Origin of the sequence: Neobacillus notoginsengisoli, assembly GCF_003515685.1 — a bacterium.
GTDB lineage: Bacteria > Bacillota > Bacilli > Bacillales > Cytobacillaceae > Bacillus_D > Bacillus_D notoginsengisoli.
Window position 1 is genome coordinate 284,385 of record NZ_QWEG01000005.1, and the last position, 57,671, is coordinate 342,055.

59 protein-coding genes and 1 other RNA gene (1 of these 60 only partly in view) are annotated in these 57,671 nt (G+C 43.3%); 54 read left to right on the forward strand and 6 right to left on the reverse strand.

Going from position 1 to position 57,671, the window contains the following annotated elements; genetic code table 11:
* Positions 1 to 297: 297 nt before the first annotated feature.
* From D1B31_RS09930 to D1B31_RS10035, 22 genes are all read left to right on the forward strand, one after another.
* Positions 298 to 570 (forward strand): HU family DNA-binding protein, encoded by a 273-nt coding sequence (locus tag D1B31_RS09930; protein WP_118920616.1) that lies wholly within the window; start codon positions 298 to 300, stop codon positions 568 to 570.
* Between the two features lie 541 nt (positions 571 to 1,111).
* Positions 1,112 to 1,678, forward strand: a complete 567-nt coding sequence (gene folE / locus D1B31_RS09935; protein WP_118920617.1) for a GTP cyclohydrolase I FolE — start codon at positions 1,112 to 1,114, stop codon at positions 1,676 to 1,678.
* 29 nt (positions 1,679 to 1,707) lie between these two features.
* Positions 1,708 to 1,944: a trp RNA-binding attenuation protein MtrB gene (mtrB, locus tag D1B31_RS09940; RefSeq protein WP_118920618.1), complete on the forward strand. Its 237-nt coding sequence runs from the start codon at positions 1,708 to 1,710 to the stop codon at positions 1,942 to 1,944.
* Between the two features lie 226 nt (positions 1,945 to 2,170).
* Positions 2,171 to 2,956 carry a heptaprenyl diphosphate synthase component 1 gene (locus D1B31_RS09945; protein ID WP_158587515.1) on the forward strand — a complete coding sequence of 262 codons (786 nt, stop codon included), beginning with the start codon at positions 2,171 to 2,173 and terminating at the stop codon, positions 2,954 to 2,956.
* A gap of 4 nt (positions 2,957 to 2,960) precedes the next feature.
* Entirely contained in the window at positions 2,961 to 3,665 is a 705-nt protein-coding gene (locus D1B31_RS09950) for a demethylmenaquinone methyltransferase (protein WP_118920620.1), read from the forward strand.
* Between the two features lie 38 nt (positions 3,666 to 3,703).
* Positions 3,704 to 4,666 carry a heptaprenyl diphosphate synthase component II gene (gene hepT, locus D1B31_RS09955; protein WP_118920621.1) on the forward strand — a complete coding sequence of 321 codons (963 nt, stop codon included), beginning with the start codon at positions 3,704 to 3,706 and terminating at the stop codon, positions 4,664 to 4,666.
* A gap of 117 nt (positions 4,667 to 4,783) precedes the next feature.
* Positions 4,784 to 5,230: a nucleoside-diphosphate kinase gene (ndk, locus tag D1B31_RS09960; RefSeq protein ID WP_118920622.1), complete on the forward strand. Its 447-nt coding sequence runs from the start codon at positions 4,784 to 4,786 to the stop codon at positions 5,228 to 5,230.
* 94 nt (positions 5,231 to 5,324) lie between these two features.
* Positions 5,325 to 6,494: a chorismate synthase gene (gene aroC / locus D1B31_RS09965; protein WP_118920623.1), complete on the forward strand. Its 1,170-nt coding sequence runs from the start codon at positions 5,325 to 5,327 to the stop codon at positions 6,492 to 6,494.
* Positions 6,494 to 7,567, forward strand: coding sequence for a 3-dehydroquinate synthase (aroB, locus tag D1B31_RS09970; RefSeq protein ID WP_118920624.1), 1,074 nt, complete (start codon positions 6,494 to 6,496; stop codon positions 7,565 to 7,567). Before aroC ends, aroB begins: the two co-directional genes overlap by 1 nt.
* Positions 7,568 to 7,673: 106 nt before the next feature.
* Positions 7,674 to 8,777 carry a histidinol-phosphate transaminase gene (hisC, locus tag D1B31_RS09975; protein ID WP_118920625.1) on the forward strand — a complete coding sequence of 368 codons (1,104 nt, stop codon included), beginning with the start codon at positions 7,674 to 7,676 and terminating at the stop codon, positions 8,775 to 8,777.
* Positions 8,778 to 8,789: 12 nt separating this feature from the next.
* A complete protein-coding gene (locus D1B31_RS09980) occupies positions 8,790 to 9,896 on the forward strand; it encodes a prephenate dehydrogenase (RefSeq protein ID WP_118920626.1) in 1,107 nt (368 codons plus the stop codon).
* Between the two features lie 18 nt (positions 9,897 to 9,914).
* A complete protein-coding gene (gene aroA, locus D1B31_RS09985) occupies positions 9,915 to 11,198 on the forward strand; it encodes a 3-phosphoshikimate 1-carboxyvinyltransferase (protein ID WP_118920627.1) in 1,284 nt (427 codons plus the stop codon).
* Positions 11,199 to 11,344: 146 nt separating this feature from the next.
* A complete protein-coding gene (locus tag D1B31_RS09990; protein WP_118920628.1) occupies positions 11,345 to 12,241 on the forward strand; it encodes a hypothetical protein in 897 nt (298 codons plus the stop codon).
* An 18-nt stretch (positions 12,242 to 12,259) separates the two neighbouring features.
* Complete coding sequence (locus D1B31_RS09995) at positions 12,260 to 13,522, forward strand: tetratricopeptide repeat protein (protein ID WP_118920629.1); 1,263 nt, start codon at positions 12,260 to 12,262, stop codon at positions 13,520 to 13,522.
* 30 nt (positions 13,523 to 13,552) lie between these two features.
* Positions 13,553 to 14,119 (forward strand): ReoY family proteolytic degradation factor, encoded by a 567-nt coding sequence (locus D1B31_RS10000; protein ID WP_118920630.1) that lies wholly within the window; start codon positions 13,553 to 13,555, stop codon positions 14,117 to 14,119.
* Positions 14,120 to 14,220: 101 nt separating this feature from the next.
* Complete coding sequence (locus D1B31_RS10005; protein ID WP_118920631.1) at positions 14,221 to 14,682, forward strand: YpiF family protein; 462 nt, start codon at positions 14,221 to 14,223, stop codon at positions 14,680 to 14,682.
* A 147-nt stretch (positions 14,683 to 14,829) separates the two neighbouring features.
* On the forward strand, positions 14,830 to 15,333 hold the full coding sequence (locus D1B31_RS10010) for a Rieske (2Fe-2S) protein (RefSeq protein WP_118920632.1): 504 nt from the start codon (positions 14,830 to 14,832) through the stop codon (positions 15,331 to 15,333).
* 16 nt (positions 15,334 to 15,349) lie between these two features.
* Positions 15,350 to 16,024, forward strand: a complete 675-nt coding sequence (gene qcrB, locus D1B31_RS10015; protein WP_118920633.1) for a menaquinol-cytochrome c reductase cytochrome b subunit — start codon at positions 15,350 to 15,352, stop codon at positions 16,022 to 16,024.
* A 67-nt stretch (positions 16,025 to 16,091) separates the two neighbouring features.
* Positions 16,092 to 16,859: a menaquinol-cytochrome c reductase cytochrome b/c subunit gene (locus tag D1B31_RS10020; RefSeq protein WP_118920634.1), complete on the forward strand. Its 768-nt coding sequence runs from the start codon at positions 16,092 to 16,094 to the stop codon at positions 16,857 to 16,859.
* A 107-nt stretch (positions 16,860 to 16,966) separates the two neighbouring features.
* Positions 16,967 to 17,560, forward strand: coding sequence for a lipoprotein heptaprenylglyceryl N-acetyltransferase LhaT (lhaT, locus tag D1B31_RS10025; protein WP_118920635.1), 594 nt, complete (start codon positions 16,967 to 16,969; stop codon positions 17,558 to 17,560).
* A gap of 564 nt (positions 17,561 to 18,124) precedes the next feature.
* Positions 18,125 to 18,919 (forward strand): sporulation protein YpjB, encoded by a 795-nt coding sequence (gene ypjB, locus D1B31_RS10030; protein WP_118920636.1) that lies wholly within the window; start codon positions 18,125 to 18,127, stop codon positions 18,917 to 18,919.
* Between the two features lie 61 nt (positions 18,920 to 18,980).
* The gene (locus D1B31_RS10035; RefSeq protein ID WP_118920637.1) at positions 18,981 to 19,655 is read left to right on the forward strand and encodes a zinc metallopeptidase; all 675 of its coding nucleotides are present in this window, start codon (positions 18,981 to 18,983) and stop codon (positions 19,653 to 19,655) included.
* 59 nt (positions 19,656 to 19,714) lie between these two features.
* Here the strand turns inward: D1B31_RS10035 and D1B31_RS10040 are convergent, their stop codons facing one another.
* On the reverse strand, positions 19,715 to 20,587 hold the full coding sequence (locus D1B31_RS10040) for a YitT family protein (protein WP_118920638.1): 873 nt from the start codon (positions 20,585 to 20,587) through the stop codon (positions 19,715 to 19,717).
* A 195-nt stretch (positions 20,588 to 20,782) separates the two neighbouring features.
* Between D1B31_RS10040 and D1B31_RS10045 the strand changes: the two genes are divergently transcribed.
* The 18 genes from D1B31_RS10045 (at position 20,783) to D1B31_RS10130 (ending at position 38,091) form a co-directional block, all read left to right on the forward strand.
* Positions 20,783 to 21,109, forward strand: coding sequence for a nucleotide pyrophosphohydrolase (locus tag D1B31_RS10045; protein ID WP_118920639.1), 327 nt, complete (start codon positions 20,783 to 20,785; stop codon positions 21,107 to 21,109).
* A gap of 20 nt (positions 21,110 to 21,129) precedes the next feature.
* Positions 21,130 to 21,930: a 4-hydroxy-tetrahydrodipicolinate reductase gene (dapB, locus tag D1B31_RS10050; RefSeq protein WP_118920640.1), complete on the forward strand. Its 801-nt coding sequence runs from the start codon at positions 21,130 to 21,132 to the stop codon at positions 21,928 to 21,930.
* A gap of 12 nt (positions 21,931 to 21,942) precedes the next feature.
* Entirely contained in the window at positions 21,943 to 22,362 is a 420-nt protein-coding gene (gene mgsA / locus D1B31_RS10055; protein ID WP_118920641.1) for a methylglyoxal synthase, read from the forward strand.
* Positions 22,346 to 23,062: a bacillithiol biosynthesis deacetylase BshB1 gene (gene bshB1, locus D1B31_RS10060; RefSeq protein WP_118920642.1), complete on the forward strand. Its 717-nt coding sequence runs from the start codon at positions 22,346 to 22,348 to the stop codon at positions 23,060 to 23,062. Before mgsA ends, bshB1 begins: the two co-directional genes overlap by 17 nt.
* Before the next feature lies 1 nt (position 23,063).
* Complete coding sequence (gene bshA, locus D1B31_RS10065) at positions 23,064 to 24,191, forward strand: N-acetyl-alpha-D-glucosaminyl L-malate synthase BshA (protein ID WP_118920643.1); 1,128 nt, start codon at positions 23,064 to 23,066, stop codon at positions 24,189 to 24,191.
* A gap of 7 nt (positions 24,192 to 24,198) precedes the next feature.
* Positions 24,199 to 25,401, forward strand: coding sequence for a CCA tRNA nucleotidyltransferase (locus D1B31_RS10070; RefSeq protein ID WP_338036467.1), 1,203 nt, complete (start codon positions 24,199 to 24,201; stop codon positions 25,399 to 25,401).
* The gene (locus D1B31_RS10075; RefSeq protein WP_118920645.1) at positions 25,374 to 26,372 is read left to right on the forward strand and encodes a biotin--[acetyl-CoA-carboxylase] ligase; all 999 of its coding nucleotides are present in this window, start codon (positions 25,374 to 25,376) and stop codon (positions 26,370 to 26,372) included. The genes D1B31_RS10070 and D1B31_RS10075 overlap by 28 nt, the downstream gene beginning before the upstream one ends.
* Before the next feature lie 243 nt (positions 26,373 to 26,615).
* Positions 26,616 to 27,461: a 3-methyl-2-oxobutanoate hydroxymethyltransferase gene (gene panB, locus D1B31_RS10080; RefSeq protein ID WP_118920646.1), complete on the forward strand. Its 846-nt coding sequence runs from the start codon at positions 26,616 to 26,618 to the stop codon at positions 27,459 to 27,461.
* Entirely contained in the window at positions 27,448 to 28,293 is an 846-nt protein-coding gene (gene panC, locus D1B31_RS10085) for a pantoate--beta-alanine ligase (RefSeq protein ID WP_118920647.1), read from the forward strand. The genes panB and panC overlap by 14 nt, the downstream gene beginning before the upstream one ends.
* A gap of 35 nt (positions 28,294 to 28,328) precedes the next feature.
* A complete protein-coding gene (gene panD / locus D1B31_RS10090) occupies positions 28,329 to 28,712 on the forward strand; it encodes an aspartate 1-decarboxylase (RefSeq protein ID WP_118920648.1) in 384 nt (127 codons plus the stop codon).
* A 663-nt stretch (positions 28,713 to 29,375) separates the two neighbouring features.
* A complete protein-coding gene (gene dinG / locus D1B31_RS10095; RefSeq protein WP_118920649.1) occupies positions 29,376 to 32,165 on the forward strand; it encodes an ATP-dependent DNA helicase DinG in 2,790 nt (929 codons plus the stop codon).
* Between the two features lie 109 nt (positions 32,166 to 32,274).
* Positions 32,275 to 32,445: a YpmA family protein gene (locus D1B31_RS10100; RefSeq protein ID WP_118920650.1), complete on the forward strand. Its 171-nt coding sequence runs from the start codon at positions 32,275 to 32,277 to the stop codon at positions 32,443 to 32,445.
* 11 nt (positions 32,446 to 32,456) lie between these two features.
* Entirely contained in the window at positions 32,457 to 32,945 is a 489-nt protein-coding gene (locus D1B31_RS10105; RefSeq protein WP_118920651.1) for a cell wall elongation regulator TseB-like domain-containing protein, read from the forward strand.
* A gap of 22 nt (positions 32,946 to 32,967) precedes the next feature.
* The gene (locus D1B31_RS10110; protein ID WP_118920652.1) at positions 32,968 to 34,155 is read left to right on the forward strand and encodes a pyridoxal phosphate-dependent aminotransferase; all 1,188 of its coding nucleotides are present in this window, start codon (positions 32,968 to 32,970) and stop codon (positions 34,153 to 34,155) included.
* Positions 34,156 to 34,275: 120 nt separating this feature from the next.
* Complete coding sequence (gene asnS / locus D1B31_RS10115; RefSeq protein ID WP_192894763.1) at positions 34,276 to 35,571, forward strand: asparagine--tRNA ligase; 1,296 nt, start codon at positions 34,276 to 34,278, stop codon at positions 35,569 to 35,571.
* A 137-nt stretch (positions 35,572 to 35,708) separates the two neighbouring features.
* Positions 35,709 to 36,413 carry a DnaD domain-containing protein gene (locus tag D1B31_RS10120; RefSeq protein WP_118920653.1) on the forward strand — a complete coding sequence of 235 codons (705 nt, stop codon included), beginning with the start codon at positions 35,709 to 35,711 and terminating at the stop codon, positions 36,411 to 36,413.
* 522 nt (positions 36,414 to 36,935) lie between these two features.
* Positions 36,936 to 37,595 carry an endonuclease III gene (nth, locus tag D1B31_RS10125; protein ID WP_118920654.1) on the forward strand — a complete coding sequence of 220 codons (660 nt, stop codon included), beginning with the start codon at positions 36,936 to 36,938 and terminating at the stop codon, positions 37,593 to 37,595.
* Positions 37,588 to 38,091, forward strand: coding sequence for a YpoC family protein (locus tag D1B31_RS10130; RefSeq protein ID WP_118920655.1), 504 nt, complete (start codon positions 37,588 to 37,590; stop codon positions 38,089 to 38,091). Before nth ends, D1B31_RS10130 begins: the two co-directional genes overlap by 8 nt.
* 103 nt (positions 38,092 to 38,194) lie before the next feature.
* On the opposite strand, the gene D1B31_RS10135 is transcribed toward D1B31_RS10130, so the two are convergent.
* Positions 38,195 to 40,915, reverse strand: a complete 2,721-nt coding sequence (locus D1B31_RS10135) for a penicillin-binding protein 1A (protein WP_118920656.1) — start codon at positions 40,913 to 40,915, stop codon at positions 38,195 to 38,197.
* A gap of 39 nt (positions 40,916 to 40,954) precedes the next feature.
* Entirely contained in the window at positions 40,955 to 41,560 is a 606-nt protein-coding gene (recU, locus tag D1B31_RS10140; protein WP_118920657.1) for a Holliday junction resolvase RecU, read from the reverse strand.
* Between the two features lie 151 nt (positions 41,561 to 41,711).
* Between recU and D1B31_RS10145 the strand changes: the two genes are divergently transcribed.
* The 3 genes from D1B31_RS10145 (at position 41,712) to D1B31_RS10155 (ending at position 43,786) form a co-directional block, all read left to right on the forward strand.
* Positions 41,712 to 42,671 carry a DUF2515 domain-containing protein gene (locus tag D1B31_RS10145; protein WP_118920658.1) on the forward strand — a complete coding sequence of 320 codons (960 nt, stop codon included), beginning with the start codon at positions 41,712 to 41,714 and terminating at the stop codon, positions 42,669 to 42,671.
* A gap of 409 nt (positions 42,672 to 43,080) precedes the next feature.
* Positions 43,081 to 43,344 carry a hypothetical protein gene (locus D1B31_RS10150; protein WP_118920659.1) on the forward strand — a complete coding sequence of 88 codons (264 nt, stop codon included), beginning with the start codon at positions 43,081 to 43,083 and terminating at the stop codon, positions 43,342 to 43,344.
* 76 nt (positions 43,345 to 43,420) lie between these two features.
* A complete protein-coding gene (locus tag D1B31_RS10155) occupies positions 43,421 to 43,786 on the forward strand; it encodes a DUF1798 family protein (protein ID WP_118920660.1) in 366 nt (121 codons plus the stop codon).
* Between the two features lie 25 nt (positions 43,787 to 43,811).
* On the opposite strand, the gene yppF is transcribed toward D1B31_RS10155, so the two are convergent.
* Positions 43,812 to 44,012: a YppF family protein gene (gene yppF / locus D1B31_RS10160; protein WP_118920661.1), complete on the reverse strand. Its 201-nt coding sequence runs from the start codon at positions 44,010 to 44,012 to the stop codon at positions 43,812 to 43,814.
* Positions 44,013 to 44,196: 184 nt separating this feature from the next.
* Between yppF and D1B31_RS10165 the strand changes: the two genes are divergently transcribed.
* The 3 genes from D1B31_RS10165 to D1B31_RS10175 all read left to right on the forward strand — a co-directional run bounded on the left by D1B31_RS10165 (position 44,197) and on the right by D1B31_RS10175 (position 48,111).
* On the forward strand, positions 44,197 to 44,700 hold the full coding sequence (locus D1B31_RS10165) for a YppG family protein (RefSeq protein WP_118920662.1): 504 nt from the start codon (positions 44,197 to 44,199) through the stop codon (positions 44,698 to 44,700).
* Between the two features lie 152 nt (positions 44,701 to 44,852).
* Positions 44,853 to 45,716, forward strand: coding sequence for an ABC transporter permease subunit (locus D1B31_RS10170; protein ID WP_118920663.1), 864 nt, complete (start codon positions 44,853 to 44,855; stop codon positions 45,714 to 45,716).
* Positions 45,709 to 48,111: an ABC transporter permease subunit gene (locus tag D1B31_RS10175; RefSeq protein WP_118920664.1), complete on the forward strand. Its 2,403-nt coding sequence runs from the start codon at positions 45,709 to 45,711 to the stop codon at positions 48,109 to 48,111. Before D1B31_RS10170 ends, D1B31_RS10175 begins: the two co-directional genes overlap by 8 nt.
* A 235-nt stretch (positions 48,112 to 48,346) precedes the next feature.
* Here the strand turns inward: D1B31_RS10175 and D1B31_RS10180 are convergent, their stop codons facing one another.
* Complete coding sequence (locus D1B31_RS10180; RefSeq protein WP_118920665.1) at positions 48,347 to 48,829, reverse strand: Hsp20/alpha crystallin family protein; 483 nt, start codon at positions 48,827 to 48,829, stop codon at positions 48,347 to 48,349.
* Between the two features lie 185 nt (positions 48,830 to 49,014).
* Between D1B31_RS10180 and hcp the strand changes: the two genes are divergently transcribed.
* Positions 49,015 to 50,316, forward strand: coding sequence for a hydroxylamine reductase (gene hcp / locus D1B31_RS10185; protein ID WP_118920666.1), 1,302 nt, complete (start codon positions 49,015 to 49,017; stop codon positions 50,314 to 50,316).
* Between the two features lie 51 nt (positions 50,317 to 50,367).
* Here the strand turns inward: hcp and D1B31_RS10190 are convergent, their stop codons facing one another.
* A complete protein-coding gene (locus D1B31_RS10190) occupies positions 50,368 to 51,060 on the reverse strand; it encodes a Crp/Fnr family transcriptional regulator (protein WP_118920667.1) in 693 nt (230 codons plus the stop codon).
* A 190-nt stretch (positions 51,061 to 51,250) separates the two neighbouring features.
* Between D1B31_RS10190 and D1B31_RS10195 the strand changes: the two genes are divergently transcribed.
* The 7 genes from D1B31_RS10195 to D1B31_RS10225 all read left to right on the forward strand — a co-directional run.
* Entirely contained in the window at positions 51,251 to 53,539 is a 2,289-nt protein-coding gene (locus D1B31_RS10195; protein ID WP_118920668.1) for a DEAD/DEAH box helicase, read from the forward strand.
* A 2-nt stretch (positions 53,540 to 53,541) separates the two neighbouring features.
* A complete protein-coding gene (locus D1B31_RS10200; RefSeq protein WP_118920669.1) occupies positions 53,542 to 54,819 on the forward strand; it encodes a ribonuclease H-like domain-containing protein in 1,278 nt (425 codons plus the stop codon).
* A gap of 343 nt (positions 54,820 to 55,162) precedes the next feature.
* Entirely contained in the window at positions 55,163 to 55,375 is a 213-nt protein-coding gene (locus D1B31_RS10205) for a CotD family spore coat protein (RefSeq protein WP_118920670.1), read from the forward strand.
* Between the two features lie 77 nt (positions 55,376 to 55,452).
* A complete protein-coding gene (locus tag D1B31_RS10210) occupies positions 55,453 to 56,022 on the forward strand; it encodes an SLOG family protein (protein ID WP_118920671.1) in 570 nt (189 codons plus the stop codon).
* A 126-nt stretch (positions 56,023 to 56,148) separates the two neighbouring features.
* The gene (gene gpsB / locus D1B31_RS10215; RefSeq protein ID WP_118920672.1) at positions 56,149 to 56,457 is read left to right on the forward strand and encodes a cell division regulator GpsB; all 309 of its coding nucleotides are present in this window, start codon (positions 56,149 to 56,151) and stop codon (positions 56,455 to 56,457) included.
* Positions 56,458 to 56,538: 81 nt separating this feature from the next.
* Positions 56,539 to 56,918: RNase P RNA component class B (gene rnpB, locus D1B31_RS10220), an RNA gene on the forward strand.
* Between the two features lie 139 nt (positions 56,919 to 57,057).
* Positions 57,058 to 57,671, forward strand: partial view of a THUMP domain-containing class I SAM-dependent RNA methyltransferase gene (locus D1B31_RS10225; protein ID WP_118920673.1) — the 5' portion only. The gene runs 523 nt beyond the window's last position; only the first 614 of its 1,137 coding nucleotides appear in the window; the start codon lies at positions 57,058 to 57,060; the stop codon falls past the right edge of the window.

Consider the following 57,671-nt stretch of genomic DNA (forward strand, 5'->3'; position numbering starts at 1 on the left):
CAACGGAATAAAAACTTAAAAGATTCCCATGTTTTGAAGGAATATTCTTGCCATGGGCAAATGATTGTGATAATCTTTTAACAGAATTAGCCTCACAAAGCTTAAAGCCTTAATTTCATTGGGTTTTCTTTTAGTTTTTAATCAAAACGATTGAAATCCAGCAAGGCTTGCTATATGATAAGCCTTGTCAATAAAATACGTAACTACCACGTATAAAATTGATGAAATTTGTTTAGAAATGTAGATAAGTAATCTTATCTACTAACTGGGCAAATTATTTGGGAGGAGGTGAATGGCATGAACAAGACAGAACTTATCAATGCAGTTGCAGAGGCTAGCGAACTTTCAAGGAAGGACGCTACCAAAGCGGTTGATGCTGTTTTTGATTCCATTTTAGAAGCACTTAAAAATGGCGAGAAAGTTTCATTGATCGGATTTGGAAACTTTGAAGTTCGCGAGCGCTCCGCACGTAAAGGACGCAACCCGCAAACCGGCGAAGAAATCGAAATCGCTGCAAGCAAGGTTCCAGCTTTCAAACCAGGTAAACAACTCAAAGACGCAGTGAAATAATTACATAGAACGTGCTTTGGGCGCAAAAAAGCCATGGATGACTCCATGGCTTTTTTTCTACCTTCAGAACAAAATGCGCAAGCGCCTTCGCGACAGGAAAAAACCGCCTCGCGACAGGCAAAGATCGCCTGTCTCTGCGATGCAAATTCCTTGGAGCTTTCCTTAGTCGCCCTTAATGCGAGCGAAGCGTAGCCAAGCTTAACACGAGACGTCCAGAAGGCGGTCTTTGCCTTCTTGACGGATTGGCTTAAGACCTCGAGGGGCTAGGCGCTCCTCGAAAGTCCTTATTATGCTATCGCATAATTTCGTGCGATGTAACTTCTGAGAAGCTTTCCTTGTGCTAACGCTTTTCCTTCGTGCGATGCTTATGCTCCCGAAGCTTTCCTTTGTGGAGCTGGATTACTAAAATTTATTTCGAGTTATTCACAAGGTAGTATTTTATAGATTTCTACAACATGAGAAAAGCCTAACACTTTGCTTGCGCTAAAATGGTTATGCTAATATGGTATAGACTTGCATGAAATCTGTAGGGGGTAAGGAAATGCCAACCGTAAATAAAGCCCAAATTGAAGAGGCAGTACGCATGATTCTTCAGGCAATCGGGGAGGACCCGGAAAGAGAAGGGCTTCTAGATACACCAAAGCGTGTTGCAAAAATGTATGAAGAAGTATTCAGTGGATTGAATCAGGACCCGGGTGAATACTTTGAAACAATTTTTGGAGAAGACCACGAGGAACTCGTTCTCGTGAAGGATATTCCGTTTTATTCAATGTGTGAACATCATCTCGTTCCGTTTTTTGGCAAGGCTCATGTCGCCTATTTGCCTCGTAATGGAAAGGTGACAGGTCTTAGTAAGCTTGCAAGGGCAGTTGAAGCAGTTGCGAAACGTCCGCAGCTGCAGGAACGAATCACTTCTGAGATTGCGAACAGCATTATGGATAGGCTACAGCCTCATGGTGTAATGGTTGTGGTCGAAGCTGAGCATATGTGCATGACAATGCGGGGGGTTAAAAAGCCGGGATCCAAAACGGTTACATCCGCTGTCCGTGGTATTTTTGTCGAAAACGCCATTGCCAGATCCGAGGTCTTGTCATTTATTAATAACTGACCAACTTTTTTATAAGGCAGGGGTATCCAATGGAAAAGCGAGAACAGCAAACATCGGATTTTATCGTTATTAAAGCCAATGAAGATGGCGTGAATGTCATTGGGCTAACGAGGGGAACAGATACAAGGTTTCACCATTCAGAGAAGCTTGATAAAGGGGAAGTGATGATCGCCCAGTTTACAGAACATACTTCCGCAATAAAAATCAGGGGAACGGCAACAATCATGACGAGTGTCGGTCAGATAGAAAGCGATTCAGGGAAATAGTTTTACATTGGACCAGAATGGCATGCAGGACAGCTGTTCTGGTTTTTTGCTTACAGTGTTCTTAATTATTATTTTGTGAAACACTGCCCATAGAAAAATGTTTTATGTTATAATGATGACTGCTATGTTTAAGGTTTTTATTTTAATCATTGTTGTATTTATTCAACAGGCTATTACATAGAATGACACAGCTTTGGTATGGTCCGGGGTGATTATTGTGCAAGAAATGAAGAATAAGATAGCAGAAATCAGGGCTTTAATTGAAAATAAGGTGCTTCATCCCTATCTGCTCCAATATATAGAAAAACCTCATATTGATGAAGACAAGCTCCTTCTCCTTGTATCGACAATGGAAGGCCTTGGACTGACAGATAAAGAGATGAAAAATTATGCACTTACCGTCATGCTTGTCCAAATTGCCCTTGATATCCATGAACATGTTTCCAATAAACAGACCCACTCCGGATTAAAAGCACGCCAGCTGACTGTCCTTGCTGGTGACTATTATAGCGGGCTTTACTATAAACATTTAGCCGAGTCCGATGATATTTTAATGATCCGCTCTTTGTCGAAAGGCATTAAAGAAGTAAATGAGCACAAGACTTTTTTGTATCAACAAGAGTTTGATTCAATAGGCGCTCTCTTGAATAGTTTGAAAATGGTTGAAGCAGCTCTATTCTCCAAACTGTCTGATTACTTTGGACGAAGTGCCTGGACGACATTTTCTGGAAATTTCTTATTGCTGAAACGGCTTCTTAAAGAGAGGTCAGAATATATTGAATATGGTAAATCTCCATTTTTCGACGCGTTATTTGCACTCTCTGATAAGAGTGTTTGCAGAGGGGAATCCGATTTAAAACAAATTCTTTTACAAAAACTTGATCAGCAGCTTTTCCTCCTTGAGCAGGAAATGAAAAAAAAGCTGGATTCTTTAATTGATATGAACGACTCTTTCAAAGAAAGACTTGAAGAGCTTTTCAGTCAAATAAAAATATTAGTGGAAGAAGGGTAAAGGCATGCAACGGTCCAAGGAAGAACGGGTTCATTCAGTGTTTGAGAGCATCTCTGATAATTATGACAAAATGAATTCCGTTATCAGTTTTAAGCAGCATATTGCCTGGCGGAAGGACACGATGAAAAGGATGAATGTCCGCTCCGGGTCAAAGGCACTTGATGTTTGCTGTGGTACTGCCGACTGGACAATTGCCTTGTCGGATGCTGTTGGAGAGGACGGCGAGGTAATCGGGCTCGATTTCAGTAAGAACATGCTTAAAATCGGCCAGCAGAAAATAGACTCCCTGCAGCTGAAGAACGCTTCGCTCATTCATGGTAACGCCATGGAACTTCCTTTTCCGGACAATCATTTCGATTATGTAACGATTGGATTCGGACTTCGCAATGTGCCTGATTACATGCAAGTATTAAAAGAAATGCACAGGGTTGTTAAACCTGGCGGAATTGCGATCTGCCTGGAAACATCGCAGCCGACCATGCCAGTGTACAGACAGCTTTATTTCTTTTATTTCCGCTATATTATGCCTGTCTTCGGGAAGTTGTTCGCAAAAAGCTATGAGGAGTATTCATGGCTGCAGGAGTCTGCCCGGGATTTTCCCGGTGCAAAGGAACTTGCTAGAATGTTTGAGGATGCTGGCTTTTATAAGGTGGTCTATAAACCATATAGTGGAGGCGCTGCGGCAGTCCACATCGGCTATAAAGACTGAGGTTTAGAAGTACTTGAAGAAGAGCAGGGTGAGTGCCGATGAAATTAAAAATGATGACTTCATTTTTAAATTCGGATTTAACATTAATCGAGAATACACTTGAAGAAACAATACAGGCGGAATCCTCGCTGCTGAGGCAGGCATCATTGCATACCCTGCAGGCCGGCGGAAAGCGGATTCGCCCTGTTTTTGTTTTATTGGCAGCAAAATTCGGTGAATATGACATTCATATCATTAAAAATGTAGCAGTGTCCCTAGAACTTATCCATATGGCATCGCTTGTCCATGATGATGTCATTGATGATGCAGAACTTCGAAGAGGCAAACCGACAATAAAATCCAAATGGGATAACAGGATCGCCATGTATACAGGTGATTATATTTTTGCGCTTTCCCTGGAATTGATGACCAGCATTGAAAAACAAAAAGCTCATAAAATACTTGCAAACACCATTGTAGAGGTTTGTGTTGGCGAAATTCAGCAAATCAGTGACAAGTATCGGTATAATCAATCGATTAGGGATTACTTCAGACGCATTAAACGGAAAACGGCTCTACTAATTGCTGTTAGCTGCCAACTGGGTGCCATTGCAGCGGATGCAAGCGAGGAAATCAGCAAGAAATTATTTTTATTTGGCTACTATGTCGGTATGTCCTATCAAATCATTGATGATGTTCTTGATTTTACATCTTCAGAGAAAGAATTGGGTAAACCTGCCGGAAGCGATTTGATTCAAGGTAATATTACTGCTCCAGTCCTGTATGCGATGGCTGATCCGCATGCCAGGAGGAAAATAGAGAAAATTAGGGAGCACACAAGCAGGGATGAACTTGAGGATGCAATACTGGCAATTAAGAGTACAGGGGCAATTGAAAAGTCCATTGAACTCAGTGACCGATATTTACATAAAGCGTTGGATATCTTGGACGATTTGCCAGCTAACAGGGCCAGAAAAACGTTAAGGGATATAGCGAAATATATAGGCAAGCGGAAATTTTGATTACGTGCGGTGAAAGTCGCGTTTTTTCCTTCTTGCCTATCTTTCTAAATAGTGTTACTATTTTCGTGGATTGCTTCTACACGCAGTCAGGTTACATATTTGTTTAGGAGTGGAATTATGGAAAAAACATTTTTAATGGTTAAGCCAGACGGAGTCCAAAGAAATGTAGTTGGTGAAATAGTCGCCCGTTTTGAGAAGAAGGGATTCCAGCTTGTTGGCGCAAAATTGATGAGTATCCCGCGTGAACTTGCCGAAGAACATTACGGCGAGCACAAAGAACGTCCGTTTTTCGGAGAACTTGTTGACTTTATTACTTCCGGCCCGGTTTTTGCGATGGTATGGCAGGGGGAGAACGTGATTGCAACCGCACGTCAAATGATGGGGACAACCAATCCAAAGGATGCCGCACCTGGAACTATCCGTGGTGACTTTGGCCTGACAGTTGGAAAGAATATTATTCACGGATCTGACTCTCCAGCAAGCGCAGAGCGTGAAATCGGTATTTTCTTCAAGGAAGAAGAACTTGCCGAATACACCAAGTTAATAGACGGCTGGGTATATTAAAAGAAAAAAGGCACTTGTCAAAACGAGTGCCTTTTTTGTATACGTTTTCTTAATTTGGGGATAAAAGTAATTTTATATAAGGGGGCAAAGAAAAATGAGATATTTAACAGCAGGTGAATCACACGGGCCGCAGTTAACCGTCATTATTGAAGGAGTGCCGGCCGGGATGCCAATCGAGGCTAAACAGATCAATGAGGAGCTTGCCCGAAGGCAGAAAGGCTATGGCCGCGGCAGGCGGATGCAAATTGAAAAGGATACCGTAGAAATCGCGGGCGGAATCCGCCATGGAAAAACCCTCGGCTCCCCAATTGCACTTGTCATTAAAAATGATGACTGGAAACACTGGACACACATTATGGGGCCAGAATCCATTGATGAAGACGCGGAGTCTGAAGTAAAAAGACGGATATCAAGGCCGCGCCCAGGACACGCGGATCTGAATGGAGCTATAAAATATGGCCATCGGGATATGAGGAATGTCCTTGAACGTTCTTCAGCAAGGGAAACAGCAGCGAGGGTTGCCGCAGGAGCTGTAGCCAAAGTTTTGCTCATTCACGCCGGAATTGAACTTGTATCATATGTAACTGAAATTGGCGGAGTAAAAGCGGAATTTCAGGATATTTCAATCCAGGAAAAGAAAATGCGGAGTGAAGCGTCGCCTGTCCGCTGTCTCGATGGAAATGCCGAAACAAAAATGATGCAGGCAATTGACTCGGCCAAAGAAAATGGGGATTCAATTGGCGGAATAGTCGAAGTCACTGCTGAGGGTATGCCTCCTGGAATTGGCAGCTATGTCCAATATGACAGGAAACTGGATTCGAAAATAGCGGGTGCGATTGTTAGCATTAATGCCTTCAAGGGAGTTGAATTCGGAATCGGGTTCAAGGCCGCAGAAATACCAGGTTCCCTTGTCCATGACGAAATTGTCTGGAGTGAGTCGGATGGCTACAGCCGCAAGACGAATCGCTTAGGCGGCTTTGAGGGCGGCATGACAAACGGTATGCCAATCATCGTTAGAGGTGTTATGAAGCCGATTCCTACGCTTTATAAGCCATTGCTTAGCGTCGATATTGAAACAAAAGAACCCTTCGCTGCGAGTATTGAACGGTCTGACAGTTGTGCGGTTCCCGCCGCGGCGGTTGTTGCAGAAAATGTTGTGGCTTGGGAACTGGCTGCCGGTCTTGTAGAGCAATTCAATGCGGACCGCTTTGATGTCTTCCTGGAGGATTTAAAAAATCACCGTGAACGGGCGAGGTTGTTCTAATGCAAAAACTGGAACTGAGTACAGCAGAGAAAAAGTATCCAATTGTTATAGGAGAAAATGCTGTCTCGTCGATCGCCCCCTTTTTACAGAATGACCTAAACGGATTTTCCAGACTGATGATCATGACCGATCAGAATGTGGGAAAACTTCACCTAGAGAACCTCCTGAAACAGCTGGACGAATTCAGGCCAGCTGTTTTCAGTGCACCTGCTGGTGAAAAAGCAAAATCATTAGAAATATATGAGGAAGCGATAACTTTTTCCCTTGAAAATGGGCTGGACAGAAAATCTTTCATCATTGCTTTTGGCGGGGGGGCAATTGGCGATCTAGCAGGCTTTGTGGCTGCGACTTTCATGAGAGGGATACGATTTATCCAGGTTCCTACCACCATTTTGGCCCATGACAGTTCTGTAGGCGGAAAAACGGGAATCAACCATCATCTTGGAAAAAATATGATTGGGGCTTTCCACCAGCCTGAAGCAGTGTTTTACGACCTCTCATTTATTAATAGTCTTCCTCCCCATGAGGTTCGATCCGGATTTGCGGAAGTGGTGAAACATGCTCTAATTGGTGATCCTGACTTGTTTGATTGGCTTAGGATGAATGTTTCAAGTCTTGAAGGAGTCACGCCAATGCAATATGAAGAAATGCTCGCAAAAGGTATATCGGTAAAAGCAAAAATTGTTAGACAAGATGTGCACGAAAAAGGAATCAGAGCTTACCTTAATTTTGGGCATACATTGGGCCATGCCATTGAGGCTGAGATGGGGTATGGGAATATCACTCATGGAGAAGCGGTTATGATTGGGATGGTCTTTGCACTTGAAATCAGTAAAGAAAAAAGCGGGCTTGATTTTGAACTGGACGGGTTCAAAACATGGATAGAAAGCATAGGGTACAGGACCTCTCTGTCGTCTGAGATTTCGAAAGAAGGATTGTTGAAACGGATGAAAAAAGACAAGAAGGCAATAGGGGGAACAGTCCGATTCGTTCTGTTAAATAAAATAGGCGTCCCTGAACTTGTCGAGCTTCCGGACTCCTTTTTAAAAAAGAAGCTGGGGAGTTTTTTATAAATTAAAAAAATGCTGACTTATCTGATTGGCTGTGTTAGAATTAACTTTAAAAAAATCTGCACTTTAAAGCGTTAAAGCGGCGGAGTGTAACAACGAGGTGTTTCTTATGCGCTGGAAAAAGCAATTACATTCACTTGCGCCATATCAGCCAGGCAGGTCAATTGAGTCAGTAAAAAAGGAATACGGTTTAAAGACAATCGTGAAACTGGCCTCTAATGAAAATCCATTCGGTTGCTCACAAAATGTGGAGGCAGCAATAAAAAAGGCCAGCATTGATTTTAACTATTATCCCGATGGCCATGCAGGTGAACTCCGGTCAACACTTTCTCAAATGCTGGAGGTCGCACCGGACCAATTGATTTTCGGAAATGGTTCTGATGAAATCATTCGCATCATATCAAGGGCTTTATTGTATCCGGGGGCAAATACAGTCATGGCATCCCCGACCTTTCCCCAATACCGGCACAACGCGGTCCTCGAAGGCGCGGATGTTCGTGAGATTCCCTTGGTCAATGGCGGACATGATTTGGATGCCATGCTAAAAGCAATTGATGGACAGACAAATGTTGTTTGGATTTGCAGCCCGAATAACCCAACTGGCGTCCATATACCGGACGGCTTTTTGACGGCATTTTTGCAAAAGGTGCCTGAGGATGTGCTCGTTGTGATTGATGAAGCATACTGTGAGTACGTTACAGCTGCCGACTTTCATGATTCACTGGCCCTTGTCAACCAGTTCTCTAACGTCATTGCGCTTAGAACATTCTCGAAAATTTATGGGCTTGCGAGCCTGCGTGTAGGCTATGGAATCGCCAATCCTGCCATTATCCGGATGCTTGAACCGGCGAGGGAGCCTTTCAATACGAATACGATCGCCCATATAGCTGCAAAAGCCGCACTTGCCGACCTGGAATTTGTTGAACGTGCAAAGCGGTTGAACAGGAAAGGCATGGAAATGTTCTATGAATTCTGCAGGAAGTGGAATCTGCCTTTTTATCCTTCTCAGGGAAATTTCATCTTAATTAATTTCAAACAAGAAGCAAACAAGGTGTTCCAATCTATGCTAGAACGGGGATTTATTGTCAGATCTGGGGCTTTACTCGGATTCCCGGACAGCATTCGGGTAACAGTTGGTACTGAAGAACAAGTTGCGGCTATTATTAATGAATTCGAAGCATTCCTCGTAAATGAATGCAAAGCAATCGTGTAGGGAAGTGTTCGAATGAAAGGGAATGTATTAGTAATTGGGTTAGGGTTGATAGGGGGTTCCCTTGCTCTTTCCGTAAAAAAAGCACATCCCGAAGCCAAAGTAACTGGCTTTGATATTAAGCACCGCCAAGCTGAACTGGCAAAATTGCTTGGCGTCATTGATGAAATTTCCGAAACAATTGAAGAGGGCGTTGTCGAGGCGGATTTAATTATTATCTCAGCTCCGGTAAGGGAAACAGCCCGAATCCTTAAAGAACTTGAATCTTGTTCGTTAAAAGAATCCGTCATTATTACTGATACAGGCAGTACAAAAAACGAAATTGCCCGCCTCGCTGCACCTTTAACCAATAAAGGTATCTGTTTTATCGGAGGCCATCCGATGGCCGGCTCCCATAAAAGCGGAATTACCGCGGCAAAGGAGCGCTTGTTCGAAAATGCATTTTACATATTAACTCCTGGTAAAGCGGAGAAGGCGCAAAATATCGCCGTGCTAAAGGACTGGCTGCTTGGGACGAACGCCCGGTTTTTAGAGCTTCCGCCTGATGAGCATGATTATTTGGCTGGAGTGATTAGCCATTTCCCGCATATCATTGCCGCATCCATTGTCCATCAAACCGAAAAGTTGTCTGGAAAGTATGAACTTTTGCCAAGGCTTGCCGCTGGGGGGTTCCGGGATATAACCCGTATTGCTTCGAGCAGCCCTGAAATGTGGCGTGACATTCTGCTTCATAATAAAAATGTGCTGCTGGATTTGCTTACAATGTGGCAAAAGGAAATGGACTATGTGAAGGAATTGCTGGAGCACACGGATGAAGAGGCTGTGGCCACTTACTTTTTCAAAGCGAAAACATTCCGGGATGGTCTTCCTGCGAATAAAAAAGGTGCTATACCCGCATTCTACGATCTTTTTGTCGATATCCCTGATTATCCAGGGGTCATATCGGAGATCACAGGCTACCTTGCAAATGAAAACATTAGTATAACGAATATTAGAATAATAGAGAGCAGGGAAGAAATATATGGCGTATTGGCCATCAGCTTCCAAACGAGCGGGGACAGAGACAGGGCTGAGAAATGCATTAGATCCTGCACCCCATACCCCATGTCTTACGAAATTTAATTTTCCGGAGGTGTCAGGATGGAACCAATTTTGTTAGAGCCGGCAGCCAAAGGCCTTTATGGTGAACTTAAAGTCCCGGGTGATAAGTCTATATCGCATCGGGCGGTTATGTTTGGCGCTATTTCTTCGGGTATCACAACAGCGAAAAATTTCCTGCCTGGGGAAGACTGCCTGAATACTGTTTCATGCTTCCGAAAACTTGGTGTTGATATTGAAACATCCGGTACTGAAGTTCGAATTAACGGGAAAGGGCTGGACGGGCTAAAAGAATTCGAAGGCCTGCTTGATGTGGGAAATTCCGGCACTACCATTCGGCTCATGATGGGATTATTGTCAGGAAGGCCTTTTACTTCGCACATTACAGGAGACGAATCTATCGCAAAACGGCCAATGAACAGGGTAACATCACCGTTACTTGAAATGGGGGCGAAAATTGAAGGCCGGGAGAACGGCAAATATGCTCCCATAACAATTTCAGGCGGCAGGCTAAATGCCCTAACGTATTCCATGCCTGTTGCCAGCGCACAGGTTAAGTCGGCGGTTCTCCTTGCAGGGCTTCAAGCTGAAGGAGAAACCGTTATTAAAGAACTCGCCCCAACGAGAGACCATACAGAAAGAATGATCCGACTGTTTGGCGGGAATGTAACTACCTCAGGTAAAAACATTTCCATAAAGGGGGGGCAGCAGCTAAAGGCGGCTGACATTGAAGTTCCGGGGGATATCTCTTCGGCTGCGTTTTTCCTTGCAGCAGGTTCAATCGTACCTGGCAGTGAGATTTTACTCCGAAATGTTGGTCTTAATTGGACAAGAAGCGGAATTTTCGATGTGATGGAGAAAATGGGAGCCAATCTTTCCATCGACAGAAAAGAAGAGAGCTTTGAACCTGTTGGGGATATTCGAATAAACTATTCAAAGCTAAAAGGAACGACTATCGAGGGTGGTCTGATTCCTAGGCTAATTGACGAACTGCCGATTATTGCTCTTCTAGGAACACAGGCCGAAGGGGAAACGATCATCCGGGATGCGGCTGAATTAAGAGTGAAAGAAACGGACAGAATCGAGACAGTAGCGGCGGAATTGCGGAAGCTCGGCGCACAGATTGAAACGACGGATGATGGAATGGTCATCACCGGGGGAACAAACCTTCATGGAGGAACCGTATCAAGCCATGGTGACCACAGGATAGGCATGATGCTCGCCATCGCCTCATTAATTTGCAAAAAAGAAGTCACACTTGAGGATCCAGCCTCCATTGCAATTTCATACCCCAACTTCTTCACGCATTTAGCAAAATTAAGATAAACCTGTCTTAAAGGCAGAAGAAAACACCCTGAAGGCGCCAGTCAATGCATGGCGCCTTTTATGTCATGATTTTGTGACAATGATTAACGGACATAATTTTCTGAATTCGGCATAGCTTGTCTTAAGACTTGCTTAAGGGTGATAATATGCCGTACATTATTGAAAATGCCGCTATGTTGAAAGAAGGCCGCCTTGACTTCTGCTCCATCCTTACAGACGGCAAAGAAGTAACAGCCATTCGAGCTGATTTAGCGAACTATTCATTAATAAGAATGAATGTTGAACCTTTTATCATGACCCCCACCCATACTATTCTTGACAGCACATTCCGAGACAAGAAGAGTAGGGAAGTAGCCGGAATCATTGAAGACAGGTATTTAAAGAAGGGTTGTACCACTGTCTTGACTTATGTCGAAGTTGAATATGAGAAAGCTCTGCATGGCCGTTTGCAGGAAATTGAAGAAGCCTTTAGCCAATCGTCCGCTGATTATGCAATTGGAATAAAGGTACCAGTCAGGAGCTTAACTCCGTCTCTTTTGGTGGGGTGCAAAAAAATGAAATTGCCTGCTGTTTTTGTGGATGTAGATTCGTTAGAAAGCATGGATTCCGTTCCGTGGGGGTGGATTAGAGGGGCAATATTTCCTTATAACTGTCCGCTTATCCCTGTCTTCTCCGGTGTGGAAGACGTATTAAAGAAACAGTCTTTGGGTAAATGGGAAAAACTCATGCATCATTGGAAAATACCCTCCGTAAACCATGAACTGATCGAGGGCACGCCATTGTCGGCCAGTGTCCTGAATAAAATTGGCATTTATCCTTGGAGGTCCAGCCTTCAGCATAGGTCGGAATTAAGCTATAATTTATATAAGAGAGTTTTTAGCAAGAACAATGACAAAGAATTGCTTATCTGCCAAACGGATGAACCGGTCATTACTGTCCATAAAGGAAAAGTGATCCGTTCGGGAAAGAGAATAGATTTTAAAAAGGGGAGCGGGGAATATATAAAAGTAAAAACCCACGCTTTTTACTCCTTTAACCATTAGAAATGTGGGGCTGAATAGATGGAAATTGTTAAGAAAATCATTGGAATGCTTGAAAGCGGCCAACATAAGGAAGCTATGAATGAATATAATGAAGTATTAAAAAGCGGAACCTCAGAGGAAAAATTCGTTTTAGCCGAAGAGTTCCTAAGCTTTGGCTTCTTGAAGGAGGCAATCTCCCTGCTGGAGAACCTTCTGCTTTTTTATCCTGGTGAAGGGGAAATTATTGTCCTACTCGCCGAAGCATATATTGACCATGACGAAGAAGAGAAGGCGATCCTCCTTCTTGAGGAAATTGACACAGATGAACCTTCTTATGGGGAAGCACTGCTTCTTCTGGCAGATTTATATCAGATGCAAGGATTAATCGAAGTCAGTGAGAGGAAACTGCTCCTTGCCAAGGACCAATTGCCGAATGAGCCGGTTGTAACATTCGCGCTTGCTGAGCTATACAGCTCAATGGGGGAAGTTGGAAAAGCAATTGACTACTATAACGAAGTTTTAAAAGTACAGGATGAAATTGCGGGGATTAGCATCCATCAGAGACTTGCTGAAAATTTGAGTGCTGTTGGCGCATTTGAGGAGTCCTTGCCTTATTTTGAAAAAGCGCTGCAAAACAATATTGAAATCAACACCTTATTCGGCTTTGCGTTTACCGCACTTCAGGCGGGGTACAGCCGGACCGCCATCGAGAGGTTCGAGGAGCTGAAAAACCTTGACCCTGAATACCATTCCCTTTATCTTCATCTTGCAAAAGCCTACGAGTTGGAGGAAAACCTTGAAAAGGCGTTTGAAGCAGTACAAGAAGGGATCAGGCAAGACGAATTTAATAAGGACCTAATGTTCTACGGTGGAAAAATTGCCTTGAAACTGGGTAGGGAAGAAGAGGCGGAACAGTATTTCCGTGAAGCAATCGCTCTAGATCCCGGTTTTTCGGAAGCCGCCCTAACATTGAATAAACTTTTTATCCATCAAGAACGGTTTTCTGATGTGATTGACTTACTCGAAGCAATCGATGTAGATGAACATGCCGATCCACAGTTTTTCTGGGATGCTGCTATTGCTTACCATGGTCTCGAGGAATATCCAAAGGCATTAGAACATTATGAAGCCGCATATATTTATTACAAAAATAATGAAGATTTTCTAAAAGATTATGGATATTTCTTAATTGAAGAAGGAAAAACAGCCTTGGCTGCCGAAGTTTTTAAACAACTGGCAAAAAGAAATCCCGTTAATGAGGAATATGCTGATTTGGTTGACCGGCTAACGGAAGAGATGTAAAGTTTAAACTCGCAGAGGAGGGAAAAGATTATGGCAACCCCTGTATCTGTCAACGAGAAAAAGGACTTTATCAGATGGTTTTTGAACCATTACCAATTAAAGAGACGAGAATGTGTGTGGATCCTGAATTATCTTATGAGCCATGACCAGTTGATGGAAAAGGTACATTTTGTTGATCAGGCTCAGTATTGCCCAAGAGGCTTGATTATGTCCGCCCATTGTGTTGATAAGGTGCCGTTCAGGTTTTATAAGGAAAACATTATGACAACCGATGCAGAAAAGTCTTTCCATGATATCCGCCTGAACAGGGATGAAGAAATTTATATTCAGCTGAATTTCAACGCGTCAAATAAGGTTCATCAATATGCAGCGGTTTTGGAGGATAATCCTTATATCCCACGCCATTTGCAATTTAATGAAAAAGATCGGGAAGTCGCGGAGCAATTCCTTAGCTACAGCATCCAGCGCTTCAACGAAGAAAAACTTTTACAACTGATTGATGAAGCACTGGATAAACAGGATAAGGAAGCATTTCTAACCTTTACGGAACAACTGAACAGCTTGAAAGAACTGCAGAAAAATGAAGGCCTGCTCTAAGCGGGTTTTTCTTTTGCCTGAGCAAAAAAGGATAATCGTAGAGAGCAAAAGTGGTATGATGAAGCCATATAGTAATTGGAAGTATAAGGAGAGGAAAATCCATGAAATGGACCGCGCAGGATCTTGATGTTTACAAGAGTGCAAAGGAATATGTCGATACTGCCTTGCTGCCTCTTGTACCTGTTGCCTTCGGTGAGGAAATGGGACAATCAGCCTCAATGTCGGAGTACACAGGATTGCTGGCCAGCCAGCTTGAAAGGCAGTTCACGGGCCGTCTCATTTTATTGCCCGCATTTACATACATACAAACTGAGAAAATTGAAGAGGCTGTACGCAGGCTTAATAATTGGGAAGAAGGCCTTACCGCTGAAGGAATCAAACATATTTTCCTTCTCACCTGTGACGAAAATTGGCGGTTTGAGGAAAACAAGCTAAAGGGATCCCTCATCTGGCTTCCAGTATTGCCTTTGTCAAGTATCGAAGAGCAGCAAAGAATTACCCTTGTAAACGGACAGATTAAACAGCTAATGAAACTATTTACAGCAAAATGGAATGCAGATTGAAACCTTTAAAAATACTTTTTCAGATTAAATGTTCACAAAATAGTATAATATTGACCTTGCAATAAGATTGATATATCATGATAATGTCCTAGTTAATCTATGTTAATTGTCCTATGGACTTAACTTGTGAACAGAGGGGGGAGAACCATGAGTAAGCATCGAGTTTCAAGAAGACAGTTCCTTAGTTATACATTGACGGGCGTAGGTGGTTTCATGGCCGCGGGTATGCTAATGCCGATGGTCCGATTTGCCATTGACCCTGTCCTAAGGGCCGACGAGGCAGGCGATTTCATTCCGACATCGCAAAAAATGGCGGATATTACGAGCGAACCTGTGCGGGTTGATTTCACTTTTAAGCAAAAAGATGCCTGGTATGAATCTGAGGTAACGAACACTGCATGGGTGTACAAGGATGACGATGGCAAAATTGTCGCCCTGTCACCTGTATGTAAGCACCTTGGCTGCACAGTTGGCTGGAATAACAGTGAAAAGTATCCAAATGAATTCTTCTGTCCATGCCATAATGGGCGTTATTACAAAAGCGGTGTAAACGTTCCGAATACTCCGCCAATGGCGCCGCTAGATGTATATCCATATAAGGAAGTAGACGGCTACCTTTATTTAGGTAAGGCGAAGCCGAAAAAAGCCTAGAAAGGAGGCGTAATCGATGTTAAACAAAGTTTACGATTGGGTAGATGAACGTCTTGATATTACGCCCCTGTGGCGCGATATCGCAGACCATGAAGTACCAGAGCACGTTAACCCTGCCCACCATTTTTCCGCATTTGTTTACTGTTTTGGCGGATTGACATTCTTTATTACAGTTATTCAAATTCTGTCAGGAATGTTCCTGACCATGTATTATGTCCCGGATATTAAAAATGCCTGGCAGTCTGTTTATTACTTGCAAAACGAGGTTGCTTTCGGGAAAATTGTCCGCGGAATGCACCACTGGGGTGCGAGTCTTGTCATTGTCATGATGTTTCTACATACGCTCCGGGTATTCTTCCAGGGAGCATACAAAAAACCGCGGGAGCTCAACTGGATTGTTGGTGTCCTGATTTTCTTTGTGATGCTTGGCCTTGGTTTAACAGGCTATCTTCTCCCTTGGGATATGAAAGCGCTGTTCGCAACAAAGGTAACCTTGCAGATTGTCGAAGCAACGCCATTAATAGGACCTCAGCTGAAAGCGCTAATGGCGGGGCACCATGAAATCGTCGGTGCGCAGACAATTTCACGTTTCTTTGCCATTCACGTGTTTTTCCTGCCTGGTGCATTGCTGGGACTGATGGGAGCCCACTTCATTATGATCCGCAAGCAGGGCATTTCCGGACCGCTATAAAATTGCCTGAATATAGAATGGGGCTGACTGTCCCGTTCCACGCTACGAAAGAGGAGGGGATTGTTCGATGCAGCGCGGTAAAGGTATGAAGTTCGTTGGTGACTCCCGAGTTTTGGCACCATCCGAACGAAAGCCTATGTATCCTAAAGATTATTCTGAATACCCCGGAAAAACTGAAGCTTTCTGGCCGAACTTCCTTTTGAAGGAATGGCTTGTCGGCGCTGTTTTCCTGGTCGGTTTTTTAAGTTTGACGGTGGCGCACGAACCACCGCTTGAAAGAATCGCGGACCCAACAGACGCGGGTTATCTCCCGCTGCCTGACTGGTATTTCTTATTTCTTTATCAGCTTCTTAAGTATTCTTACGCATCAAGCCAATACACCGTTGTCGGTGCAATGGTCATTCCCGGCCTGGCTTTTGGCGCGCTTCTTCTTGCGCCATTCATCGACCGCGGACCTGAACGACGCGCCTCGAAGCGGCCTGCCGCGACGGCTTTCATGCTCCTTGCGATTGCCGCAATTTTCTTCCTGACATGGCAGTCAGTCGCAACCCATGACTGGGAAGCTGCGAAAAAGCAAGGTATGATTGTCGAAGGTATTGATAAGGATGCCGAAGGATATAAAATTTATGAAGCGCAAGGATGTATTTCCTGCCATGGCGGCGAACTGCAGGGAAGTGCAGGCGGCGCCACATTGATCGATAAAGGCTTCCCTGCCGATCATGTTGCCGATGTTGCAAAAAATGGTTTTGGCAAAATGCCATCAGGACTATTTACTGGTACTGACGAAGAACTAAAGGTACTTGCCGAATATATTTCTACATTGAAAAGCGAGTAAATACCAAAAGCTGGTGATAATGGTTCACCAGCTTTTTCTTACTTTTTTTAACTAGTCTGTATGTGGTAACATTAGTACATAGATGAATTGTAAAGGCGGAAATTCTCGTGGCAAAGTTGATTTATCCTCTCTTGGCTTACCGGCCATTTTTATGGCTATTGGTCATCGTGAATATTGCCGGGACCATTTATGGCTATGTGTGGTACGGCTGGCAGCTGAAAGAAACACCGGCAAAGTTTCTCGCATTTGTGCCCGACAGCCCGACAAGCAGCTTATTTTTTGTTTTTGTCCTAATTGCCTTCCTCTTAAAAAGGAATTGGCCATTGATGGAAGCGCTCGCTCTTGTTACTTTGTTCAAGTATGGCCTTTGGGCCGTCGTTATGAACCTGCTGGTCTATGCCGTGACAGGGAATTTGAGCTGGATTGGCTGGATGCTAGTGCTATCCCATTTCGCGATGGCCGTCCAAGGCATCCTGTATGCCCCTTTTTACAAAATAAAAGGTTGGCACCTTGCTGTCACAGCGATATGGACATTACATAATGATGTCATAGATTATGTGTTCTTTATGATGCCAAGGTATGAAGTTCTCCATCTCTACACACAAAGAATCGGTTATTTCACATTTTGGCTGTCAATCGCCTCCGTATTGCTCGCCTGGTATTTATGCATAAGGCCAAATCGGTTTAAACTTGATCTTTAATATTTTTGCCTCTGTCAAACTTAGGTGTTGATTTCCACTGCGCAAAGGAGAGCTTCTGAGAGTAATCATCGCAGGGACACAAAGGAAAGCTCCAAGGAATTTGCATCGCAGAGACAGGCGATCTTTGCCTGTCACGAGGCACACGCTTTCCGCGGGGCGTCAGTGAAGCCTCCTCGGCGCTTAAAGCGCCTGTGGGGTCTCCACCTTACCGCTAAATCCCGCAGGACAAACAGCTTCCTCGAATATGCTCTGCACGAAAAAAATGCGGTAGCACAAGGAAAGCTTCCGTGAATCGGCCTCGCAGGAATTATGCGATAGCACAAGGAAGTCTTCCCCGAAATCACATCGCACGAAATTATGCGTTAGCATAATTGAGGATAATTCACGATTTTCGAGGAGTCGGTGCCCTCCGTTTCAATCAACGTAATTAAAAATCAACAACAGCCTATAACAGAGCCATCTCTTAAAAACACCGAAAATAATCTGAGGATTATCCACTTGGACAAGTTCTAGACTTGTCCCCCTTTTCATACATTCATACTAGTATGAGAGGGGTGGCTATGAATGAAGCTAAAATGCTTGCTGATCATCTTAATAATTTTTTTATCTCCCGTAACCGCCGTGGCTGATGGCCAGCCGGCTGCAATAGAAAGACTTGACTCCATCTCGGATGATGCGTTCCAGATGGCGAAGAATCAACGATATGCAGAGGCTCGGAAATTATTAAACTACTTTTCTGAGCAATTTAACGGGGTAAGCAAGGACCGTTTCCAATTTTCCATGGATGAAGCCAGAATCATTACAGTCTCTCATGATGAAGCAATGGAAGCGTTAGCCAGTCCGGCACTCGCTCACCTGGAAAGGCTGAATAAGGTAACGAGGTTCCGGCTGGTTATGGATGCGTTGGCAACTTCGAGTGAGCCTTTGTGGCTGGAAATGGAAGACCAAATTATGAGTTCCTTCACTCTGGCAAAAAAATCCGCTTTAGAAGGGGATCAAGAAGGATTTCATGCGAATGTTAACTCCTTTTTATCACTTTACAACCTTATCTATCCGAGCATGAAAATAGATCTTTCAGCAGAAAATATCCAGAGGCTTGACGTGCAGGTAGGGTTCCTGGAAGAATTCAGGCCGACCGCCTCTCCCAGCCAGGCCGATATAGAAGAGTTTGAAGCGCTTGAAGCAAGCCTTCAGACGATATTCGATGGAATCGAAGAGGATGAGGCTGACCCTTCATTATGGTGGGTCATTAGTTCAACCGGAAGCATCATCATTATGACATTATCTTATGTAGGCTGGAAAAAATTTAAAGCTGACAAGAAAGAATCACGAAAACGCTCTAATGAGCTAAAAGATTGACTTCACTTCCTTTCACAAATAGAATTTTATACAACAAGGATTGTCTCTAGGAGGTTCATTTATGTTCATCTTGTATATTGCACTGATTATCCTAATACCCCTTTGGGCTCAAATGAGGGTAAAGGGGGCTTTTAATAAATATTCAAAAGTTCCTTCATCATCAAGAAAGCCGGGTGCTGAAGTCGCGAGGGAAATTCTTCAGGCAAACGGCATTTATGATGTTAGAATTGAAGAAGGCAGAGGGTTTCTCAGTGACCATTATGACCCGCGGGCGAAAGCTATCCGCCTTTCACCGGAAATCTATCATGGCCATTCCTTGGCAGCGACTGCGGTTGCCGCCCATGAGGTTGGACATGCCATCCAGGACCAGCAGGATTATGCTTTCCTAAGATTCAGGCATGCGCTTGTTCCTGTCGCAAATATCGGCAGTAACTTCGCTTGGGTCCTGATTATGATTGGCCTTTTGGCGCAAATGAGCGGCATGCTGCTTGTCGGAATCGCATTTATGGCTGCGGCTGTCCTTTTCCAAATCGTCACCTTGCCTGTTGAATTCAATGCTTCATCAAGGGCTATGGATCAGGTAGTTTCACTTGGCATCATCCGGAACGAGGAAGAAAGGAATACAAAGAGGGTTCTTGATGCGGCAGCTTTAACCTACGTCGCGGCTGCAGCAGTCGCGGTACTGGAGCTGCTAAGGCTTATCCTCATTTTCACAGGTATGAATAGAAGTGATTAATAGAAACGAAAAGAGCGGGCCATCTCGGCACCGCTCTTTTCGTTATAAAAACCAACCGATTAAATTTCGAATGGATCTTTATTTGCATCAAGAGTAAAGCCCTCTCCAAGAACATCATGGACTTCTGTTACCGAAACAAATGCATGGGGATCTACTGAAGTAATAACGTTTTTCAACCTAATAATTTCATTTTTTGGAACCACACAATACAGAACTTCCCTTTCATTTTTTGTAAAATAGCCGTAGCCCTTCAGGACGGTTACACCACGGTCTAACTCAATCAGGATCTTTTCGGCAATTTTATTGTTCTGTTCTGAAATAATCATGGCGCCCCTTGCGGAATAGGCACCCTCTGCCATCACATCGATGACCCTGGCGCCAACAAAGACAGCAACTAAAGTATACATAGCTTCTCGGTAATCTAAATAGGTGAGGAATGAAGCCAAAATGACGAGTGCGTCGAACAGAAACATCGTCCTGCCCATGCTTACCCCCCAATATTTTTGGAAAACTCTCGCGATAATATCCACGCCTCCAGATGTCCCGCCAAACCGGAAAATAATACCGAGCCCGATTCCGATACAGACACCGGCAAATAGCGCTGCAAGAAGCAAATCATTTGTTAGAGGCATGTCAAGAGGGAACCTCTGAAAAATCCACAAGAAAATCGATACTCCTACTGTACCGATGATTGTATAAATAAATGATTTGCGGCCAAGAAGCTTCCAGCCCAGGAAAAAGAGCGGAATGTTTATAATAAGGTTTGTATAGGCCGGATTAAATTTGAACATGAAATAGAGGAGGAGGGTAATTCCAGTCACTCCGCCTTCAGCTAGTTTGTTTTGGATATTAAAATTAACGATTCCAAACGACATAATCGCTGTACCGAGTAAAATGAGTAAAATGTTTTTTACTTTTAGGCCCTTGATCATTATAAGTTGCCTCCTAGCTAGATTTTCCAATTGCCAAAGCGGCTTTAATTATAGCGGATAATAACAATAAGGGCAATTTCCGCAATAATCGTTCCGTCAAAAATATTTGTAAATAGAAAAACATTTAGCTAACATGAAAGCTATAGCTTCCTAAAAAAATCTTAAACATACATCTGACAATATGGGGTGGTAATGATGGATAGCGCAAAAACGGTAAGACAGCTCCAGCAAGAGGTAGGTGATCATATCGGCCAGTTTAAAGAAGGCTATTTCAGCCCATTGGCCATGATGGCAAGACTCACTGAAGAGCTGGGTGAACTTGCGAGGGAAATTAATCATTATTATGGTGAAAAACCAAAAAAACAAACAGAAAAAGAAAAAACAGTTGATGAGGAAATAGGGGATGTACTGTTTGTCTTGATTTGCCTTGCGAATTCACTGAATATAGACCTGCAAGATTCGCATGATATGGTGATGGAAAAGTTCAGGACGAGAGACAAAGACCGCTGGACAAGAAAATAAAGGTAAATGGAGTGGTGGGAATGGAAAAAATCAGAATTGTCATTGCAGGCCCGCGTGGTAGGATGGGAAGCGAAGCAGTCAGGATGGTTGAAGAAACCCCGGGCTTCGAACTTGCAGCTGTCCTGGACAGGAAAAATAACGGGCGCAAACTGAATGAAATAGGGCCATTTCAAGAAAGCGATGTGCCTGTATTCGCGGATATTGAAGACTGCCTTCAATCTGTAAAGGCGGATGTACTAATTGACCTGACCGTTCCAGAAGCAGGCATGCACCATGCCAGGATTGCTTTATCGTACAATGTCCGGCCAGTTGTCGGAACAACAGGATTCAGCCAAGAGGAGCTAGATGAGCTAAAAGAGCTTGTCCGGGAAAAGGGAATTGGCTGTATTATTGCCCCGAATTTTGCGATTGGCGCAATTTTGATGATGAAATTCGCAAAAATGGCCGCCAAATATTTTCAGGATGTTGAAATCATTGAAATGCACCATGACAGGAAGCTTGATGCGCCATCCGGGACCGCACTAAAAACAGCGCAAATGATTTCTGAAGAACGGAGAAAGCAAAAACAAGGCCATCCTGAAGAAAAGGAAACATTGAAGGGGGCAAGAGGTGCAGACTACGAAGGAATGCGCATCCACTCAGTACGTCTTCCTGGATTGATCGCACATCAGGAGGTGCTATTTGGATCAGTTGGTCAAACCCTTACGCTCCGCCACGATTCTTACACGAGAACATCTTTTATGTCGGGGGTCAAGACGGCTGTGGAAACCGTAATGAAGATTGACACCTTTGTATATGGCCTTGAAAATATTATGGAATAGGTGGAAAAAGCTGTGAATATTGCATTAATTGCCCATGATAAAAAGAAAGATGATCTTGTCCAATTTGCTGTGGCATACAAGGATATTTTCGCAGGACATTCATTATTTGCCACCGGGACAACCGGGAAGAGAATTTCAGAGGCGACAGGCCTTGACATCCATCGGTTTCAGTCAGGACCTCTGGGAGGGGATCAGGAAATTGGTGCTATGATTGCCAAAAACCAGATGGACGCGATATTCTTCTTCCGTGACCCGCTTACAGCCCAGCCCCATGAGCCGGATGTCAGTGCATTGCTAAGGTTGTGTGATGTGTATTCCATTCCTCTCGCTACTAACATGGGGACAGCCGAGGTTTTGATAAAAGGAATGGAAGAAGGCCATTTGGACTGGAGAAAGATTGCAAAGGAAAAGACAAATGAGAGAATCGACTGACAACGTACATATTCTTGCTTTTGGCGCCCATGCAGATGATGTCGAAATCGGCATGGGAGGCACAATTGCAAAATTTGCTGCCCGGGGCAAAAAAATAGTGATTTGCGATTTGACGCTTGCAGAATTATCCTCGAATGGGGATGTTGCAACAAGGCAAAGAGAAGCTTTTTCCGCAGCACAGCTGCTTGGAGCTGAACGGGTGGCGCTTGATTTACCGGACAGGGGATTGTTTTTGCAACAAGAAAATATTAAAAAGATCGTAAACATCATCAGAAAATATCGCCCTAAGGTTATTTTTGCCCCATATAAAGAGGATCGGCATCCCGATCACGGTAATTGTGCCCGCCTAGTTAAAGAGGCGCTGTTTTCAGCGGGGATTAGGAAGTATGATTCGGGTACTAGTGTTCCGCCCCATAAAGCGGAAAAACTTCATTATTATATGATAAATGGTTTCCATACACCGGATTTCCTAATTGATATATCGCATTATATGGACCAAAAAAAAGAAGCGTTAAATGCTTATAAAAGCCAATTTGCCAAAAACTCTTTAAGCATCGACACGCCTCTTGTAAATGGATATATTGAGTCTCTAGAAGCGAGGGAATCACTTTTTGGCAGACTGGCTGGCACGGACTATGCGGAAGGATTTATGGCTGATTCGCCCTTGCTGCTTGATTTAGATTTAGTAGGAGAAAAATAGTATGAGGAAATTGAAAATAGGCATAACCTGTTATCCGTCTGTCGGCGGGTCTGGGGTCATTGCGACAGAATTAGGAAAACTACTGGCTGAGAAGGGGCATTCCATTCACTTTATTACATCGAGCATGCCCTTCAGGCTTCAAAAAATGTACCATAACATTTTTTATCACCAAGTTGAGGTGAATCAGTATTCTGTTTTTCAATACCCCCCATATGATATTGCTTTAGCAAGTAAAATGGCGGAGGTTGCAAATCAGGAAAAACTGGATGTGCTTCATGTGCATTATGCAATCCCGCATGCCGTTTGTGCGATATTGGCGCGGGAAATGAGCGGCAGGGACCTTAAAATCGTAACAACCCTGCACGGAACGGATATAACTGTACTCGGCAATGACCCTTCGTTGTCAGATGCGATTAAATTCGGGATTGAAAAGTCTGATGTCGTTACGGCAGTGTCCGACTCACTATCAGCTCAGACTGCCGAGATGATTAATCCCGATAAAGACATAGAAACAGTTTATAATTTTATTGATGAAAGAATTTACAAACGAAATGCTGAAACAGACTTAAAGGCGAGGCTTGGGATTTCAGCCGATGAAAAAGTAATCATCCATGTTTCAAATTTCCGGCCGGTAAAGAGAGTGAAGGATGTTGTAAAGGTGTTCGCACAGATTAGCCAATCACTTTCATCCAAACTCCTTCTAGTCGGGGATGGCCCGGAGATGAGGAAAGTTTCCAGGCTGGTTTCAGAGCTTGGCCTGAAAGAAAAAGTCCTGTTCCTTGGAAAACAGGACAATGTGGATGAGTTATACTCGATTAGCGACTTAATGCTTCTTCTTTCCGAAAAAGAGAGCTTTGGGCTTGTTGCGTTAGAAGCGATGGCTTGCGGTGTTCCTTGTATAGGAACAAATATTGGCGGGATCCCCGAAGTCATAGAGGACGGAGTGAATGGCTTTATTTGCCGGCTTGGCGATATTAGCCAGATGGCGGAAAGAGCTCTTTTCCTTCTCGGCAATCCGGCTCTCCACACTGAATTTTCTAACGCAGCCTCCATTAGTGTGAAAGAGCGGTTCAATGCGAATAAAATCGTCAGCCAATATGAAGACATTTATTATAAACTGCTGAAATAGGGTGAAAATGATGGAGAAACCATTTTCCGATGCATTGCCGGTCATTGATGCACTAAAAAATGCCGGTTTCGAGGCTTATTTTGTTGGCGGGTCGGTCAGGGACAAAGTACTTTCCAGACCTGTAGATGATATCGATATCGCTACCTCCGCGCGACCCGAGCAAATAAAAATTATTTTTCATAAAACCGTCGATGTAGGAATAAGCCATGGAACGATCCTTGTCCTTTTCAAAGGGAATTCTTATGAAGTGACCACTTTTAGAACGGAATCAGGCTATAAGGATTTTCGCAGGCCCGACCAAGTTGAGTTTGTCTCCAATTTACATGAAGACTTAAAGCGCCGAGATTTTACGATGAATGCCATGGCAATGGACAGAAATGGAAAACTTCTTGATCCGTTTGGCGGCAGAGATGATATAGAAAAAAGACAGATCAGGACAGTTGGAAGTCCTTCAGAGAGATTTGGGGAAGATGCCCTTCGTTTATTACGGGCAGCAAGGTTTGCAAGCCAGCTCGGTTTTTCGATTGAACTCCATACATACTCTTCTTTAATTCATTCTGCATCTCTTCTCAAACACATTGCCGTCGAGCGAAAAAAGTCGGAGTTTGAAAAACTTCTTATAGGCGCAGCGAGAAAAATAGGACTTGAAATTCTTTGCAAAACTGGAATGCTCCATTACCTTCCGGGATTGGCCGAAAAAGCACATGTCGTTAGGAGGCTTATTTCATACGAAATAGAATCTCTTTATGTAAATGAAATGTGGGCTCTTTTGTTACACTGCATGGAGATTGAGGGGAATAAAGCTGAAGCTTTTTTAAGAGGGTGGAAGCTGTCTGTCAAGCAAATGAAGGATATTGTGAAGTTGCTTCACTTTTATCACCTTAGGCTGGAAAACGAGTGGGATAATCTGTCATTATTTAAAGCGGGAAAAGCTGTAATCGCTTCTGTTGAAAAACTCATTCTAGCCACACAGGGAGAATCCTGTAGAAGAACGCCGGATTACTTCATTTCGCTGTTTGACGATCTTCCTATCAAGGAGAGGGATGAATTAGCGATTTCGGGCGGGGACCTTATCCGCTGGTACGGTAAAAGTGGGGGCCCATGGGTAAAAGAAATGCTTGAACATACCGAAAAAGCTGTTCTCTCGGGGAAAGTAAAAAATGATAAGGAAACGATAAGGGAGTGGCTTTTGAGGTGCAGTCAGAAATAAGGAAAAGGCTGATCGACGCATTTACAGATGCTAGCGGTGAATTTCTTTCGGGGCAATCTATAGCAGAATTGATCGGCTGCTCACGTACGGCAGTCTGGAAGCACATCGAAGGGCTTCGAGAAGAAGGTTTTACAATTGAGGCAGTAAGAAGGAAAGGTTACCGAATCGTTGATACTCCTCAAAAATTATCTTCAGATGAAATCAGGCTTGGCCTGAAAACAGATTTTATCGGGCAAAAGGTTTTTTATTATGAGTCAGTGGACTCAACCCAAAAAATTGCCAACGACCTTTCCACGGAAAATGCTCCGGAAGGGACCCTTGTCATTGCTGATGAACAAACATCAGGCAGGGGGAGGATGGAACGGAAATGGCATTCACCAAAAGGCGAAGGCATATGGATGAGTTTGCTTGTCCGTCCGGAAATCCCCCCGCAGCAAGCTCCACAGCTCACCCTACTTACGGCAGTCGCCGCTGTTAGGGCGATTGAAGAAGCGGCCGGACTCACCCCAGTAATAAAATGGCCGAATGATATTATGGTGAATAGCAAAAAAATTGCCGGAATATTAACCGAGATGCAGGCTGAAGCAGACCGGATCCATTCTGTCATTATTGGTATAGGAATAAACGTAAACCAAGATAGAACAGATTTTCCTAAGGAACTCCTAGGAACGGCAACATCTTTAGCAATTGAAACAGGAAACGGCCTGCCGCGCTCAAGAATTATCCAGGAATTCTGCGCTCAATTTGAGAAATTGTATTTATTATATTTGGAAAAAGGTTTTTATCCGATAAAATTGCTTTGGGAAAGTTATGCTAGAGGGATTGGCTCATTCATGCGTGCCAGGACCTACAACGGCGTTATTGAAGGGGTGGCATTGGGGATTACGGAGGATGGCGTTCTCAAAATAGAGTCTTCCGACGGAACAATTCATAAGATTTACTCGGCTGATATAGAATTTCCCCTTTCATAGTTATTAACGGTGGTAAATGAAAGGGTTTTTTTGCTATAATTCGATTGGGCGGTATCCAAGTGAGCTGCACCATTGCTAGGACAATTCAAAATGGTTTCTGCCTAGATCCGTAAAGGACCGGGACAGAGGGATTAAACACGACTAAAAAAATGGGATCCTCTGCCTTCAGCTGGATCTTTTTCTATGCTGCCGGCAAAGCAAACCCGTTATGTCCCCTCTTCCGAAAAGAAGGAGGATTATTGGATGAAGCAAACGACAGATTTTTTGAAAATGAAAGAAGCCGGTGAAAAGATAACGATGCTAACCGCATACGACTATCCTTCCGCAAAGACAGCCGAACAGGCAGGAATTGACATGATTCTTGTGGGGGACTCTCTCGGTATGGTTGTATTGGGATACGAAACAACGATCCCTGTAACCGTCGCTGACATGGTCCACCATGCAAAAGCTGTCCGCAGGGGAGCGCCAAATACATTCGTTGTTGTTGACATGCCGTTTATGAGCTATCATGTTTCAACCGCAGATACACTTTTGAATGCTTCGAGAATTATTCAGGAAACAGGCGCGCATGCCGTTAAACTTGAAGGAGCGGAGGAAGTCCTCGGCAAAATCAAGGCGCTGACGACAGCAGGGGTTCCTGTAGTTGCGCACCTCGGTCTGACACCGCAATCTGTCGCCGTCCTTGGTGGATATAAGGTACAGGGGAAAGACGCAGCGGCGGCAATGAAATTAATTGAAGATGCCCGGCTATGTGAAGAGGCGGGAGCTTTCGCCCTCGTCCTTGAGTGTGTTCCAAAACAACTCGCAGCCCAGGTTTCAAGCAAGATTTCTATTCCGGTCATTGGCATTGGAGCAGGTTCCGAAGTCGATGGACAAGTACTCGTCTATCATGACGTAGTTGGCTATGGATCCGGACGGGTGCCGAAGTTTGTTAAGCAGTATGGCCAAGTTAGCCAGGAAATTATCGGGATGATTGAGAATTATGTATCCGATGTTAAAAACAGCCTTTTCCCTGAAAAGATTCATACATTCACTATGAAGGAAGAAGAGCTCCAGGCACTTTACGGAGGGAAGAATGAAAACAATTGAAAACATCAAGGAAATGCAAAATGAAATACTAGCGAGGAAAAGAGAAGGAATGTCAATTGGTTTCGTCCCAACGATGGGATTTCTCCATGAAGGCCACATGTCTCTTATCCGTAAAGCTAGAGCTGAAAATGATATCGTTGTGGTCAGCATCTTTGTAAACCCGCTACAGTTCGGCCCTAACGAGGACTATGAGGCATACCCGAGAGATATGGCACAGGACAGCAAATTGGCTGAAGCTGAAGGGGTCGATTATCTATTTTCACCTTCCGTAGCAGAAATGTATCCGAATGAGCCGTCTGTCGGCGTGGTTGTCCAAAAAAGGACAAGTGTTCTTTGCGGGAAGTCCAGGCCTGGCCATTTTGATGGCGTTGCGACTGTTTTAACAAAACTCTTTCATATCGTCCTTCCAGACAGAGCTTATTTTGGTCAGAAGGATGCTCAGCAGGTAGCCGTAGTGGAGGGGTTGATAAGCGACTTTAATTTTCCAGTAGAACTCGTCCCCGGTGAAACAGTGAGGGAGGAGGACGGCCTCGCCAAGAGCTCCCGGAATGTTTTTCTTACGCCAGATGAGCGAAAGGAAGCAGCCTGCCTCCATTTGAGCCTTGAAGCAGCACGTGCAGCGATTGAAAGCGGCAAGAAAAACCCAGAGACAATTCGTGAACTGATTACTACGATGATAGAAAATCAAACGAGTGGGATCATTGACTATATCGAAATATATAGCTATCCGGAATTGGAGCCAATTGAAGAATTAAAAGGCAGATTCATCATTGCCTTGGCCGTTCGGTTCTCAAAAGCTAGACTCATCGACAACATGATTTTTAATCTTTAACCCCAAAGGAAGAAGGGGATTTGGAGGAGTAAACAATGTTCCGCACCATGATGAACGGAAAAATCCACCGCGCCCGTGTAACAGAAGCGAATCTGAACTATGTCGGAAGCATAACAATCGACGAAGATCTTCTCGATGCGGTTGGGATGACAGCTAATGAAAAAGTGCAAATTGTCAACAATAATAACGGCGCAAGACTGGAAACTTATATTATTCCGGGAGATCGGGGGAGCGGGATTGTCTGCCTTAATGGAGCTGCTGCGAGGCTTGTCCAAGAAGGAGACGTTGTCATTATCATTTCCTACGTACTCATTCCGGAAGAAAAAGTGCCAACCCACCAGCCGAAAGTAGCCATTATGGATGAAAACAACCACATTGTCGAACTCATTCATGCCGAACCGGCGAATACTATCATGTAGTCGTAGAAAACTCCCGGAACAAAGGGAGTTTTCTTTTTCATCACACTCCCTTGTAAAAGGGAATACTAAACAAGCAGACCATTCAGGCAAAAGAAATTAATCTTTAAAAGGTTGAACTTAATTTTTTCACAAATTTGTCAAGGAAGTAGGCTTATTGAAGCTGAAGGCACGAAGACTCCTCGAAAATCGTGAATTATCCTCAATTATGCTAACGCATAATTTCGTGCGATGTGATTTCGGGGAAGACTTCCTTGTGCTATCGCATAATTCCTGCGGGGCCAATTCACAGAGGCTTTCCTTGTGCTATCGCATTTTCTTCGTGCAAAGTCTATTCGAAGAAGCTGTTTGTCCTGCGGGATGCGGCGGCAAGGTGGAGACCCCGCAGGCGTCAAAGCGCCGAGGAGGCTCCACTGACGCCCCGCGCGGCGCTGTGTGCCTCGTGACAGGCAAAAACCGCCTGTCTCTGCGATGATTATTCTCAGAAGCTTTCCTTTGTGAAGCGCAAATCAACAAGATTCACCTAGAATAGAAAATCTCTAGTTCAACCTATATAGTTAATTGATGCGGAAGGCGCGAAGACTTCTCAAAAATGATCTGTCTGCTTTTTATTTTTCACCTTTTATGGTACCGTTTGTTTGTAAGAATAGTTGGGGTGTTAAAAGAATGGCTGAAAAATTTGTAGTAGTTGATCTTGAAACAACTGGCAATTCACCAAAAAAAGGCGACAGAATTATTCAATTTGCTGCCGTCGTTATTGAAGACGGAAAAATTGCCGAAATGTATACAACCTTAATCAATCCGCTTCAGCCTATCCCAATTTTTATTGAGGAACTGACCGGCCTGTCGGATGATGATGTAAAGGAGGCACCCCTGTTTTCCGAGATAGCCCCAAAGGTATCTTCACTATTAAAAGATGCATATTTTGTCGCCCATAATGTGTCTTTTGATATGGGTTTTCTTCAGGAAGAATTTATCCTTTCAGGTGAAAAAGCCTTTACTGGCCCTGTCCTTGATACGGTGGAAATGGCACGGTTCCTTGAGCCATCTTCAGACAGCTATAAGCTGGCCGATCTTGCCGCGGGAGAGGGGCTTTCCCATGACCGTCCCCATCAAGCTGACAGTGATGCAGAAGCCACAGCTGAACTTTTCATATTGTTTCTGAAAAAACTAAAAAACTTGCCTATAAAGACAATCAGACAGCTTGCCCGGTTGTCGGAAGGTTTGAAAAGTGATATCCATCTTCTACTTAATTCGATTGAATTGGAAAAGGACGAAGGAATTGACAGTATTCCTGAATCAATCATTTTCGTAAATGGAATTGCTCTAAAAGACCCTGGTATACGCGAAAAAGACCAGGCAAATTTGATTATTTCGGAAGAATATCCGTGGAGCCATGCTGAAAAAGAAAAGTTGTTTCAATCTGCAGCTTTTTTGCTTGAAAGCAGGGAAGGGCAATTTGAAATGATGGATGAGGTATACCATTCATTCCAAAATGGCACCCACGCCTTGATTGAGGCGGGAACGGGTATCGGAAAAACACTTGGCTATCTGCTTCCCGCAGCCTATTTTTCTAGAAGAGAAAACGTCCGGGTAATCATTAGCACATATACAATTCAACTGCAGGAGCAGTTATTGTCCAGGGAAATCCCTCTCCTAACTGGGATACTCCCATTTGAATTTAAAGCGGCTTTGTTAAAAGGGAGAAACAATTACATATCATTAAGCAGATTTGCTAAAAGCCTTGAAGAAGAGAATGACAACTACGATGTTGCCTTGGCAAAAATGCAAATATTAATTTGGCTTATGACAACAGACCATGGCGATAGAGATGAACTAAATCTCTCAAGCGGAGGGCACCTATACTGGAATACAATCAGAAATGAGAAGGATTCCCACCGTGAAAAAAGTCCGTGGCATCAGGTTGATTTTTACAATAGAGCCAAGAAGAATGCAAGGGAAGCGGATTTGTTGATTACAAACCATTCTTTGCTGCTTTCGGATCTCGATTCAGGAGGAAAGACTCTTCCCGCCTATAGCTATGTTGTTTTAGATGAAGGCCACCATTTTGAAAAAGCCTCAGCGAGCCATTTGGGGATCAGGCTTGATTATTTGAGTGTTAGGCTGACTTTGAGCCAATTCGGCCTATATGAACAACGCCAGTTATTTTATAAAGCTGAAAAAATCATTGCTTCGAACCCTAACCGTGAAAAAATGAATACAAAACTGCAAATAAATGATTTATATGCGGACACCCTTTATGAAATGGACGAGTTTTTTAAACTTGCGATTGCTTTTGCATCAAAGGAAGGGAAAAGGAATCCTTCAAAGCGATTGAAAGCAGCAATCAATGAAGATTCCCACAGCCGGGAATGGAATGCAATGAAACATGCATCTGAAAGGTTTTTATTTCGTTTAAGGGATCTCACAGAAATTGTTCAAACGATACGGGAAATGGCAATTGTTCTCCCCGGTAAACAAGCTAGTGCAATTGAAATGGAACTCGCCGCTTTCCAGTTGGAACTGGAGATGCTCCAAAAGAAGATGACCGGTTTATTTACGATAGGAAGTGATTTTGTTAAATGGGTTGAAACTGATACGAGAGTACCGCAAAATGCAACGGAAATTGTGGCTATGCCGGTTTCTGTATCAGAAACCTTATCAAAAAAATTCTTCTTATGTAAGAAATCAGTTGTATTAACATCAGCAACCTTGACAGTCAATCAGTCTTTTGATTATGCCATTAAGGAGCTTGGCCTGGAACCGAAGTATTGTAATACAATTTCTATTCCGTCGCCGTTCAATTACAATGAAAATGTTAAGCTGTTTATATCCAGTGATTTGCCGGAAATCAATTCAGTAACACAAGACGAATATATAGCAGAGATTGCGGCAAAAATCATTTCAGTTTGCGAGGCTGCAAAAGGGAGACTGCTTGTTCTTTTTACATCGCATGAAATGCTGAAAAAAACGTTTGAGCTAGTAAAAGAGAGTGGGCTTCTTCCTGAATATGCTCTGATTGCCCAAGGGATTTCAGGCGGCAGCAGGTCAAGGTTGACTCGAAATTTCCAAAAATATGATAAAGCTGTCCTGTTTGGAACGAACAGTTTTTGGGAGGGGATTGATATCCCAGGTGAAGGCCTGTCATGCCTCATCGTAGTACGTCTCCCATTCAGTTCTCCTGATGAACCGTTCACAAAGGCAAAATGTAGACGGATTGAAAAAAGTGGGGGAAGGGCTTTCTTAGAATACTCGCTTCCTGAAGCAGTTTTACGATTTAAACAGGGCTTTGGGAGACTGATCAGAACTTCAAGTGACAGAGGGGTCATCGTCATTTTTGATAAGCGGATTGGAGAATCATCTTACGGAAAAGTCTTCCTGCAATCCATACCGGAAGTGCCCATAAAAAAAGTCGACATCAATCAGCTTGTCGACGAAATAGACAATTGGCTTTGAGTTGCAGTTAAACCTATATAGTTTTTTACTATTGCCATCCATCCTTGATATAATGAGGAAAATACATCGGATATAGAAGTCCGCAAAGCAGCAAAATGGGGGATCATGCATGGAAAGCAAAATCGAAATCATATCAACGATTAAGATTGAATATAGCCCTGATTTATATAAAGTAGTTGATTCCTTAAACAGGAATCTTAAAGATCGGGACTTAATGTTCGGTCTGGCACTGGATAGTGAGGATCAATCAAAAGCAATCTTTACGATTTATAAAACGTAAGGGGAGAGAATGTGAAAAAGTTTTTTATAGGCCTTGCCGTTTTTCTCGCTATTGCGGCCGGTATCGCAGGCTGGATTTATTCCAATGCCACCAGTCCAATAAGGGCGGCTGAAAAAAAAGCGACTGAAATCGCAATGCAGGAAGCGGAACTGACCGACCCGCATCGTTTTCATGTCTATTACGGGAAAGAGACGGTCTTTGTAGTGGAAGGGAAAAATAAAAAGGGCGATGAAATAATCGTTTGGATTCCTGAAAAAGAAAAGACGAATAACGAGAAAAAGGCCATTGTGAGGCTGGCAAGTAATGGTGTAACTAAAAATGAAGCAATCCGCATGGTCCAAGCTGAAAAAAAACCAAAAAAAGTAATTTCTACACGGCTTGGAATGGAGGATGGGATCCCTTTTTGGGAAGTGTATTATACTGGAGAAGATAAGTTAATGAATTATTATTGCATCAATTTTGATACTGGAAAACTGTTTAAACTAATAGAGAATCTTTAATCTTTCAGGAGGTTTTAACTGCATGGAAATAAAACTAGCGAAAAGGGTTCTTGCACTATCGCCATCCCCAACACTGGCGATCACAGCGAAAGCAAAGGAATTACAGGATCAGGGACTTGGCATTATCGGCTTGGGGGCTGGAGAACCCGATTTTAACACTCCTGAACATATTCTTCATGCGGCAAAAAAATCAATGGATGAGGGACTGACGAAATATACTCCTTCGGCCGGCCTGCCCGCCTTGAAAAAAGCGATTATTGAAAAGTTCTCAAGGGATCAAGGCATTTCTTATAGAATGAACGAGGTGATCGTAGGCAACGGCGCGAAGCATATTTTATATACGCTTTTTCAAGTCCTGCTGGATGAAGGAGATGAAGTAATCATTCCTGCTCCATACTGGGTCAGCTATCCGGAGCAGGTGAAGCTTGCTGGCGGTCTCCCGGCAATTGTTGAATGTACAGAAGAAAATGAGTATAAAATTACCCCTGAACAATTGAAGGCGTCCATAAATGAAAAGACGAAAGCAGTTATTATAAATTCACCGGGAAATCCAACCGGGATGGTTTACTCACGAGAGGAACTTAAAGCAATTGGAGAGATTTGCCTAAAGCACAATATCCTCATTGTGTCGGATGAGATCTATGAAAAATTGATTTATGGAAACCAAACTCATGTATCTATTGCTGAACTTTCATCCGAATTAAAAGAGCAAACAATCATAGTAAATGGGGTATCGAAATCCCATTCCATGACAGGATGGAGAATAGGATATGCCGCAGGCAAAAAAGAAGTCATTGAGGCAATGACAAATCTGGCTAGCCACAGTACTTCGAATCCTACTACAACTGCCCAGTATGCTGCAATTGCAGCGTATAATGGTACACAGGAGCCTGTTGAAGTGATGCGGAGAGCATTCGAATCCAGGCTGGAAACCATTTATTCGAAGCTGACGGCTATCCCTGGTTTCAGCTGTGTCAAACCACAAGGGGCGTTTTATCTTTTTCCAAATATAAAAGACGCGGTTGAAAAGTGCGGTTTCAAAGATGCCGATGAGTTTTCGGAAGCGTTGCTGACAGATGTGCAGGTTGCGGTTGTTCCAGGTTCAGGATTTGGAGCGCCAGATAATATCAGGCTTTCTTATGCAACTTCGCTTGATCAATTGGAGGAAGCTATTAGGCGCATCGGTAAGTTTGTCGAAGAAAAAATGTAAAGTTGAGCGAAGGCATCTTGATAAGGCAAATCCTTCTGCTCCCTTGCTAGCAAATTTTCAGACCTGTATAATAGGGTGGATACATACTAATTGTTTTGCAGGTTTTTGGAGGGAATAATAGTGATTAAATCAACAATCGCAGAAGTTTATAAGCACGTTGGTGAAGAGGTTAAAATTGGTGCGTGGCTCGCTAATAAGCGTTCTAGCGGAAAAATTGCCTTTTTGCAGTTGAGGGATGGAACGGGTTTCATCCAAGGGGTGGTCGTTAAAAATGAAGTAGCGGAAGAGGTGTTCCAGGCTGCAAAATCCGTTACCCAGGAATCCTCGCTTTATGTTACCGGAGTGGTTCAAAAAGATGAACGTTCCCCTTTGGGCTACGAACTAACTGTAAAGGGAATCGAAATCATTCAGCTTGCATCTGATTACCCAATTACACCTAAAGAGCATGGCACTGAGTTTCTAATGGATAACCGCCATTTATGGCTCCGTTCGAAGCGTCAGCATGCTGTCATGAAAATTAGGAATGAGATTATCCGTTCCACTTATGAGTTTTTCAACAATGCCGGATTTGTTAAAGTTGATCCGCCTATTTTGACAGGAAGTGCCCCTGAAGGGACAACTGAACTTTTTCATACACAGTATTTTGATGAGGAAGCTTACTTGTCACAAAGCGGCCAACTTTATTTGGAAGCTGCGGCAATGGCGCTCGGGAAAGTATTTTCATTTGGTCCGACTTTCCGTGCCGAAAAATCAAAAACTAGGCGCCACTTAATTGAATTCTGGATGATTGAACCTGAAATGGCGTTTGCTAATCATGAAGAAAGCCTAGTTGTTCAGGAAGAATATGTCTCGCACATTGTCCAATCTGTTTTGAAAAACTGTCAGTTAGAGCTGAAAACACTTGGCCGCGATACAGCAAAGCTTGAGAAAATTACAGCTCCTTTCCCAAGAATTACGTATGATGATGCCCTTAAATTATTACATGAAAAAGGATTTAATGATGTCGAATGGGGGGATGATTTCGGTGCGCCGCATGAGACAGCGATTGCCGAAAGTTATGACAAACCCGTTTTCATCATTCACTACCCGACTGAGTTAAAGCCTTTCTATATGCAGCCTCATCCAGAACGCGATGACGTTGTCCTTTGTGCCGATATGATAGCCCCTGAAGGATATGGTGAAATTATCGGAGGTTCGGAGCGTATCTATGATTATGAGCTTCTTAAAAAGCGGATTGAAGAGCATAACCTGCCTGAAGAAGCCTATAACTGGTACCTTGAGCTGCGTAAATATGGCTCCGTTCCACATTCAGGCTTCGGACTTGGACTAGAAAGGACAGTTGCTTGGATCAGCGGTGTTGAGCACGTGAGGGAGACCATCCCATTCCCACGCCTTCTGAACAGGCTCTATCCATAAATTGAAAAGAGGAAAAAACAAAACCTGCCAAGCACGCCGATTTGGCAGGTTTTCCCTTTACTCAATGAAAGATATCTGGGTGAATACCTTACTAGAAGATGGCCATTCATGCTATACTGAAAGGGAGGTGTCGAAAAATGAAGACTAGTATCCTTGCTTGGATGCAAGAAGGAAGTGTAACTATCCCTTCCTTGCTGATCTCTGAATACAGGAGTTTAAAACTGAATGAATATGATTTAGCCATCATCCTAAACATATTGGAATATGCCCACAAAGGAAATAATTTTCCTACCCCTGAAGAGCTTTCATCCCGCATGACAATCTCAATTAATGAATGTACGGATTTATTGAGAAAACTGATCCAAAGAGGCTACATAGAAATCATTGAAGAAAACTCCCCTGATGGAATTCGTTATGAGAAATATTCAGTGGAACCACTTTGGGAAAAATTGATTGAGCAATTCCTACTTAAACAGCAAAATGAAAAAGAAATGAGCAGGAAATCCGAAGAGGTCGATTTGTATACAGTATTCGAAAAAGAATTCGGCAGGCCGCTATCCCCGTTTGAATGCGAAACTCTTGCAATGTGGGTGGACGACGATAAACACAGCCCGCAAATCATCAAGGCGGCTCTTAGAGAGGCAGTTATGTCTGGAAAAATTAATTTCAGGTACATTGATAGAATTCTCTTCGAATGGAAAAAGAATGGAATCAAGACAATTGAGCAGGCGAGGTCCCAAAGCCAAAGGTTCCGACAGCGTCAACAGTCAAAACCAAGCCCTATTGAAAGGCAGAAACAGCCTGTGGCTGCCGTACCATTCTATAATTGGCTCGAACAGTAAATGCAGAAAGTCAGGCGAGAGAAACTTCTCTCGTTTTTGCTTTGTCCTAGAGTTTAAATAACTATATGGCCGCCGAACTAAAGACTTGTACATAGTTGATTGGAGTGGAAGGCACGAAAACTCCTCGAAAATCGTGAATTATCCTCAATTATGCTAACGCATAATTTCGTGCGATGTTATTTCGGGGTAGCCTTCCTTGTGCTATCGCATAATTCATGGGAGGCCAATTCACGGAAACTTTCCTTGTGCTATCGCATTTCCTTCGTGCAAAGCCTATTCAATGAAGCTATTTGTCCTGCTGAATGAAGCGGCAAGTGGGGACCCTAAAGGCGCCATAGCGCCGAGGAGGCTCCACTGACGCCCCGCGGAAAGCGAAGTGCCTCGGACAGGCAAAGATCGCCTGTCTCTGCGATGATTATTCTCGGGAGCTTTCCTTTGTGGAGCGCAAATCAACTACCATGTTCAAAAATTTAGTTCGTAATAATATATTTCAACCGATTTTTTTAAAGCAGGTGAAGAATTTTGCTAAATAAACAACAAATCCGTTTTTGCCTGGATGAAATGGGGAAGATGTTCCCAGACGCCCACTGTGAACTCAGTCATACAAACCCATTTGAACTCGTGATCGCTGTTGCCTTGTCCGCACAATGCACGGATGTTCTTGTTAATAAAGTAACATCATCACTTTTTCAAAAATACAAAACCCCAGAAGACTATTTAAGTGTTCCTTTAGAAGAACTTCAAAATGATATCCGGTCCATCGGACTGTTCAGAAACAAAGCGAAAAACATCCAAAAACTTTGTGCCATGCTGCTCGAATCATATGGAGGCGAAGTTCCCCGGGATCGGGACGAATTAACGAAGTTACCTGGAGTCGGACGAAAAACAGCGAATGTGGTTGTCTCCGTAGCCTTTGGAATCCCGGCTATCGCCGTTGATACACACGTTGAGAGGGTAAGTAAGCGCCTTGGGATTTGTAGATGGAAGGATTCAGTTCTTGAAGTTGAGAAAACACTGATGAAAAAGATTCCGGAAGAAGAATGGTCGATTACCCACCATAGGCTAATATTTTTTGGGCGCTATCACTGCAAAGCCCAAAATCCTCAATGTCCAACATGCCCTCTACTCGAACTATGCAGAGAAGGCAAGAAACGGATGAAGGGAAAGGCGGCAAATGGGTGAGTTAGGAAAGCGGGATTCTATCCCCAGCGAACTTGAACACCCACTTTTCCATGAACTCATCCGGCGAAACCTACCCATTCAGGCAAACGACAATCAGGAAGGTCTATTTACCCATGAAATCTTATATTTTCAACAAATGACTGATGGAGGGCCCTGGGCTGTCGCAGAGGATTCTGTACCACCGCTTCTGAAGGAATGGGAAGCTTTAAAGGTTGATATAAGTTCTCTTTTTAATACTCGGAACAAAGAAGAAATTCTTATCCTTATGAAAAAAGGGATTGGCCTGTTTCTTCAATTGTTGTATTGGAGTAATGGCCGCCCGGTCGTACTCGCCGGTCTTCCAGACGTTAGTGAATTATCGCTCCAACCAATCAATTGCCAGGAAAGACTTGGATTTTTGCTTAAGCGGCCTGATGGGTTCCACTCATTCATCCAACTTGGAGAATTGATTGAAGAGCAGAAAAAGCGTTTTAATACGAGTATCGCAAAAATTTAATTAATTTGAGTGGTTGAATCGAGTTTGTTTTTTCATATTTAGAGAACTTGATGGTTAAAAAAGGCGCGTTGCCATATTGGCAACGCGCCTTTCCTGTATTTAATTAATTCCCCGGTCTGCCAGAGTTTCCGGTTCCTCCAGTTCCTCCAGTTCCTCCAGTTCCTCCGGTTCCTCCAGTTCCTCCGGTTCCTCCGGTTCCTCCGGTTCCACCAGTTCCTCCGGTATCCCCAGTTCCACCAGTTCCCCCGGTTCCACCAGTTCCTCCGGTATCCCCAGTTCCACCTGTACCATCGTCATTTCCTTCATCTTCACCATCATCATCGCCATTCCCGTTACCATTTCCGTTGCCATTTCCGTTGCCATTTCCGTTGCCATTTCCGTTGCCATTTTCGTTGCCATTTCCGTTGCCATTTCCATTACCATTTCCATTTCCGTTACCATTGCCTCCGCTATTTTCTTCATCGGTGCTCTTATCTGGAACCTTAATGCTTATGGATGCTGGATCGCTCTTCATATTATCTTTGCTTGCAACAACAACAATTGTGTAAGTTGCCCCAGGCTCAGCATTTGAAATTTCGAATGAAGTGCCTGAAGTGTTGTCCGAAAGGAGCGGACTTCCATTCTTGGAAACATTGATAGAATAAGCTAATCCGCTTTCAGCTTGTTTCCATTCGACTGAAATTGAATTCGATTCCTTGTTGTAGCGGGCGTTTAAGTTTGAAGGTGCATCAAGCTTTTCATATTTTTCCGAAACCTGAGTAGGCCTTTTGCCTTTAACAGCATATTCATAAAGCACCTGACTGTCTGGTGTAAATGGCCCTGCAAGCTTGGCAGGTACGGTTCCTTTTTCAATTTTTACGCGTTCAACGCTCTTAGGCATTGAAAAATCTGAAGTTTTTACGTCCTTAGACACATATTGCATTAAATTTTTATACATCGCCTGGGCTATTTTTTGATCGGGCCCCGGCTGAATCGGTGTCGTACGGCTTTCATAACCGGTCCATACGGCAATCGTGAAGTTTGTTGTGTAGCCGGCAAACCAGGCATCTGGAACAGCCGACTTGCGGATATTATGTCTTCTTAGTTCATCGTCAGTATAGTTCGTTGTACCAGTTTTTCCTGCAGCCGGGAGTCCCGGAATCTGGGCGTTAATCCCTGTCCCGCCTGGTTGGAGTACACTTTTTAGCATATCAGTGACCATGAAGGCGGTATAATCCTTCATGACTACCTTTGTTTCAGGTGCCGTGTCTATTTCTGTGCCGTCCCGCAGTGTTATTTTTTTAATCGTATATGGTTCAGTATAAAAGCCATTGTTGCCAAAGGCACTGTATGCTCCTGCCATTTCAAGAGGCGAGACTCCGACAGTTTTGCCGCCAAGGCCTCCAATTGCATAAGACTCGAATATTTCCTTAAGCGGAATGCCGAGTTTTATAGCAAAATCTTGTGCTTTTTCTAATCCAACCTGCTGAAGGCTTTGGACTGCAATCGTGTTTTTCGATTTTGCAAGGGCCTGTCGAATGGTCATCCAGCCATCGTATCGATCATTCCAGTTTCCGAACTCTTTCCCGTTCGTAAACTTGATTTTCTTATCCTCGAGCATGTGGTATGTTCCCCATTGAAGATGCTCGATCGCTGGGCCATAATCCAATATTGGCTTAATAGTCGAGCCTGGCTGTCTCTTTATGTCGGTTGCAAAATTGAAACCGCGTTGGACATCCTTGTTCCGGCCGCCTCCAATCGCCCTGATTTCTCCTGTCTTCGTATCAAGCATAACGATCCCAGCTTGGAACTTTTCGTCAGGAAATTGGATAATTTCATCGGTATACATCATTTTTTCTACATACTGCTGGGCATTTTGATCGAGCGTCGTATGAATGGTCAAGCCATCTGAAAAGATATCGAACTCCCCAGCCTTTTTTACCTCATCAATGACAGCATCAACAAAAGAATCGTAAGGCTTTTCATCTTTAGTCCTTTTATCCTCTGGAATAAGGCTAGATGCGACAGGAATGCTCTGCGCTTTTTTCATCTCTTCTTTTGATATGAACCCATGCTGGTTCATAAGGGACAGAACTATATTTCTCCGTCTTTCAGCTTTATCCGGATGCTCAAAAGGATTGTAATTGTTTGGGCTTTGCGGCATTCCGGCAAGCAGGGCCGCTTCATGCAGTTCAAGCTCATCAAGGTTCTTGCCGAAGTATTCTTTGGATGCTGTTGCAACGCCATGCATGTTCCGTGACATATATATTTTGTTGACGTACATTTCGAATATTTCCTGCTTCGTGTATTTCTGCTCGAGCTGGTAGGAAAGCCATGCTTCTTGGACCTTTCGTTTTAACGTTTTTTCGTTTGATAAAAATGAGTTTTTGACAACCTGCTGCGTTATCGTGGACGCGCCCTCGGAGCCGAATCCGTCTGTGACGTTGGCAATGATGGCGCCGCCAAGCCGTATGACATCAATGCCGTGGTGCTTATAGAAACGAACGTCTTCAGTGGCAAGGAATGCCTTTTCAACTAGCTTTGGGATATCCTTATAATCGACATAATCCCTTTTTATCGCTCCTACTTCTCTGATCAGATTTTCATCTTTATCTAGAATTTTTGAGGGGATGGGATCCTTTAATAGCTTACGGTCAAGCTTTGGTGCGTCCTGGACGAGAAATGCAAAAGTGGCCACGCCGGTTAACATTCCGACAATACCAATGGCAATCAGAATCAGAAAGATTTTTTTAAATAATCCGGCCTTTGAAGGGGCGGCTTTCTTTTTTTGATTCTGCTTTAATTGCCTTCTGCGTTCCTCCCTGGATTTATATTGATTTGACATTCGTATTCCTTCCTTTCCAACATAAACAAATCTGATAAATCATAGATAGAGATCGTCAATTACTTTAATATAATCGATCCTAGGCTGATATCCAGTCGGAATCAGTCTGCCTGTTTCAATAATCTCTTGTTTTGTAATAGATTTTCTTCCGCCTTGTTCCATTCTAGACCAGAAGCGGAGGAGAACGGCGGCATCAAGCAGGAAAACTTCTTCTGTACTAGCAAATCGCAGGATAACAAACGAAATTCCTCCTTGTAATAAAACAGCCTCCATATGGCGAATTTGATGTTCATGAAAATTCTGCAGGGGGAAAGAAGTTCGGTTTCGGGTTTCCTTCGCCTCGAAATCTAAATACTTACCTTTATACACCCCATTGTAGTCGGTTGTGGAAGCTTGCTTGAAATAGGCTTCCTTTATAACGGCGGCACTTCTTTTCGGATAATCGACCTGGACAATTTGGACAGGGGTAGGTTTTTTATGAATGACCGCAATGCCCCTGCTCAAATAATATAGATTTGTATTATTTAAGTCTTCTTCGAGAGTCATCCCCCTGTTGCCATGTGAGCTCGAAAAGTTAGGCTTTAACCATTTCTCCCGGCCAGCGATTCCGGCCGAATATCTCTTCCCATTTGGATAGTTTATCATGAAAGGCACCTCACAATGTACATCTTATCATATCAAAAACTTGAGGTTATTGCTGAATAAAAATTGGTTGCGGTGCCAATCTAGGTATAGGTTGAATTTCTCATTTCCTACTTGAGTATCATATCCCTTTTTAGTAGAGGAAGAAAACAAGATGATTTCAGAATCCCTCATTGTAGACGAAATAATAAAAGAAACAGCAAAAAGGAACTTAGATAACATTACCCGGACAGAAGCATATTTCAACTTTTTTAAAAGAAATCCTGATATTATTTGGTCTTTTTTAGCCAGCATGGTCTCCCGCAACGGCGGCTGGAACATGTGCGACCTTGAGGGAAATATGTTTCCACATTTACTTTCTGCCCCTACAAGGAAACAGTTGTTTTTGACATATGAACGTGCAAACTGGCTTATTTTTCATGATGTTTTTCCACAGCTCCTCCTCTATCACTATTCGACGAAATACAACCGCCCGTTGTTTCATCTTTTGAAACATTTCAACGTTTCATCATTTATGCAAAAGGAATGGCCTGTTTTTTGGAAAGGACACGATAAGCAAAGGCTCACGACTGCACTAATAATTAATGAGCAAAATGTTATCCAAAAGCCGATTATCGAGCATCCGTTTTATAAGCAAAAGGTATTCTATTCCGCGGAATTCATGCTGCAGGATTGGCTTCATTTTAGTTGTGTCCTTTTTCCGACCTGCGGAGGGGAGGTCTACGGGGCGAGTGTGAAAGGTTTTAGAAAGGTGTCCAATCGGATAGATTTGGGGAAACGGCTAGCAAAAATATTATTTCATAGACGACTCTTTCCATATTTTCTCGAGTTTGCAAATAAAACTGTCCACACTGGCTCCCGTTATGATTATGAACAATATTTCAGGCCTGGAATCAGCCGGCAGACGCCGTTTTTAAGAACCGTTTTTCCTATTATTGAGCATAACAGGCATGAGTACACCGATTGGAGTAAAGAGAAACTGCTGCCTTATACTAAATTATTTCTTCCTGTAAAGCAACAAGAACCAATCCACTTGACTGATTGGTATATAAGGAAGCGGGATCAGCTTCAGTCGCTGGTCGCAATACAAAAAGCATTAAAGCCAAATAGCTGAAAAATGAAAAAAGCAAGGAACACCTTGCTTTTTTTGCTGATGCTAGGTTAAATGAGTAAAAAATATTTTACTGCAGTCGGGAAAACTGGTCAGCATCAGCTCTTACTCGGCTGGTCTGTTTTCGCCAACTAGTTTTTTATCCCCATATCCGGTTTTCTTTGGCTCCTGGTTTGGCTGATTTTTTTTCTCGCTGCTCTTTTTCTTCATTTCATAAAACACCTCCATTTATATATTGTCCGAAATCAATGATTTCTTCCGGAATTTCTGTCGGAAATGGGCTGGGAAATTATACAGAAAGAGTCAGTTATGCACTTTCTTTGCCGGTTTGCTTCTAGTTTTGTCGCCGGTGAAGGAAACAGACAGAAAGACAAGAAATAGTTAATATTAAAGTGAAAAGGGGAGCTCCCAAGTGACTATGATCCATAATCAAAAGGAAGAGCTATTATTTAAACTTACAGGCATCCAAGAGCAACTTGAGAAACTTGAAGCAGCCATTGATGCTGCGTTTTCTGGCATATCAACAGGATTAATTGAGGAACAGTTAATAAGTATAGAAGAAATTGAGGCAAAGCTTCTCCATGCAGAGAAACTTACGGAAATGGATCTACATGACGATCAGAATGACAGCAGGCAGTCCGCACCGCCCATTCGTAAAGTTGGATTTGGGTACTAAGAAAAGTTAAACTAGGAATAGGATTTGCCGGCCATGTACCCCATGGCTATTTTTGTTTTGCAAGGAGGCAGCTTTTATGAATTATTTAAAAGAATTGACGGAAAAATTGATCGAGTATAACAGGCAGTTTGTCACAACTTTTGAAAAGACTCGGGAAAAAAATGAGGACGGGGATTTTTATGGTCGGGTAAAGCCTTTTTTTGAAGAAGTGAAAAAAATAAATGATGAGTGGAAAAAAGCTGCATTGGAAGGTGATAGGCTCCTCAATGGGGCAGGCATAAGCCAAAAGCAGATTGAGACAGCCCATGAACATATTGACCAGCTTGCCGTCCAGGCATTCTTTGTTAAAACAAGCCGGTATATTTTCATGAATTCAAGCAGAACTGTTGATTATACTTTGCGCTTGCTGTTAGAAAAGATCAGGGAGGAAAAGAGTGATTAACCCGCCATATTAGGCGGGCAACCACTTAAGTTAACTGCTCTTCTTCAACGTTTTCAGGAACAGTCGCCCCTTCTGCCTCCAGTTCCTGGATCAGCTTCCGGAATACTGCGGCGGTAATTTCATTTTGGATATAAAGATTTCGTGCATAATCCCTTAGCTCATTTAAAAATTCGGCATCTTGTTTTTTGCACTGCAAAAATTGCTTCTTCAACATAGACATATCCATTTTTTTGCGCCCCTTTCCACGTTTCTTTCATCGTAACATGCACAGTTGGAAATGAAAGGTTTTTAAAAATTTTAACTTCCGACAAATCTTTCTTTGATTCGACATTGTTATTTAAGGATAATATTCACGCCTGCTTTTTTGATACATACAATAGTTTAGGATGAAATGTTGAGGTGAGGGAAAGATGCGAATGGTTACTAATGGAGGAAATCCTTTTTACACTGGGCATCCAAATCATATGGTTGAACAGCCTTATGTTCATAATTTGTATCCCTCGCAAATAATGCCTGCTGCCTTTCCCCCTTATCAACAGCAATTAGGGGGCGGCATGCCATTTCAGCCTTATCCACAACCTCCAGGAACAGTCCCATGGCAGCCACCGCCAATGGGTGCCGGAGAACAGGAAGACCATTTTCTTTTTAAAAATCCGCTTGAAACAGCAGGAGGGCACCCGCAAGGTTATCCGCCCTGGCAGGCTGGAATGCCTCAGATGCCAATGAATCCCTATCCAAAGAACTTCCTGCAGCCGAAGCAGAAAAGCGGCATGAATTCTGTCATTAATTCTTTTAAGTCACAGGACGGAACAATCGATATTAATAAAATGGTCAATACGGCAGGGCAGGCGATTAATGCAGTCAGCCAGGCTTCAGCCCTTCTGAAAGGGCTGGGAGGCGTGTTCAAAGCCTAACAGGGAAACGGCAAATTCGCCGTTTCTTTTTCTATTTCAAACTTTTATTTTCATTACAAATATGTTACGTTGAAAAGTGCCAATTATTAAAATTGTACGATTTTTGCAACACTTAGAGTGATGACAGGTCATATTTTAGGGGGGAGAGATGCATGATACGTGTTTTTCAACAGGCTCTTATCATCATAGGGCTGATTTTATTTTTGGCTGCGTTGCCATCGATTGTTATGATGAATCACGCAATGCAGGCAGTGGAGTGGAAATTCGAGCATGTTCCGGCGCTTTTCGGAACGTTTTTCAGCAACCTGAAAGATGGAGGGCTTGGTACTTATGAATTGGCAGGTAAGCAGAGGCTGATTGCGGAGGATATTGGCGATAACTTTAAAACTAGTCTATCGATCATTCTTGCTGGTGTAGGCGGCGGCGTCTTATTCAGCTTAGTGTTTGGAATTTTTATCAGCCGCTTCAGGCTGACGAAACTCTTTAATGCCTTTTTGAATATCCTCGCAGCAATACCGGATTTTATATTAATTATTATTTCTTTAATTTTGGCCATAAAATTTTATAAAGCGACTGGTATCAGAGTGGTCTCATTAAGACCCGATGCCGGATCGTTAAATATTTGGTTTCCAATGTTGCTGACTGGCATTGCCCCGACTTTATATTTATTTAAAATCGTTGCGGTTAAGTATTATCAAACGAGCGGGGAGGACTTTGTGAGGACAGCTGTTGCCAAGGGGCTTGCTCCAAATTTTATAAACTTCCAGCATGTTTTTAAAAATATCGAACCGTTTATCAATGCTGAATTGACTAAGGTAATTTCACTTGCAATCAGCAATTTGTTTATTGTCGAGTACTTGATGAATGTTTCCGGCATCACCAAATTCATTTTTCAAAATGGGGATATGCAGCCGGTTGCGATTGGCCTGTTCTCCATGCTGCTTATTTCTTTCATCACTTACATAACAGTAAGAGTGGCGATTTTTCTGTTTAAGCGGGGATTCATTTATGAATAAATTACTTAAAATTAATTATGCATTGTATATTGGTGTTTTTATGGTGTCCTTGCTTGTGTTTGTGGCGATTTTCGGCAGCATCCTCGCCCCGTACAGCTTAACCGATCAGCTGGAGGCTAAGTATGAGGGTGGGACAATCATTGCACCACCAATTGAACCATTCGAAATGAAAGAATATCTGCTAGGGACAAACCGGTGGGGCTATGATTTGCTAACCTATATTCTCCATGGATTGAAATACACTGTTTTTGTCTCAATCGTTGTAACTGTATTAAAAATGGCTGCTGGAACGCTGATTGGACTTTATGCTGGGATGATGAAAAGGGTTCCTGGCTGGGTGGAGGCTTTTGAAAAGGCATGGAGTTATGTGCCGTTATTCATCATTTTGTATTTTTTTCTTTTGCCAATCAGCTTTAATCCTGTTGTAACGCCAATGAAACTAATTATCTACTTTATTGTCATCACAGCGGCAATCAGTACCCCGAGCATCGTTTCGTCCGTACGCAAAAAAACAGCAGAAATAAATAAATCCGTTTTTATCGAGGCTGCGAGGACGCTCGGAGCAGGCAGGAACAGATTGATCTGGCATCATATTTTCCCGCAGCTAAAAGAGTCACTGACGGTCATGTTCATTCTTGAAATTGTTTATGTCATTACGATTATGGGACAGCTGGCTCTCGTGAACATTTTCGTAGGAGGAACAAAGGTTACTTATGATCCTCTGCTTTATTATTCAATGACGAATGAGTTGGCGGGCCTTGTTGGCCAGGCAAGGGGAAATATATACGGAACGTATCATGTCCTTACTGTGCCTCTGACTGTGCTGTTGGTTACGACACTGTCCTTCAGCCTGCTCGCAAATGGATTAAAGAATCGCTTTCAGTCCAATTACCAGCGCATGCCTTGGATCAAAACCGGATTTGAACCAGTTTTGCAGCCGAAGCGTAAAGAGTATGGCGAAGCTAAAAAAAACTGGCCGCCGCGGGGAGAACGGCTTGCTCTATTTCTATTGATTCTATTTCTATTAGTGTCTGGTACTTTCGTCTATGCAACTAGGAATAGCGATATTGGCGTAAAAAACTACAGCAGGGCGGATTATGATATTCACTTAAAAATGGATGAGGCAGGAAAATTTACTGTCGACGCCAACATTGATGTCAAAAATTTATCCAATAAAGAATGGAAAGAGGCAGTCTTTTATTTCATCCCCAATTCTTTTAGTGAAGGGCATCCGTATAAAACTGTTAAAGGCCATTCGGCAGTTGAGTTTCAAACTATTAAAGTTGAAGGCAAGAAGACTTCGCACACACTGGAAAATGATACGCTAAAGGTTAACCTGCCAAAGAAAATTAAAAAGAGGGACAAAGCAAAAATATCCTTTTCCTACACGATGGAGCTTCCTGAGGAAGGGAGCAGGCTATCCCGGGTAGGAGATCGATATTACTTAGCACAATGGTATCCGATGCTTGCTACATTCCAGGATGGGAAATGGAATAAAGAAGCGTTTACGAATGGCCTGGAAACATTCCATACAGGATTCTCCGATTATCATATTACATATGAGCTTCCGAAGGGGTATTCCTTTATTTCCACCTCCGATGCCGACCCGAAGCCTGGAATTCATAGCGGCCAGGTAAAATCAAATAAGGTAAGAGATTTTTTTATAGCAATTGTGAAGGATGTTCATGTTTATGAGACCGAATCCAACGGGGTAGCCATCAGGCTGTTCACAAAAACGGATCATAACAAGGATCCCGAGTTGGCCTTGCAGCTCGCTAAAAATGCGTTGTCTTTTTACCAGAAAAAAATAGGCGATTATCCGCACAGCCAGCTCGATCTCATTCTTGACCTCGGACAGAATATGGAATATCCGGGTGCGGTGACTGTAAACCCTTATCACGAGAATGATAAATTTTTTAAAATAGCCATTGTCCATGAAATTGCCCATCAATACTTTTACGGGGTCGTTGCTAATGATTCCTTCAATGAACCTTGGATCGATGAAGGAATTACCGAGTTTGCAACAAATATGTATTTTTATATAAAAGAAGATGAGCCGCTCGGCCTGGCCCAGGAATTATCAATCAACAGGATGAAAAGCATCGAGCAGGAACAAATCAACCGGCAATACTCAAACACTCCTGTTGACCAATTGACACACTCGGGATTTGTTTATGGCCAGCCAGCCATCAATCTGTACAAACTCGCGCAAGAGAACTATCCCGCAAGCGGCCATAGCGACGTGAAAACTGCAGCAATGGATTTTTTGTCCGGCTATTACAATCGCTTTAAGTACAAAGAAGTAAATACAGCTGCATTCATCAAATATTCAATGGAGTATTTTAACGTTCCACGCGCGTATTTTAATGACTGGCTTGGTACGGAGGTAAGTTGACAAAAAAGAGGTGCAGACTGACGGCCTGCACCTCTTTTGCTCGTTTGTTTTATAAATCCAGCTCCAGCGCCTAGCCCCTCGAGGTCTTAAGCCGAGTCCCTCCGGAGGGCAGGCCCATCCTGCGGGCCTCGTCTTAAGCTTGTCGGGGCTGATCACAAAGGAAAGCTTCCGGGAATAATCATCGCAGGGACAGGCGGTTTTTGCCTGTCACGAAGGCGCTTGCGCTTTTTATTTATTAATCAATCCTCAACTGTTTTCCTTTGTCAATTGGCAGGCGGATTATTAGCAGTCCATCTTTGCATGTTGCTTTTGCTTTATGTTCGATGATTGGTTTCGGAAACGAAACAGAGCGCGAATCAAGCTTTTTGGTCATTCTTCTTCGGAAATTTCCCGCGGCTTCATCTGTTTCAGTCAGTTCCTCCCTGTTTTCAACAGAAATGACGACCCGGTTGCTGAAAATGCCAATTTGTATTTGTTCCTTGTTCACCCCGGGAAGCTCTGCTGATATGATATATTCATCTTCAGTTTCCTTAAAATCCAGCTGGAAGGCGACTCTCGGAAAAGGATGGTTGAAAAATTCATCCATTGTCTGCAGGAAACCCCGAACTGGGGGAAAATGAAATAAATCATTTACTGAGCGCATAACATGTTGTAAAGGTTCTGGCTGTAGGCTTCTGGATTCTTCATCTTTTCTTCTTTTTTTTCTCTCCTCCGGCATTTCCATTCCCTCTCTTTAAAACAATTTAGTTATCTTATCCTATGACGGGACGAATGGAAGAGTGAAAACCGGAAGGAGTTTGAACGATTTTCGACACTTGTTTATTTGTGATAAACATCACATTCTGTTACTTGAAATGTATATTATGCTTAAACTGTAGTACGAAAGAAAGCGAGGAATGAATGATGTTTTGTTACCAATGTGAACAAACTCCCTCCGGCGGCTGCACAATCGTCGGCGTATGCGGGAAAGATGAAACGATTGCAAGCGTTCAGGACACGATTATTTTTGCCCTGAAAGGGATAGCGGCTTACCGGACACATGCCAATCAGCTTGGGGTAACTGATTCGTTTGTGGACACTGTTACCCATGAAGCGCTTTATATGACATTAACGAACTCGAATTTCAATGTCCAGGAGCATATTGATATGGCAATGAAGGTAGGCCAGTCTGCTGTCCGGGTCATGGAAATACTTGATGAAGCACATACGGGGCGCCTTGGCATTCCAGAGCCAATCCGCGTCAGCCAGAATAAAATTGAAGGCAAATCGATTGTCGTTACTGGGCATAACTTGTTTGCCCTCGAAGAGCTGCTCAGGCAAACAGAAGGAAAAGGAATCAACATTTATACGCATTCTGAAATGCTGCCGGCCCATGGTTACCCGGCACTGAAAAAATATTCACATTTGAAAGGGAATATCGGAAAAGCATGGTATGACCAAAGACGTCTTTTCGAAAAATTCCCGGGGGCCATTCTTGCAACGACAAACTGCGTAATGCCAATCAAAGGAAGTTACGCTGACAGGATGTTTACATATGAGGTTACGGGCCTTGAAAACGTCCAAAAAATTGTCGGAGATGACTTTACGCCATTAATTGACCGAGCGCTTGAACTGCCTGCGGCCAATATTGAATCCGAGGAAACACTTGTCACAGGTTTTCACCACGAAACTGTGCTAGGGCTTGCACCAGAAGTCATTGAAGCCGTGAAGGCAGGAAAAATTAAGCGATTTTTCGTCATTGCCGGTTGTGATGCTCCTGGAAAAGGCGGGGGGTACTACCGGGAGCTTGCGACATCCCTTCCGCCGGAAACAGTCATCCTGACAACTTCCTGCGGGAAATTCAGGTTTAATGATGTTGATTATGGAGTTGTGCCTGGAACCGAAATTCCGCGTTATATTGATTTGGGCCAGTGCAACAATTCCGGATCCACTGTAAAAATTGCCAAGGCTCTTGCTGATGCATTTGAATGTGAAATTAATGAATTGCCTATCAGCATTGTCCTTTCCTGGTTTGAGCAAAAAGCGGTTGCAATTTTGCTTGGACTCTTTAGCCTGGGCATTCAGGACATCCGGATAGGGCCTAAACCGCCTGAATTCATTTCAGAGGGCGTCCTAGAAGTTCTCCAGAACGCTTTTAACTTAAAACTAATCGGAACCGCACAAGAAGATATGAACGAAATGCTTCAGCTTTCAGATATAAAATAAGCAAAACGAACCGCAGACTTCCCGCCTGCGGTTTTTTATTTAAACATTTCTCTAGAAGATTTCCTCTAACATGTCCTCTGGGTCAAAGAGTATATTTCCTTTTTCATCGACTTCAATTAATTGCTCCTTTTTCATTCTTGTCAGAGTCCGGCTGACGGTTTCCCTTGTCGTTCCAATCATATTCGCCAAATCCCTGTTAGTAAACTCGGCTTTTAGCAAAATTCGGCCGTCGGGCTGCTCCGTACCGTGTGTTTTTCCAAGCCTTACGAGCAATTTTATGATTTGTTCGTTTGTGTTATTGAGAATCTGTTCCTCTAACCTGTTTTGCAAATCGACGATTCGCTCTCCAAGTACCTTGAAAAGTTTAATCGAAAGTTCCGGATTGTCGATTAAGACCTTTTCAAAATTTGCGATTGGAACGATCACGAGAGTTGCTGGGTCAAGCACTTCGGCAAACGCGGGATAATCGCCTCTCCTGAAAAAACCAACATGCGGGAACATATCTCCTTTTTTCTGGATCGAGACGATTTGCTCCTTCCCACTAGAATCGCTTTTATAAATTTTAATTTTTCCCCGGTATACAAAATAAACGTTTTTTAAGGGCTCACCTTGCATAAAAACATGTGCGCCTTTTTTAAATTCCCGTGTAAGGGAGATATCGGATATTTTCTCTAGTTCATATTCATCCAATTCCTTGAAAATTGTAAAACGGGATAATAAATCTCTGATTGCAGCAGCTTTCAAATCCTTCACCCCAAATTCATTCTATCTACTTTCCATTTTAGCAGATTACCAGAGATTGAGCATCCGGCCAGTTAATCAGGCCTGCAACCCCCTGTGGTTAATTTTTCCTTTGAGAATTCCACTTTTGAGAGAAGATTTTCCTTTAGAAACGAACGTCTATTCGCTAGAATAGAAGAATGGGGTGATTATGATGAAACTTCGAAAAAATCTTCAAGAAATACTTGAAACGTTAAAATTGGATAACAGCTATAAAGAAAATATTGTCCATTGGCACACGATTGATGAAAAACCAGCGAGGTTCGAGCCGCTCCCTGAAAGTCTTCATCCTCTGTTAAAGGACGCGCTTTGTAAAAGGGGGATTAAGGAGCTTTATACGCACCAAACCTCCGCCTTTAAAAAAACGATGGCCGCTCAAAGCTTTGTAGCAGTCACTCCTACAGCATCTGGCAAAACACTCTGCTACAATTTGCCCGTCCTTCAATCGATCATCAAAGACAGCAATGCACGGGCGCTTTACATGTTTCCAACAAAAGCGTTGGCACAGGACCAGAAAAGCGAAATCAACGAATTAATCCAGGAAGCTGGACTCGATATAAACAGCTATACATACGACGGGGATACGCCTGCAAACATTAGGCAAAGAGTCAGAAAGGCGGGCCATGTTGTCATTACAAATCCAGATATGCTCCATAGCGCCATTTTGCCCCATCATACAAAATGGGTTTCCTTGTTTGAGAATTTAAAGTTTGTAGTCATTGATGAACTGCATACGTACAGGGGCGTTTTCGGCAGCCATGTCGCGAATGTCATCCGAAGGCTAAAGAGAATCTGTCATTATTACGGTAGCAATCCGGTGTTCATTTGCACTTCAGCGACAATCGCGAATCCCGTCGAACTGGCAGAGTCATTGACTGAGACAAAAATGGAACTCGTTGATAACAACGGAGCCCCAACTGGGAGAAAGCACTTTGTCTTTTACAACCCGCCGGTAGTGAACAAGCCGTTAAACTTAAGAAGAAGCGCAACACTTGAAGTGAGGAGAATAGCAGGCGAGCTTTTGAAAAACAAAATCCAGACAATTGTTTTTGCAAGAAGCAGGGTGAGAGTTGAAATTATTCTTACTTATCTTCAGGAACTTGTTAAAAATCAGCTTGGAGCAAAATCAATCATGGGCTATCGGGGCGGGTATTTGCCAAGCGAAAGGCGCCGGATTGAAAAAGGGCTCCGTTCCGGTGAAATTTATGGTGTTGTCAGTACAAATGCACTCGAACTGGGCGTTGATATTGGCCAGCTGCAAGTATGTATTATGACCGGATACCCTGGTACGATTTCGAGTGCCTGGCAGCAGGCAGGCAGGGCGGGAAGGCGGCACGGCGAGTCCCTCGTCATGATGGTTGCAAGCTCAAGCCCGCTTGATCAATATGTGATCCAGCACCCTGATTATTTCTTTAAGAAAAGCCCTGAAACAGCGAGGATAAACCCAGATAACCTCATTATCTTAATTGACCACCTGAAGTGTGCCGCTTATGAACTTCCCTTTAAGAACGGAGAAACATTCGGTTCTTATGACACAGAGGAGCTCCTGGAGTATCTGGCGGAGGAGCGGGTCCTTTACCGGAACGGGGATAAATGGTACTGGATGAATGATTCTTTCCCAGCCCATAACATCAGCCTCCGTTCGGCTTCACAAGAAAATGTGATTATTATTGACCAATCCGATGTGGCGAACATAAAAGTTATTGGTGAAATGGATACTTTTTCTGCCATGACCCTTCTTCATGATGAGGCCATCTATTTGCATCAGGGAATTCAATATCAGGTGGAAAAGCTCGATTGGGATGAGAAAAAGGCGTTCGTCAGGGAAGTCGATGTTGATTATTTTACGGACGCGAATCTCGCTGTCCAACTGAAAGTGCTAGAAGTAGACAAGCTTTCAACGCGGGAAGGATCAGAAATTGGCTACGGGGACGTAAGTGTCAGGGCAATGGCGACGATTTTCAAAAAAATAAAATTTGAAACACATGACAATATCGGATCTGGCCCTATTTTTCTCCCTGAAGCAGAGCTTCATACAAATTCCGCGTGGATCTCCCTTAATGAATCAGTCGGGGATATGGGACAAGACCGGCTTGAACAGGGGTTGATTGGGGCAGCTCACGCTTTGTCGCATATCGCGCCTTTATTTGTGATGGCAGATCCCCAGGATATCCATGTAGTGCCTCAGGTGAAAGCAGACCATAATGAAAAGCCGACTATTTTCTTCTATGACCGATATCCAGGCGGGATTGGCCTTAGTGAGAAACTATTTTCAGGAATGGAGACAGTCCTAGAACAGGCCGGTTCCATGATTGAAAATTGCCTCTGTGAAAGCGGGTGCCCTTCCTGCATCGGAATGGACACTTCAACAGAAACTGCCAAACGGGATGCCCTAAGAATTGTTCATCTTTATCTTAATTCAGCTAGGAGGGCGCGGATGTAGCCATGTCTTTAAAAAACAAATTAAACAGGCTAAAACCGCATCTTACAACCGGAAAATCCACTAGCCACCCGGTCGATAAGCCAAATGCAGTGGATATGGATATTCCTTTTTTGAAAGAGTGGTCGAGTGAAGGGGTAAAACCGTTTTATTTTGATGGACAGTATTGCTTTGTTCGGGAAGTTAGCTACCCGCTGTCCCATAAGCATGGAAAGTATCGATTCTCTGATTTCCTTGAGGCAGCTGCTATTTGGGAAATGAGCGGAATTGACCACCCACTTTCGTCAGCGGGCCACTCTCCTGGGGATTTATTCTTTTTTGATACCGAAACGACTGGGCTTGGCGGAGGAGTTGGCAATACCATCTTTCTGCTTGGTCACGCTAGCATCAAAGGAGATCATCTTGTTCTGAGGCAGCATATCCTGCCTCATCCAGGTGCGGAAGTCCCTTTATATCAAAGCTTTCTAGAAAACATCGACTATCGCACACTCGTTACGTATAACGGTAAGTCATTCGATTGGCCACAAGTAAAAACAAGGCATACTCTTGTCAGGAATCATGTTCCAAAGCTTCCGCAATTCGGGCACTTTGACTTGTATCACGCCGCGCGGAGGCTATGGAAACATAAACTCGATCGAATGAAACTCTCAGTTGTTGAAAAGGAAGTGCTTGGGGTAGAGCGTGTCGATGATATTCCCGGATTCCTCGCACCGATGATTTATTTTGATTTTATTGAGAGCGGCCGGATTGAGGGAATGCTGGGCATCATGAAGCATAATGAGCTTGATATCCTATCCCTTGTCACACTCTATACGCATCTTACCTTCCAAATTTGCGGAAGGGATGAAGGACGTTCACATGAGGAAACATATGAAGTCGGGAGATGGTTTGCTGCTGTTGGAAACCATCATGAGGCAGCGAAGGCTTTTGAAGGGCTGGTGGAGCGGAAAGGTGATGATGCGGCCCGCCCAATGCTCGCACTTGCCTATACGTATAAAAAGAAAAAGAAATGGGATCAGGCACTTGAGTTGTTTTGCTCCGCGGCAGAAGAAGGAGTAGACAACCTAACGATTGAAGCCTGCATTGAGGCTGCCAAGATTTTGGAACATAAAACAAAAGATTACACGAAGGCTTTAACCTATTGCAAAAGGGCTCTTGACGTGTACAAAATGGAACAGCCAGCGACTAAAAAGGGGAAATTTACAGCTGAAGAACTGGAACACAGGCTTGAGCGCCTTCAGAAAAAGCTTGGACAAAATCTTCGCCAAACCGAAAATAGTTGAAAAGAGGCCGCTTAAGGGCCTTTTTTTAAAAAAACTGTCACATATTTGTCATAATTACTCTCGAATTTCCTCTGACCCTATATTGTTTTTAATTTTCAAAAAAGGTACAATATGTATTTGGGAGAATTGATTTCGACAAAAACCAACAATTTTACGGGGCTGGTGCGGATGTATAAAGCAATTTTATTTTTATTCTTTTTGGTTGTTTGCCTGACAGCATTTGTTTTTACGAACTTAAAAGAAAGTTTTTATGCATTTTTGTGATAAAATAGGGTTAATTCCCAGGCACCTGAGCCTTGACGGCATAGGCTATTAAGAGCTTATGCGAAAAGGAGTGGGTGCCATGTTTATGCGTCCAGGCAACAGGGGCATGTTTATGCCCGGAATGCCAATGCAAGTGAACCATGAATATTCCACAGTCATTATTCCTCATCTTCATCCTGTCCATGGGATAACCGTTCACCATCAACGGATTATCCATGAGCATTATTTCCCCCATCAACATTCTTCTGTGGGAAATATTGTTTATCATCATCATCTGCCTCCTAGGAATTAGGCATGACGCACTGTTTTTGAGACATATAGTATGTTCTACAAATTGGGCGGATTTTTCGCCCTTTTTGATTAGCTCTAATGGAAGGAGGGAAGTTTTTGCCAAAAGTACTTGCTGTCTCGGGGTACAAGCCATTCGAGCTTGGCATTTTCCAAAAGGATCACCCTTCTGCATTGTATATAAAAGCAGCGTTTAAAAAAGAAATCAGTGTAATGGCTGAATCGGGGCTGGAATGGGTCCTAATCAGCGGCCAGCTAGGCGCGGAGCTGTGGGCTGCCGAAGCAGTGTTCGAGCTTCAGGAGGAGTATCCCGAATTGAAGCTTGCGGTTATTACGCCTTTTCTCGATCAGGAAGAAAAGTGGAATGAAAAGAACAGGGAATGGTATGAATCCATTCTGGCAGGTGCGGACTTTATTGATTCCGTTACAAAGAAAAAGTATGAAAGCCCGATGCAATTCAGGCTAAAAAACCAATTCTTCATACAGAAAAGTGATGTTCTCCTTCTTTTATATGATACAGAAAAGGAAGGAAGCCCAAAGTTCATTTATGACTTTGCAAAAGGGCTGGAACAATATCCGGTCCGCCTGATTACTTTTTATGATTTACAGCAAATTGTCGAGGAAGAAGAGATGAAACGCTTTGATTATTAGTCGGTCCCTTGGATGAATGTTAGCGTGTTAAATAAGGACTAAAGAATAATGGAAAGAAAAATTGACAAAACGGTTAATTTTTGAAAAAATATTAAGTAATGATTGGCGAAGCCTGAGGTGAAGAAAATGTTAGCGGATAAAATTAATCTTACGGCAAAGGACATTTTGGAACAGGAATTCAAATCGTCCGTGCGCGGCTATAAACAAGAAGACGTGGATAAGTTCCTTGATTTGATTATTAAGGATTATGAAACGTTTCACCAGGAAATTGAAGAACTTCAGCAGGAAAATCTTCGGTTGAAGAAGCAGCTTGAGGAAACGTCGAGAAGAGCTCCCCAGCAGCCTGTCCAGCCTGCTGGCACAACAAATTTTGACATTCTGAAGCGTCTTTCCAACCTTGAGAAGCATGTATTCGGAAACAAACTTTACGACTAATCTCAGGAAATGACAGTTCTTCCTGGGATTTCTATTGCTTTTGAACAGGAAACTACATATAATAGAGATTGTCCATTTTATGTGTTCGGGTAATCGCTGCAGTTTTCGCTGCAGAGGAAAGTCCATGCTCGCACAGGCTGAGATGCCTGTAGTGATCGCGCCTGGTGAAACAATAAGCCAGGGCAGCCGCATTCGCGGCTGACGGCCGGGAAAATGCCTAAGTCCTTTGGATATGGCATGAATACCTGTAAAAGTGCCACAGTGACGGAGCCTTCAAAGAAATGCGAAGGGTGGAACGAGGTAAACCCCGCGAGCGAGAAACCCAAATTATGGTAGGGGCGCTTTCTCCACGGAATTCAACGGAGGAGAAGGACAGGTTTTTGCCTGTAGATAGATGATTACCACCGGAGTACGAGACTTTGTCGCTTGCAGTACAATGGAACAGAACATGGCTTACAGAACACATGGATGGAATGAAATCATAAACAGCAGAGCTCTCCTTACGGGGAGCTTTTTTCATTTCTGTCATATTGGACTTTTCGTTTTATTTATGTAATCCTGTTAACAGATAAAGCATACATATCAAGATTGGGTGAGATAATGAGCAAGTACGAATTAATAGCAACTGCTGCGATGGGCCTTGAGGCTCTCGTGGCGAGGGAAGTAAAGGAACTCGGCTATGAAGGCATGACCGAAAATGGCCGTGTGACATTTAAAGGCGATGAAAAAGCGATCGCCAAGGCAAATTTATGGCTCCGAACTGCTGACCGAATAAAAATTAAGGCCGGTGAATTTAAGGCCTATTCATTTGATGAGCTTTTTGAAAAAACAAAAGCCTTGCCATGGGAGAATTTTTTGCCTGAGGATAGTGAATTTCCTGTCAGCGGGAAGTCTGTAAAATCGAAGCTTTTCAGTGTCTCTGATTGCCAGGCGATTGTGAAGAAGGCCATTGTCGAAAGGCTCAAAACGGCGTACCGAAGAACTTCCAGATTCGAAGAGACCGGACCGCTTGTCAAAATAGAAGTTTCCTTGCTGAAGGACGTGGCTACCTTAACAATCGATACGAGCGGTGCAGGCCTTCACAAGCGCGGCTACAGAGCGGGGCAGGGGGAAGCGCCATTAAAGGAAACTCTGGCGGCATCCTTAATTCTTCTGACGAACTGGACAGCTGAAAAGCCGTTTATCGACCCTTTTTGTGGGTCAGGCACTATTCC

Coding starts and splice junctions, on each gene's coding strand:
- D1B31_RS09930 (WP_118920616.1), top strand. CDS start 298: ATGAACAAGACAGAACTTATCAATGCAGTTGCAGAGGCTAGCGAACTT.
- folE (WP_118920617.1), top strand. CDS start 1,112: ATGCCAACCGTAAATAAAGCCCAAATTGAAGAGGCAGTACGCATGATT.
- mtrB (WP_118920618.1), top strand. CDS start 1,708: ATGGAAAAGCGAGAACAGCAAACATCGGATTTTATCGTTATTAAAGCC.
- D1B31_RS09945 (WP_158587515.1), top strand. CDS start 2,171: ATGAAGAATAAGATAGCAGAAATCAGGGCTTTAATTGAAAATAAGGTG.
- D1B31_RS09950 (WP_118920620.1), top strand. CDS start 2,961: ATGCAACGGTCCAAGGAAGAACGGGTTCATTCAGTGTTTGAGAGCATC.
- hepT (WP_118920621.1), top strand. CDS start 3,704: ATGAAATTAAAAATGATGACTTCATTTTTAAATTCGGATTTAACATTA.
- ndk (WP_118920622.1), top strand. CDS start 4,784: ATGGAAAAAACATTTTTAATGGTTAAGCCAGACGGAGTCCAAAGAAAT.
- aroC (WP_118920623.1), top strand. CDS start 5,325: ATGAGATATTTAACAGCAGGTGAATCACACGGGCCGCAGTTAACCGTC.
- aroB (WP_118920624.1), top strand. CDS start 6,494: ATGCAAAAACTGGAACTGAGTACAGCAGAGAAAAAGTATCCAATTGTT.
- hisC (WP_118920625.1), top strand. CDS start 7,674: ATGCGCTGGAAAAAGCAATTACATTCACTTGCGCCATATCAGCCAGGC.
- D1B31_RS09980 (WP_118920626.1), top strand. CDS start 8,790: ATGAAAGGGAATGTATTAGTAATTGGGTTAGGGTTGATAGGGGGTTCC.
- aroA (WP_118920627.1), top strand. CDS start 9,915: ATGGAACCAATTTTGTTAGAGCCGGCAGCCAAAGGCCTTTATGGTGAA.
- D1B31_RS09990 (WP_118920628.1), top strand. CDS start 11,345: ATGCCGTACATTATTGAAAATGCCGCTATGTTGAAAGAAGGCCGCCTT.
- D1B31_RS09995 (WP_118920629.1), top strand. CDS start 12,260: ATGGAAATTGTTAAGAAAATCATTGGAATGCTTGAAAGCGGCCAACAT.
- D1B31_RS10000 (WP_118920630.1), top strand. CDS start 13,553: ATGGCAACCCCTGTATCTGTCAACGAGAAAAAGGACTTTATCAGATGG.
- D1B31_RS10005 (WP_118920631.1), top strand. CDS start 14,221: ATGAAATGGACCGCGCAGGATCTTGATGTTTACAAGAGTGCAAAGGAA.
- D1B31_RS10010 (WP_118920632.1), top strand. CDS start 14,830: ATGAGTAAGCATCGAGTTTCAAGAAGACAGTTCCTTAGTTATACATTG.
- qcrB (WP_118920633.1), top strand. CDS start 15,350: ATGTTAAACAAAGTTTACGATTGGGTAGATGAACGTCTTGATATTACG.
- D1B31_RS10020 (WP_118920634.1), top strand. CDS start 16,092: ATGCAGCGCGGTAAAGGTATGAAGTTCGTTGGTGACTCCCGAGTTTTG.
- ypjB (WP_118920636.1), top strand. CDS start 18,125: ATGAAGCTAAAATGCTTGCTGATCATCTTAATAATTTTTTTATCTCCC.
- D1B31_RS10035 (WP_118920637.1), top strand. CDS start 18,981: ATGTTCATCTTGTATATTGCACTGATTATCCTAATACCCCTTTGGGCT.
- D1B31_RS10040 (WP_118920638.1), bottom strand. CDS start 20,587: ATGATCAAGGGCCTAAAAGTAAAAAACATTTTACTCATTTTACTCGGT.
- D1B31_RS10045 (WP_118920639.1), top strand. CDS start 20,783: ATGGATAGCGCAAAAACGGTAAGACAGCTCCAGCAAGAGGTAGGTGAT.
- dapB (WP_118920640.1), top strand. CDS start 21,130: ATGGAAAAAATCAGAATTGTCATTGCAGGCCCGCGTGGTAGGATGGGA.
- bshB1 (WP_118920642.1), top strand. CDS start 22,346: ATGAGAGAATCGACTGACAACGTACATATTCTTGCTTTTGGCGCCCAT.
- bshA (WP_118920643.1), top strand. CDS start 23,064: ATGAGGAAATTGAAAATAGGCATAACCTGTTATCCGTCTGTCGGCGGG.
- D1B31_RS10070 (WP_338036467.1), top strand. CDS start 24,199: ATGATGGAGAAACCATTTTCCGATGCATTGCCGGTCATTGATGCACTA.
- panB (WP_118920646.1), top strand. CDS start 26,616: ATGAAGCAAACGACAGATTTTTTGAAAATGAAAGAAGCCGGTGAAAAG.
- panC (WP_118920647.1), top strand. CDS start 27,448: ATGAAAACAATTGAAAACATCAAGGAAATGCAAAATGAAATACTAGCG.
- panD (WP_118920648.1), top strand. CDS start 28,329: ATGTTCCGCACCATGATGAACGGAAAAATCCACCGCGCCCGTGTAACA.
- dinG (WP_118920649.1), top strand. CDS start 29,376: ATGGCTGAAAAATTTGTAGTAGTTGATCTTGAAACAACTGGCAATTCA.
- D1B31_RS10100 (WP_118920650.1), top strand. CDS start 32,275: ATGGAAAGCAAAATCGAAATCATATCAACGATTAAGATTGAATATAGC.
- D1B31_RS10110 (WP_118920652.1), top strand. CDS start 32,968: ATGGAAATAAAACTAGCGAAAAGGGTTCTTGCACTATCGCCATCCCCA.
- D1B31_RS10120 (WP_118920653.1), top strand. CDS start 35,709: ATGAAGACTAGTATCCTTGCTTGGATGCAAGAAGGAAGTGTAACTATC.
- D1B31_RS10130 (WP_118920655.1), top strand. CDS start 37,588: ATGGGTGAGTTAGGAAAGCGGGATTCTATCCCCAGCGAACTTGAACAC.
- D1B31_RS10135 (WP_118920656.1), bottom strand. CDS start 40,915: ATGTCAAATCAATATAAATCCAGGGAGGAACGCAGAAGGCAATTAAAG.
- recU (WP_118920657.1), bottom strand. CDS start 41,560: ATGATAAACTATCCAAATGGGAAGAGATATTCGGCCGGAATCGCTGGC.
- D1B31_RS10145 (WP_118920658.1), top strand. CDS start 41,712: ATGATTTCAGAATCCCTCATTGTAGACGAAATAATAAAAGAAACAGCA.
- D1B31_RS10155 (WP_118920660.1), top strand. CDS start 43,421: ATGAATTATTTAAAAGAATTGACGGAAAAATTGATCGAGTATAACAGG.
- yppF (WP_118920661.1), bottom strand. CDS start 44,012: ATGGATATGTCTATGTTGAAGAAGCAATTTTTGCAGTGCAAAAAACAA.
- D1B31_RS10165 (WP_118920662.1), top strand. CDS start 44,197: ATGCGAATGGTTACTAATGGAGGAAATCCTTTTTACACTGGGCATCCA.
- D1B31_RS10170 (WP_118920663.1), top strand. CDS start 44,853: ATGATACGTGTTTTTCAACAGGCTCTTATCATCATAGGGCTGATTTTA.
- D1B31_RS10175 (WP_118920664.1), top strand. CDS start 45,709: ATGAATAAATTACTTAAAATTAATTATGCATTGTATATTGGTGTTTTT.
- D1B31_RS10180 (WP_118920665.1), bottom strand. CDS start 48,829: ATGCCGGAGGAGAGAAAAAAAAGAAGAAAAGATGAAGAATCCAGAAGC.
- hcp (WP_118920666.1), top strand. CDS start 49,015: ATGTTTTGTTACCAATGTGAACAAACTCCCTCCGGCGGCTGCACAATC.
- D1B31_RS10195 (WP_118920668.1), top strand. CDS start 51,251: ATGAAACTTCGAAAAAATCTTCAAGAAATACTTGAAACGTTAAAATTG.
- D1B31_RS10200 (WP_118920669.1), top strand. CDS start 53,542: ATGTCTTTAAAAAACAAATTAAACAGGCTAAAACCGCATCTTACAACC.
- D1B31_RS10205 (WP_118920670.1), top strand. CDS start 55,163: ATGTTTATGCGTCCAGGCAACAGGGGCATGTTTATGCCCGGAATGCCA.
- D1B31_RS10210 (WP_118920671.1), top strand. CDS start 55,453: ATGGAAGGAGGGAAGTTTTTGCCAAAAGTACTTGCTGTCTCGGGGTAC.
- gpsB (WP_118920672.1), top strand. CDS start 56,149: ATGTTAGCGGATAAAATTAATCTTACGGCAAAGGACATTTTGGAACAG.